We start from the raw sequence: 52,293 nt of genomic DNA on the forward strand, positions 1-52,293 counted from the left end.
CTGCGTAACTTAATCGTTTTGATTTGCTAATACAAACCACGCGCACGACGGTTCGACTATCGATGCGGGCAGTCCACGGTCGAGACACCGAATCAATCACCATCGGTGGCGCGGCACAACCCCTTTATTATCGCCAGTACGACACCGGGGTATGGTCGACTTTCAGTCTCGTGATCGACGGACCCGGGGACGTGACGACGAAGACGGAGACGAATCGACGGCCGATCCGTCGACGGAAACCGACTCTGATGACGACGATTCGACCACCCGGTCGACCGACGACGGGACGGGCGCGCCGACGCCATCGACCGGGGTCGCCGTCGTCACGATCGCAGACGATCGGACGGTCGACACTGATTCGGTCGGCGACGCCGTCGTCGATGCCCTCGACGGCCACGACCTCGTCACGCGAGAGTTACTGGGCCGGAACCACGACAGCATTCAGGCGGCGGTCGACGCTCTCGTCAAGCGAAGCGACGTGGACGCCGTCGTCACGGTCGGTGGGACCGGTGTCGGGAGCCGAGACGTGACCATCGAGGCCGTCCACCCGCTGTTCGAGAAGGCCCTCCCCGGGTTCGGAGAGCTGTTCCGGCGTCGATACTACGAGACGGTCGGGACCGACGTGATCGCGACACGGGCAACGGCCGGGATCGCCGACGAGACGCCGGTGTTTTGCCTTCCAGGCTCGGCCGCAGCGGCGCGACTCGGCACGAGCGAAATCGTCACCGAGCAGGTAGGTCGACTGACCAAACCGGCCGACGACGGAGAGGCGTAGGCCAAACGCATTTGCGCGTCCCGGACCAATCGATCGTATGGTCACTGCGCTGGCCGACGGCGTCTGGTGGATCGATCTGGGCGGTGTCAACGCCTACCTGCTCGACGAGTCGATCGCGACCGATGGCGCGGCGTCCGGTGTCACGCTGATCGACGCCGGGATGCCGTGGCACGGTGACGACCTTCACGACGCCATCGCCGATGCCGGCTACGAACTGGCCGATCTCGATCGCATTCTCCTCACACACTACGACTTCGATCACGTCGGCGCACTCTCGACACTCGACGACGCGGGTGCGACGATCTACGTCGGCGAGGGCGACGTGTCGTTCGTGACCGGCGGCGAACGCCCGCCGTGGACCAACCACAAGGGACTGTTCCAGCGCGCGCTCGGGGGGTTCGTCACACCGCCCCGTGGCCAGATCGAGACGGTCGCAGACGGTGACACCGTCGGCAGTTTCACCGTCTTCGAGACCCCGGGCCACACCCCCGGACACGTCGCCTACGTGAGTGACGCGGCGTCGGTCGGGATACTCGGCGATCTGGTGCGTGAGTCGCGTGGTTCGCTCACGCCGTCACCGTGGTTCATCAGTTACGACACCGACGCCATCGAGGCGAGCCTCGTCGATCTGGCCGAACGCGCACCCGGATTCGAGGTGCTTGGCATCGGTCACGGACGGCCGTTCCAGCGGGGCGGGCGCGACCGGCTCGATCGGGTCGCAAAGACCGTCTGAGCGGGCGAGGAGACTGACCGGTCGTCTTCTTATCGAACTTCCCGACGCTCACAGAGCACGGAACGCGACGGTGGAAGGTCGTTTTCGGGATCTGCGAGGTGTTGACCATCGTCTTCGGCCCACACGAGTGCCACTCGATCGCAGCGGTCCGTTGCTCGTACCGGTCCTCGATGGTTCCGGGACTGTCGGAATCGGGATGCGGTCTCACGGTGATGGTCCTATCGTTGCCGACGGAAGACCGTCGTCTCGTCATCATCCTGTGGAACGTGAGACGAACCGCGTCAGCTCGTGAACAGCGATCGGACGGCTCCGAGGAGCATCAGGCCCCCGAATCCGACCACAAAGAGCGGTTTGTTGCTTCGCTCGTGCGTGAGGAACGCGCGGTCGGGTGCATCCGGTCGGACGTAGGCGGTCACGGTCTCGCCCTTGTCGTACCCTTCGAGTGCGTTTCTGGCTTCGTCTTTGGTACCGAACTCCCTCGGTAGCGGGCCGGGATACACGTTCGAGGACGTGTAGGTTTCACCCTCGTAAGCGTAGGAGAACGTCGCCTTCGGGCGATACTCCACTCCCTTTCCCGAGAGTTTTTCGATCGACGTGGACGTGATGGTCGCATCGACCGTGACTGCGTCATCCAGCGCGGCCGACTGTGTCGTGTAGCTGTACGCTCCGTAACCGATCGTCGCGATTCCGATCAGGACGACCAACAGGATGCGGAGATTTCCGAAACGGTTGGCAAAGACCATATGCCTACGACGGCAGTAGAGCGGAAAAACCCTGTCGACAGTTCACGACCGATTGCGCGTACACAACGTTTCGCGGCCGCAAATCGGCGTTTTGCGGCCGCGAAATCCGGTCGCCATTTTATAATCCCCCCGGCGCAAGCACGGGCTACCGTGGCTGCCCTCCCTCACTGGATCGACCGACGTATCGATCGCAACCTCGACAATACGCTGACCCAGGAACACGTCGTCGAGACGATGATCGAGTCGGAGCGACCGTTCTTCTCGATCAATCAATTACGGGCACGTGTGAAACCGGATGTCAGCAAAGCCACGGTCCGTAATCGGTTGGACGAGCTACAGGAGATCGACGTCGTCGCGACCGAAGCCTATCCCGAGTCGGTCACGCTGTACTACATCAATCATCCCGACTCGAACTGGCCACTGTCGCCCGAGGGACAGCGCGCACTGACTGCCGAGTCGCCGCTGGATCGGCTCTCCACCCGCGGCTTCCTCACGCTGCGGGACACTGTCGGCATTCGAACGCTCGTGCTTGCCGGGCTACAGTTGACCCTCGTGCTGTTCGCACTCGGTGGCGTGCTTACGATGGCCGGCGTTCACCCCGGTGTCGAGAGCGACATCGCGCTCTGGGGAACGGCGTTCGATGTTCTCGGTGTCAGCATCCTGCTGTTGCTCATCGAACGGGCGGCCCGATGGGTGCGATCGCGATACGGCCCGTTCGACATCCTTCCGTCCAACCGATAGCCAACACGACTCATCACAATACCATGACATCGAACACGACAGCTTCGAATGGTGGTCCCGAACTGCTAACTGAACGCTCGCTCACTGGTATCGCGGTCCACCTGCTCGCTCTATTTACGGGTATCGTTGGTGCCGGCCTGATATACGCCATCGCTGACGACGACTTTACCAGACAGAACGCGCGGAATGCCCTGAACTGGCATCTATCGGTGCTGATACTTGTGATCGGTGCTGTCGTGACGTTCTTCCTCGGTGCTGATACGATGACGATCGGCGGCGAGGCCGTACAGTGGTCGCCGCTGCCCGGGCCACTCGACGGCCTGTTCGGTCTCCTCGGGGTGGTCCTGTTGTTCCTCGCGGGCCTCGCGTGGGTGCTGACGTGGTTGTTCGCGGCGATCGCGACGGGGAAGGCGATCTTCGGAACGCCGTGGCGATACCCGCTCTCGCGTGACTTCGTCAGTCGCTACTTCTGATGATGGCTCCTTCGATCCGACTATCCGCGCCTGAACAACAATAACAGATAACACAGATGGCGACACTGCTCCAACGCATGGTGCCCCGTATTCGTAGGTTGGTCGGTCGGAACCCTGTCGCATCGTTCCTCCTGCTCGCGTTCCTGTGGTCGTGGGGATTCGACGTGCTCGTCTTCGTGACAGTGGGTGATTCGCCGGGTATCCTCGTCCGAATCGTCCGGATCTGGGGACCGCTGATCGCGGCCGGGATCGTGACGTGGGCGAGTGGGGGAGACCTTCGCCGATGGCTCGGTCAGGTCACGAAGTGGCGCGTCAAACTCCGGTGGTATGCCTTCGCCATCGTGCTCCCGTTCCTCTTCGACGGTGGTCTCGCCCAGAGTGTCCTGCATCTGTTCGGCGGTGGATCGGTGGCGTTCATGCCGTCACCGTGGTGGCACTACGTCGCGAACTTCGTACTGGTGCTGTTTTTCGCCGGCTCCCTCGAAGAGTTCGGCTGGCGAGGGTTCGCACAGCCACGGCTTCAGGAGCGCTACACCGCACTAACTGCTGCGGTCGGAATCGGCGTCGTCTGGGCACTCTGGCACCTTCCGATGTTCTACCTCTACGATCTGTCCGCCTACGATGCGTCGACGTTCTGGACGACCTATCTGTTCGCGCTCGTCGTTCAGTCAGTCGTCTACGCGTGGCTCTACAACGGTACTGGCGGCAGCCTCGTCTTCCCGATGGTCGCGCATGCACTCGGGAACCTCCCGACCCTCGTCGAACCCGCCGGTACCGTCGGGACAGTCATCGAGTACTCGCCAGAACTTCTTTCGGTACTCTTCGTCCTCGGGCTGCTCGCCCTCTATGGGCGGCAGTACCTCAGTGCGTCGTCGCCGAGCCCACGGGTTCCCGGCGAGACGTAGCGAGCAGCGATTATCGACGAATCGTGAGCAGCGACGGGTGAGTTGTCAGTCCAGTTCTTCAGCGACCGCGTCGGGACCCAGCAGGTTCGGATCGACGACCAGATCGGTCTGGCGACTGGCGAAGTCCGGGAGCGACCCTTCCGCGTAGACGACGACGCGAACGTCCGGATTGAGGTCCTTCGCGACGGCGATCGACGTGGCCTGTTCGAGGTCTGTCAGCAGGTACACCTCGGCGTCGTGGATGCCCGCTTCTTCGAGTCCCGGGCGATTGCCCAGTGGGGCTTTCGTGACGGTGTGGCCCTCGGTTTCGACTGCGGCACCGATTTCGTCCTCGTCCGGGCCGGCGATGACTACCTTCATTCGTACTCGATGGTCGCCGGTGGTTTGTGGGTCACGTCGTAGACAACGCGAGCGACGTTCTCGTGGGAGCCGGTGATGCGGGACTGGATGCGCTGCAGGGTCTCCCAGTCGATCTCCTGTGCGCGAGCGGTCATGCCGTCGCGCGATTCGACCGAGCGGACGGCGACGACCCAGCCGTGGACGCGGTTGTCGCCCTTGACGCCCGTGGCCTTGCCGATGACGGCGGCCAGCGCCTGCCACGGTTCGTACTCTTCGAGTTCGTCCTCGACGACGTGGTTGGCCTCGCGGGCGACTTCGAGTTTTTCCTCGGTGACCTCGCCGATGATCCGCACGGCGAGACCGGGGCCGGGGAAGGGCATCCGCTCGGAGATGATCTCTTCGAGGTCGAGCGCGCGGGCGACCTCGCGGACCTCGTCCTTGTACAGATCGCGCATCGGTTCGACGATGCCGTCGAAGTCCACGACCTCGGGGAGGCCGCCGACGTTGTGGTGGGACTTGATTGTCCCCTCGCTCTCGATTCGGTCGGGGTAGATCGTCCCCTGGACGAGATAGTCGGCGTCGACGTCCTTGGCGACGGTCTCGAACTCCCTGATGAACTGTTCGCCGATGATGTGGCGCTTCTCCTCGGGGTCGGTCTCGCCGCCAAGCGCGTCGAGGAACCGATCTTTCGCGTCGACGATCCGCAGCGAGTCCATGTAGTCGAAGGTCTCGCGGATCTCGTCGGTCTCGCCCTTGCGCATCAGGCCGGTGTCGACGTACACCGGGGTTAGCTGATCGCCGATGGCCTCGTAGGCCAGTGCGGCGGCCGTCGAGGAGTCGACGCCACCGGACAGCGCGATGACGGCGTTCTTATCGCCGATCTGCTCGGCGATCTCTTCTTTGGCTTCGGGGATGAACGACTCGACGTCGACCATCAGTGGCTCACCTCCGCGTCGGCGGCGTCGCCATCGGTGGTTTCGGTCCCGTCGAGCACGGCTTCGAGCAGACCAACGAACGGTGGGCTGGCGCGGGTCGGTCGCGAACGGAACTCGGGGTGGAACTGCGTGCCGATGAAGTAAGGGTGGTCGGGCAGTTCGAGGATCTCCATACGGTTCCCTGCGCGCCCCGAGAAGGTCATCCCTTCGGACTCGATGTCGTCGATGTACTCGGGGTTGACCTCGTAGCGGTGGCGGTGGCGTTCGGTACAGGACTCGCCGCCGTAGAGGTCGGCCGCCAGCGTCCCGGGCTGAATCTCCGTCTCGTGGGCCCCGAGGCGCATCGTCCCGCCCATGTCTTCGACCTCGTACTGCTCGGGCAGAATGTCGATGACGGGGTGGTCGGTGTCCTCGTCGAGTTCGGCGGAGTGTGCGCCCGCCAGATCGAGGACGTTGCGGGCGAACTCGACGACGGCCATCTGGAAGCCCAGACACAGGCCGAGGAACGGCACGTCGTGCTCGCGAGCGTAGCGGATCGCCTCGATCTTCCCTGCGGTCCCCCGAGAGCCGAAGCCGCCGGGAACGACGATGGCGTCGGCGTCGTGCAGGCGGTCGGTGTGGTGGTCGCTCATCTCGTCGGAGTCGACCCACTGGACGTTCACGTCGACGTTCGCCTCCAAGCCGGCGTGTTTCAGCGCCTCGTGGACGGACATGTAGGCGTCTTCGAGGTCGTATTTCCCCACGAGCGCCACGTCGACCTCACCGGTGGTCTCCTGCGTGACCAGTTCCCGCCAGCGGTTCTCGCGTTCGCCTTCGGGCAGGGCCTCGTCGGCGATGTCGAGTCGGTCCATCACGTACTCGTCTAAGCCTTCCTCCTCGACCATCAGCGGGACGTGGTAGATGTCGGCCACGTCGGGGTTCGAGAACACCGCCTCGGTGGGCACGTCACAGAACAGTGCGATCTTCTCTCTGGTCTCGATGTCGAGTTTGTCCGAGCATCGGCCCACCAGAATGTCGGGCTGGAGACCGATCGAGCGCAGTTCCTTCACGCTGTGCTGGGTGGGCTTGGTCTTCTGTTCGCCGTTCTTCGAGTAGGGGACGAGCGTGACGTGCGTAAAGAGAATGTCGTCCTCGTCTTCCTCGTGGGCGAACTGACGCAGTGCTTCCAGATACGGCATCCCCTCGATGTCCCCGACCGTGCCGCCGACCTCGATGATGCACACGTCGTTGCCCTTCGCCGCTTCACGGATGCGACGCTTGATGTCGTCGGTGATATGCGGGATGATCTGGACGGTCTTGCCCAGATAGTCGCCGGCGCGTTCTTTCTCGATGACGTGCTGGTAGGTCTTGCCCGTCGTGATGTTGTGGTCGAAGGTCATGTCGATGTCGAGGAACCGCTCGTAGTTCCCCAGGTCCAGATCGACCTCGCCACCGTCTTTCAGCACGTACACCTCCCCGTGCTGGAAGGGGTTCATCGTCCCGGCGTCGACGTTGAGATACGGGTCGATCTTGACCGCGGTCACGTCGAAGCCGGCGTTTTTCAGTAGTCGGCCGGTGCTCGCGGCAGTGATCCCTTTGCCCAGCCCGGACATCACGCCACCTGTTACGAAAATGAACTTCCGACCCAGTTCCGGGTCGTACTCCGTCTCGGGTTCCGTCGGCATACCGACGGTGCGCTATCTGTGGTGAAAACCGTTTCGGGAATCCCTCACACCGGGACAGTCTGTCACTGACCGAACTGACAGATCGATCGCCCCTCAGAGGGCGTTTGTCAGAAAGGCAGCCACGAGTTCACCGACCCGTTTGCCCTGTCCCACGAAGTGGTGGTCGGCGGCGAGTTCGTCGACCGTCGCGCCGTGCTCACGTGCGCGCTCGACGACCGGTCGCCAGTCCACGGTACCGTCGCGCTCGCCGTAGACCACCTGCAGCGGCGCTCCGATCCGGTCGACTGCCGGGGCGACCTCGCTGCCGTCGTCGAGGCGCGCGGGCGGCGCGAGTATCGAGACCGCCGCTGGCTGGGGGTTAGCGTCGGCTGCCGCGAGCACTGCGATGGCAGCACCGAAGCTATAGCCGAAGAGTCCGACGGTCTCGAAGCGGTCGTGGCCCCACTCCAGTGCGTGCAGTGCGTCGGCGCGTTCACCCCGCCCCTCGTCCCATGGGCCGTAGTCGAAGCGCAGACAGGCGACGCCGCGCTCGCCCAGTGCGTCGCTGACGGCCTGTAATCGCTGGTCACTGCGTGCCCCGCCCATCTGTGGGTGGGGCGGGCAAGCGACGACCACACTATCGGCGTCGGCGGTCCCGTCGAGGACTGCCTGCACCGCTCGTGGCCCTGGAATCGGGATTCGTTCCACGACGTCACACATGACGCGCGGATGTAAGAATTTTAAGTCACGGCCCCCGAACACGGGGTATGGGAATCCTCTCGCGCGCATCGTACGTTATTCGGTCGAAACTGAACGCCGTCCTCAACCGCGCCGAGGACCCGAACGAGACGCTCGACTACTCCTACGAGCAACTTCGTGACGAGCTACAGGACGTCAAGGAAGGCATCGCCGACCTGACGACCCAGAAGAAGCGTCTGGAGATCCAGAAGCGCCGGCTCGAAGAGAACGTCGAGAAGCACAACGAACAGGCTCGTCAGGCCGTCGAGCAGGACCGCGAAGACCTCGCCCGGAAAGCCCTCGAAAAGAAGAAACAGAAGATGAACCAGATCGAGCAACTGGACAGCCAGATCAGCCAGTTGCAGAGTCAGCAGGACTCACTGGTCGAACAGAAAGATCAGCTCCAGCAGCGCATCGAGCAGTTCAAGACCAAGAAAGAGACGATGAAGGCCCGCTACGAGGCCGCAGAGGCCTCCAAACGCGTCAACGAGGCGATGACCGGCGCGGGCGACGAGATGAAAGACGTGGGTCGTGCCATCGAGCGCGCGGAGGAACGCACAGAGAAGATGGAAGCCCGCTCGCAGGCCATGGACGAACTGCAGGAGGAGGGTGTCTTCGAGGACGCCCTGAGCGATCAGGACCAACTAGATCGCGAACTCGAAGAGATCCAGTCCAAAGGCGAGGTCGACGCCGAACTCGACACGCTGAAAGCCGAGATGGGCAAGGGCGAACCCGAAAGCGACGAGACGGGCACGACCGAGAGTGCCGACACCGAAGACCTCGAAGCGGAACTGGCCGGTGGTGACGGCAACGGCGACGTGGACGTCGAGACCCCCGACGTTGCCGACAGCGAGGTCGAGAGCGAACTCGAAGAGCTGAAAGAAGACGAACAGTCCTCGTAAGGACAGTCGCTTTCGGCTGGCGCGCCGGCGTCGATACCCGTTCTGTATGGCGTTACTGTTCGAACAGCGCGTAGTACAGCACTGCCGTCACAGAGCGCCCGTCTCGCAGGTCGCCGGTGCGGGCCGCGTCGAGCAGGTCGTCGACGGTCGTCGTCCCGACGCTGATCGATTCGTTGTAATCGAGGTCCTGATGGGCGGTCGGTTCGCAGTCGTGGGCGACGAAGTAATGGAAGACGGCGTCGGCAAAGCCGTTGGCCGGTTCGACGCTCGTCAGGTGCTCGACGGCGTCGGCCTCGTAGCCCGTCTCCTCGGCAAGCTCTCGGTGGACGGCCACTTCGGGGTCGTCATCGTGGTCTTCCATCGAGCCGGCGGGAAGCCCGCGGTTGACCCGGCCGACGGCCTGTCGCCACTCCTCGATGACGACCACCTCGTTGTCGGGCGTCAGCGGCAATATCACGACGCTCTCGCCTTCTGCGAGGTAGTCGAACTCGGCTTCCGCCCCGTTCGGGAAGCGCACGTCGTCGGTCACGATGTCGAACCCCTCACAGCTGTGGGCCACGCGGCTGTCGAGTGTCTCCCAGGCGAGGTCGTCGGTCATGACCGACCTTCGGATCTGTGACGGTAAAAAAAGCGACGGTCGGCCCGGATTGTCGACTGCGTGGCGACCTGCCGAACTGCTGTAGGCGACTGACAACCTCGCTTACAGCTTCGCGGCGGCGAGAGCCTGCTCGGTTCGGCGCTCGACCTGTGTGAGCCGCTGGTCGACCGAGCGTTCGATGGGGTCAGGGAGGGCGTCGGCGGCGCGGTCGAGATTGCTCGTGAGCTGTTCGAGGGCGTTCGAGACGGTCCGAAGCTGTCGATCCGCGCCTTCACGGTCGCCGTCACTGGCTCGCGTCGCCGCGCGCTCGGCGGCGCTGCCGACTGATTCGAGCGCCTGCGTGAGACCACCGAGGGCGTTGGCTCGACCCTGTAGATCGATGTCCTCGATGTCGCCCCTGATCTCGTCGCTGATCGTCGCGAGAAACGTCGCCAGCGACGCCTTCCCGGTGTCCGGTCGGTCGATCGCGACGCGATCCTCGTCGCTGGGATTTATCCGGAAGGCACCGATTTCGTCGTCGGCGTCGCGGACCTCGCTGGTGTAGGCCCCGCCGCGGTGGACGTAGACGGCGTCGGGACCGTCGATGGGGGCGTCGTACAGTCGGCCGCCGAAGTCGTCCTCGACCGCGAGGTCGGTCAGATCGGCGTCGGTCCCCGACGGATCGACGGCCAGTTTCGTCGCGTTTTCGCGGGCGACGAGGGGAATCTCGCCGTCGACGCCGGCCATCGTCACCGTTCCGGTGGGGCCGGTGTCAGTGGCGTTGCCGTCGGTGCTGGTGGCGTCGCCGTCGGTGCTGGTGGCGTTGCCGTCGGTGCTGGTGGCGTCGCCGTCGGTCGCGTCGGTGGTGTCGTCCTCCTCGCTTTCGACCGTCACGCGCTCGCTGTGTGGTGCGACGCCCGCGCCGTTGACGGTGAGACGGTGCTCGCCGGTCTCGACGCCCCGTGCGACGGCGACGCCGAGGAACGTGGGAACGACGGTGGGATCGCTCTCGACGAGGGCGACCGCCTCCGCCGTCGACGCCTCGGTCGTCACACCGCCGCCGTCCGGGGCAGTCTGGTCCTCGATCACCGACGAGACCGTCGTGACGATGTCGTTGACCGGTGCTGGCTCGCCGATGGCGTCGTAGCGGTCGGCCAGTTCCTGTCGGTGGGTCGGGTCCGTGATGTCGGCCGCGGGATTGCTGTACCGTGGCTGCTCCCACGGTGCGCCCACCGTCGTGATGTGGCCGGCGACTGCGTCCTCGGCGGCTTGCGGGATCGCGAACTCGAAGCTCAACTGTGGGCCGGTAAAGGCCGCGATCTCCTCGATCTCGCGTGCCGGGCGCAGCGCGTAGGTCACGTCGGGCGTCGTTTCGGTGTCGGACCGCTCCTCGTGCTCGAAGACCAGTCCCGTCTCACGCGCTGGCAGATCGGTCGGCGGCGAGCCGAGCGCGTCGAACGAGCGGACCGTCAGCGCCTCGGGGACGAGGTCCGTCTGCTCGACGGCGGGCAGGCGCTCGTGGTCGTACACCGGTACGCCGTCGAGTTCCGGGACGGCGAACGGCAGTCGACCACCTTCGTCCCGTGGGAGGCCGTACGCGATGGGCAGCGATGCGAGCGCTTCGATGCCGTCGATGACGCGGTTGGTGATGTCGGCGATGCCGTCGCCGGTTGGGAGACGCTGGAATCGCGCCGGCACGTCGTTGATCGAGAGGGCACTGGAGTGTGAGCCCAGTTCCGAGAGGATTCGGGGGACCGTCCGTTCGGGGTCGAGAAACTCGTTGTTGGGAATCTTCCGCGAGTGGGAACTGGCGACGAACAGCACCGGGTCGTCGCTCTCGGTGTCGACGAAGACGTGCAGGACCTCCCAGTCGTGCCAGTGGAAGTTCGTCGTGAACTGATCGAAGACGCTGTAGGCCCAGTACTGGACGACCGCGAGCGGCGAGTCGTCGTAGGCGACGACGTTGTGCCACAGCGTCGGAGCCGGGGGCGTCCCGCTCTCTTTGAATCGCTCGGTGTAGTCGTTCAGTGCGGTGAATCCGTCGACGACCGTCTCGCCGTCGCGCTCGGTCGCGTACTGCCCGGGGTCGGTCGGAAACCATCGCTCGCCCGCGTCGAAGTACAGCGCCGGTGCGAACCGTTCGGCCAGTTCGCTGGCCCGCTCGCTGTCGACCGGTGTCGTCGTGGCGTCCTCGTCGGGGCTGAGCGCGCCACAGCCAGCGAGCGCGCCGGTCGCGACACCAGCCGTGGTCGCGAGGAAGCTTCGGCGGTCGAGTGTTGGGCCGTCTGCGTCGGTCACGTCCTGTCGTTCGCCGGCACCTCAAAAGGCCTTGCGGCCCTGCCGTCACACGCTGCGGACGGCACTCACTCGGCGACGATGCGGTACAGCGCCCCGCTCGGACCACCGTCGCCGTCCAGATACGCATCCGACGCCCGCTCGGTCATGTAGACGGCGTCGTCGGTGACCAGTGGCGTCCCGGACAGCTTCCCGTTCCCGGCGACTGCCCAGACCTCGTCGCCGGTCGTCCGGTCCAGTGCGACCAGTTTCGGGGCGTACGAGCCGACCAGCACGTGCCCGTCGGTCACCGTCGGACAGCCGATCACCCAGCCGCCGACGTCGGCCGCCCACTGTTCGGTCCCACGGTCGGCGTCGATGGCGTACAGCGACTCGTGCTGGTCGCCGATGTACACCGTCCCGGTGGCCGGGTCGACCGATGGGCCGGACATCACGTTCGCGCCCGTGTCGACCGACCAGACTTCGCTGCCGTCGTCGAGTGCGACCCGGTAGATACGGTCGTCCCACGACCCGAAGAACGCGCCGCCGTCGGACGTCGCGATCGGTCCCTTGATCGACCCGCCGGTCTCGAAGGTCCACAGGAGTTCGTGGTCGGGGTACGACCACGCGTAGAGTTTTCCGTCGTTGTCTCCGACGACCAGCCGTCCGGCCTCGCGGTCGATGGCACACGTCGAGTGGGGGTGGTTCGTGATGCGCTTGTCCTGCCAGACGACCTCGCCGGTGATGGCATCCAGTGCGAAGAGACCGCCGCTTGGCGTGTAGTACTCGACGGCGATGTACACCCGCCCGTCGTGATAGCCCGGACTCGACCCGATGGCGTCGCCCAGTTGCGAACGCCAGTACTGATCGCCCGTTTCGAGGTCGAAACAGTACAGCGCGCCGTCGTAGGCGCCGACGTAGACGGCGTCGTTGGCGACCGCCGGCGTCCCGTGAAAGCCCCGCGTCGTGTCGGTGGCGTCGGTCCGCCAGCGGATCTCACCCGCTGGCGACACCTTCCAGACCTCGCCCGTGTCGCCGGTGACGACGAGGTCGCCGTCCGGCGCTTCGACGGGACTGGCCTTCGCCGCCGTGTGATCGCCAGTGTTCAGCCCCTCGCGTCGCCAGTCGACCCGTACTGATTCGGGGACCGTCGTGTCGGGGTCGACGCCGCGTCTGGTCGTTTCGCCGCGGAACTGCGCCGTCGCGGTCTCGGCTGGCGGGGAGTCCGGTGCGCCGGTCAGCGTCCGCAATCGTCCGACACAGCCCGCTGTCCCGATGGCTGCGCTGGCCCCGACACCGCGCAAGAACTGCCGCCTGCGCTCGTCCATACGCCTGTCCAACGACCGGCCCCAATGAAGACGGTTTCGGGGGCTAGGAATCGGATGTTTTGAACTGTGAGCTAACGGTACCGTAGAGCGGCAGTGAAAGCCCTCGCCGAGTTCCAGTCCCGGGACCCGGACTGCGCTCCTCACTCGCTGCGCTCGTTGTGGTGCTTGTCGGGTCCGGGTTCCCGGAACTCTGCTCGCCCTTTCATTCGCCAGGTGCGTGGAAAGTGCCACCAGCTACGTCCTGGCGGACGAGGACTTTCGAGACCTACAAACGGACAGAACCCACCTCTCTCTGTGCGATACTCAATACGTCTCGTAGCCGTCGGTGTCGAGGAAATTGTGGGCCACGGTGATGGCGTGGTTGGCGTGAAGTGGCTTCGGGCCGAGCGAGACACGGCGGTCGACGTGTTCGGTCAGTACCTCGGTCTCCTCGTCGGTGAAATCGCGATGGTCGGAGAGGACGAAGACGGGGTCGGTCGGGGGTTCGGCGTCGACGACGGGGTCGCCCTCCTCGTGTAACTGGATCACGGTCCCGTCGCTGGCAACGTCGTCGAGCGTCCCGGCGAATCCGCGGCGGGTCAGCGAGACGCCGGGCGACGTTTCGACTGGGATGTGCCCGATGGCTTCCTCCCGTTCTTCGAGCGCCTTGCGAAGCAGTGCCGCAGTCGAGCGCTCGTCGGGGTTGAGCCGTCGGACGGTGCTGCCGTCGACGGTGACGGTGTACGCGTCGCCCAGCACGAGGTGGACCTGTACGTCCTCGCGGATGTCGTGACTGAGGAAGAACGCCGCCGAGACGCACCGACACAGCACGTCGAGGCGTCCCGCCGCGCCCGCGAGGTCGTCGAGCGAGAAGTCGGGCGTCGTGGGCGCGTCGTGGCCGATGATGACGAACTGGCGCATGTCGATGGGGTGGCTGCGGAGCGGTTTACGTCCATCGAGATCGGGGACCGCCGTCGACACCTGCCGGTCCTCGGCGGTGGCCGCGCCGCCGCACCTTTGACGTTCGGTCTCGTATGTCGTGGTGATGGCGTCGCGGATCTCACGCGAGGAGGAGCGAGACCGCACCGGGCTGGACGACACCGGGAGCTGGATCAGTGCCGTCCTCGGAAAGTTCGTCCCGCAGTGGCTCGCACGCCGGGCGATCGCCGTCTCGGTGTCGACCGACGCCCAGCGCTACGACGTTGGCGACCCGGTCGAGATCGAGATTCGATTTCAGAATCGCCTCCCGGTGCCGGTGACGGTCGCGACGCCGGGCCGGCGGCTCTGGGGCTGGAGCGTCGACGACACGCTCGAAGCGAGCGACGAGTCTCGCCGAGCGTCCACAGGCCGCGGTGCCTTCGCCTTCCGACCCCGTGAGACGAAGACGATCCGGCGGACGTGGCGGGGTCGCTTCAAGCGCACCTCCGAACCGGGTACGGACGAGCCGACGCGGTGGGAACTGGCCGATCCCGGCGAGCACGTGATCCGGGCGTTCGTGGCGCTGGACGGCCGCCGTCCAGCGGCGGAGACGACGATCCGGCTCACGTAGGGCGGGGGCGCGCCAGTGGCGTGCAGGCCCGCGGTGTCAGTGTGGCTCGTCCAGTTCCTCACGGTGGAGGTGGCAGGCCGCGTAGTGGGGGCCGGTGCCGTACTCCGGGGGCACGTCGTAGCTTGGCTCCTCCCGTGCGCAGATGCTGCGGTCCTCGAACGACTCGGCCAGCAGCGTTTCGGCCGCCTGCCACTCGTCGTCGACCACGAGGTCGACCGCCCTGTCGACGATGTCGCCCGCCTCGCCACTCGGCGTCACGTCGGGGAAGAACCGATCACGGACCGCCGGCCTCGATTCGGCTTCGAAACTCCGGCGGTCGACGGCCCGCGAGAAGTCGCGGATCGCCTCCCACTCGGCGGTCGAGAGGTCGTACTCCGGCGGTGCGATGAACTCCAGGCAGCGAGTGCGGAACCGACAGCCCGACGGCGGATTGATCGGACTCGGCACGTCGCCTTCGAGGACACCCCGGAGGTGGTCGACGCGGGGGTCCGGGACGGGGATCGACTCCAGCAATGCGCGCGTGTAAGGGTGCTGGGGATTCTCGAAGATCTCCTCTTTGTCTGCGACCTCGACGAGCTGGCCGAGGTACATCACGGCCACGCGGTCGCTGATGTAGCGGATCACGGAGAGGTCGTGGGCGATAAAGAGGTAGGTGAGTCCGAACTCCTCCTGGAGGTCCTGCATGGTGTTGAGGACCTGTGCTTGAATCGAAACGTCGAGTGCGCTCACCGGTTCGTCACAGACGACGAAGTCGGGATTGACCGACAGCGCCCGCGCGAGGTTGACCCGCTGGCGCTGGCCGCCGGAGAAGGCATGCGGGTAGCGATTGTAGTGCTGGGGGTCGAGACCGACCTTCCCCAGCAGTTCGCGAGCGCGTGCCTCGCGGCCCGCCTCGTCGAGCATCCCGTGGGCCTCCATCGGTTCCTCGACGATCGGGCCGACTTTCATGCGCGGGTCGAGCGAGGACTGCGGGTCCTGAAAGATCATCTGCATGTCCTCGCGCTGGGCGCGCAGTTCGCCCTTGTCCATGGACGCGAGGTCTCGGCCCTTGAAGTAGACGCGGCCATCGGTGGGATCGAGCAGGCGCAGGACGGTCCGGGCGAGCGTGCTCTTGCCACAGCCCGATTCGCCGACGAGTCCCATCGTCTCACCACGGCGGACCGTCAGATTCACGTCGTCGACCGCCCGGACGTAGTTTCGCTCGACCGTGACCGGCATCAGCCCCTCGCCGAAGCCCGGCGACACGCCGCCCAGGAAGCCACTGTCGGCGCTGAAGTACTTCGTCAGCCCGTCCAGTCGGAGCAGCGCCTCGTCGTCTTCGACGTTCGTGGGACCAGTATCGGCTCCCGGCCCCTCGTCGGTGCTGTCGCCGCGCTGGGCCGGACTACTCATCGGCCGCACCTCCGCCGTCGGTCGCCGTTCGCTCGCTTCCCGCGAGGTCGTCCTCGCCGGGACCGTGGCGTACGTCGCCCGCGTCACGCGCGAGATTGGTGATGGGCTGGCTCTGCCAGTAGCCTACTTCGAAGGCGTCGTTACGGAAGCATGCGGCCCGGTGGGCCTCGCCGTCGTCGGCGACGACGCGGTCGTCGGGGTGGACCTCGACGCAGGCCTCGCGGGCGTACGGACAGCGCGGGTGGAAGCGACAGCCCGAGGGCGGATCGATGGCCTCCGGCATCACTCCGCGGATCGGGTCGAGGTCCTCGACGGTGGCGTCGGGCCGGGGCACCGAATCGAGCAGGGCCTGCGTGTAGGGGTGGCGCGTCTCGTAGAACAGGTCGTCCACGTCGGCGCTCTCGACGACCTCGCCGAGATAGAGCACGTTCACGCGCTCGCAGATCTCGGCGACCACGCCCATGTCGTGGGTGACCCACAGAAAGCTGGTGTCGTACTTGTCCATGAGGTCCTCGACGAGGTCGAGAATCTGGCCTTCGACTGTAACGTCCAGCGCAGTCGTCGGCTCGTCGGCGATGATGAGGCTCGGCTCGCAGGCCAGTGCCATCGCGATGAGCACGCGCTGGCGCATCCCGCCCGAGAACTGGTGGGGGTAGTCGTCGTAGCGTGCTTCGGGTTCGGGGATGCCGACCTCGCGGAGCATGTCGACGGCGATCTCACGGGCAACCGAGGCCGAGACGTCGCGGTTGATCTCGATGAACTCCCGAAGTTGCCCGCCGACGGTGAACACGGGATTGAGACTCTCCATGGGGTCCTGAAAGATGATCGCGATCTCGCGGCCGCGGATCTCCTCGCGCATCGCAGACTGGGAGAGCATCTCGTCGCGCTCGCGGCGGTGGCCGTCGTCGGTCTCCTCGAAGCCGACGAGGAGGTCGTCCTTGAAGCGGACTTCGCCGCCGACGATCTCACCGGGGTGGTCGATCAGTCGAAGGATCGACCGGGCGGCGACGGACTTGCCCGCGCCGGACTCGCCGACGAGACCGACGACCTCGCCCTCGCCGACGTCGAAAGAGACGCCGTCGACGGCCCTGACGGTGCCGGCCTCGGTGAAGAAGTGCGTCTGCAGATCGGTCACGTCGAGTAGTGGGTCTGTCATCAGTTCTTGAGTCTGGGATCGAGTGCGTCTCGCAGTCCGTCGCCCAGCAGATTGAACCCCATCACGGTGACGAGGATGGCGATGCCGGGCCACACGGAGAACCACGGGTCGGCGAGCATGAATCCGCGCGACTGGGCGAGCATCTGGCCCCACGACGGCATCGGGGGCTGGACGCCGTACCCCAGAAAGGAGAGGCCGGCGACGATGAGGATGCTCACGCCGATCTGGAGCGTGGCCTGGACGAGGACGGGTGTGAAGCTATTGGGAATGACGTGGCGTCGGATGATGTTGCGGTCCCGGACCCCGGCGGCGCGGGCGGCTTCGACGTAATCCTCCTCGCGCACGCTGAGCACGCGCGAGCGGATGAGGCGGGCGAACGTCGGAACCGAGGCGATGCCGACACCGATCATCGCGAAGGTCAGGTCCCGGCCGAAGGCCGTCATGAAAGCGATGACCAGGATGAGGAACGGGATGGCGTACAGCGTCTCGGCGGCCCGCATCAGCGCGTCGTCGATCCAGCCGCCGTAGTACCCCGAGACCGCACCGACGACGGTGCCGCCGACGAGACCGATCACCGTCGAGATGAAGCCGACCTGAATGGCGATCCGGGTGCCGTAGAACAGGCGTACGAGGATGTCCCGACCACGGTGGTCGGTGCCCAGTGGGTGATCCCACGTCCCCTGTCCGTAGACGTTCTCGAAGCCGACGGGCGGGCGGAGCGCCTCGACGGTGTTGGGGTCGTTGACGGGGTTGACCCAGAACGTATTCGCCAGCCAGTACTTCTCGACGCCGAGTTCCGCGAGGAACTGGAACTGTGCGAGGAAGGCAAACACCACCTGATCGACGAACGCGACGAGCGCGACCGCCGAGCTAACGGCGATGATGAGTAGCCCGGCGAGTGCCGTCGGGTCGTGGCGAATCTCGCCGATGGTGTGTCGCCAGCCGACGGTGGCCTCGTGTTCCTCGTCGACATCGGCGGTCTCGCTGCGTCCGACCTGAAAGACCTCGTCGGAGCCGGTGTCCGTCGCCATCGTCAGTCACGCTCCCCGTAGGACACTCGCGGATCGACGTACGCGTACGAGAGGTCGGTGAGGATCACGCCCACGACGAAGGTGAGGCCGAAGAAGAGCGTGGTCCCCATCACGAGCTGGAAGTCCTGATTGTTGATCGCGGTGATGATGAGCCGGCCCATCCCGTTGATCGAGAAGACGGTCTCTGTCAGGACCGCCCCGCCAAGCGCCTGCGTCAGCTGGAGACCGACGATGGTGATCACCGGAAGCTGTGCGTTGCGAAAGGCGTGCTTGCGCAGGATCGTCCCTTCGCCGACGCCGTAGGCCCGCGCCAGCTGGACGTAGTCCTCCGAGAGCACTTCGAGCATCGCGGAGCGCTCGATGCGCGTTATGGCGGCCATCTGGAGCGTCCCGAGCGACAGCGTCGGCAGTGCCAGATGTTTCGCCGAGAGGACGAGCACGTCCCACTGGGTGTCGGCGTTCTGGAGACCCGCGGGATCGGCCCACGGCATGATGAGGTTGGTCGCGGGCAGCCAGCCCAGATGATACGCGAAGATGATGATCAACATCAGCCCGATCCAGAACGACGGCGTCGAGACACCGATCAGCGCGACGACGCGCGAGACGTGGTCCGTGGGCTTGTTCCGGCGTTTGGCCGAGATGACGCCGAGTGGTACCGCTGCGACGAGCGCGAACGCGAAACTCGATGTCAGCAGGAGTAGCGTCACCGGCAGGCGTTCGATGATCTTCTGGGAAACGGGGACGCCGTAGTAGAGGCTCCGACCGAGATCACCGTGCAGGACATCCCAGACGTAGGTCGCCCATCGGATGTACAGCGGTTCGTCGAGACCGAACTTCGCGCGGATCTCGGCGGCCTGCTGGGCGCTTGGCGATGGCCCGAGCATGATGCTCACCGGATCGCCGGGGATGGCGTCGGTCAGCAGGAACGTGATCGTCACCACGCCGAGCAACACCGGGATCGCCTGCAGGAGGCGTCTGGCGGTATACCGCGGGAGACCCACGGTTCACTCCACCTCCCGCGTGTCCCCGTGCAGCGGCGGGGACCGACTGTGTCCAGTTCTCGACCCCCCGATGGCCCGACCGGCCGCTCGCGCCGCCGCGGTGGTTCGATGCCGATTCGTCGGTCCCAGTGTCGGTCCGGGTGGTGTGTCCTGCATGCTCGGAGTGGTGTGGTTACTGTGCGCCGCCGAGACTGGTGGTCGCGTAGTTGGTCGCCAGGCCGAAGCTCGACACCGGGTGCGCCTCGAAGTCTTCGACGCTGGCGCTCACGGCGAAGCTGTTCTTCAGGTTGTACGCGGGCAGGTGCGCACGGTCGTTCAGCATCGTCGTGATCGCCTCGGTGTAGAGGGGCTTGCGCTCCTCCATGTCGAGCAACTGTCGGGCTTCGAGGATCTTCTCGCTGACCGAGCTGTCCTCGGCGTCGTAGAAGGTCCCGTCCGTGACCCCGACGACGTCCTCCGTGTTCGCGAAGAAGTAATACGTGAAGGCGTCGGGGTCGGGGACGCCCGCCCAGCCCAGCGTGTACATGTTGTAGTCGTCCGCGCTGCCGCTGATGTACGCATCGAGGAAGGCACCCCAGTCGAGGCGCTGGACGCTGGCGTTGTAGCCCGCTTCCTTGATGCCGTTGGCGACGGTCAGACCGATCTGTTCACGCTTGTCGTCCGGGGGGACGATGACCTTCGCGTTCCAGTCGTCCGGGACGCCGGCCTCCTGCATCATCGAACGGGCCTGATCGATATCCTTGTCGTGGGGGATCTGCTGCCACTCCTCGACCGGGAACTCCCAGCGCTCGGCGACCGGCGCTGGAATCGGACTGTACTGCCGGACGCCGGCGGGTTCGATGAAGTTCGACACCGCCTGATCCATGTTGAAGGTGTAATCGATCGCCTCACGGACCATCGGATCGGTCGTCGGCCCCTCGTTGCAGTTGAACGCGAGGTAGAAGTACCCGATGCCGAGCACCTCCTCGATGCTGACGTTGTTCATCGACTCGACCTGCGGGTACAGCTGTGGCGGGATGCCCTCGATCACGTCGTTTTCGCCCGTCTGGAGACTCGTGACCCGGGTCGTCGGCTCCTCGATCGGGACGAACCGGACGCCGCTCAGTTCGGGCTTCGGTTCGCCCCAGTAGTCGTCCCACACCGAGAGTTCGGCGAAGTTGCCTTCCTGCCAGTCCTCGAAGACGAACGGGCCGGAGCCGACGGGGTTCTGCTTGTTGAACGCTTCCGGGTCCGACTCGCGCACCGATTTCGGGACGATCGAGAACGTCAGTGTGTTCATGAACGACGCGAAGGGGAACTTCAGCTGGAACCGCGCCGTCTTCTCGTCGACGACCTCGACGGTGTCGATCATGTTGACCTCCGAGGCGTTCTCGGTCTCCTCGGCGACCGGCGCTTCGAAGGTGTATTTGACGTCCTCGGCCGTGACCGTATCGCCGTTCTGGAACGTCGCTTCGTCTTTGATCTCGACGGTGTAGGTCGTCCCATCGTCGGAGATCTCCGGCTCGCCGGTCGCCATCTTGGGGACGACGTTCGTTTCGAGGTCGTAGGTATACAGTCCGTCGAACACCCGTCCTGAGACCTGATCCGACGGCACGTCGTTGAGAACGATCGGGTCGAACTCCAGTGGCCCTTTTACCTGCGCCATGTTGAGCGTGCTGCCCTGCTGTGCGCTCGCGGTCCCGGTGCCGACGAGACTACCGACGCCGGCCGCACCGAGACCCCGGAGCACGTTTCGCCGCGTGAGGTGGGGGGAAATGTGGTCTTGCATGGTCGAAATCCTGACCGCATGCGGGGTGGGGCGTGCATGTGGCCGTCTCACATATTCTCCCGTAGCTGTGAAAAATGTATGGGATATAATAGGAAATTATAGAATTTAAGCTCGAAATACTACAGAAACGTCCAGAAAACCTCCGACATTTCTCTCGTGTCGTTCGCTTGCGGTAAGGCAGTCGAACCGAGACACAAGCTGTGGTTACTGCTACCATTCCTCACGACAGTGCGTGTTCTGGCGTCGAAGCTATCACGGCGGCGCACCTACGTCGATCAGTTCGATGCTCACCGACACGCCGGGAATCCACCACGTCACGACCATGGTTGGGGACCCACAGGCGAACCTCGATTTCTTCGTCGAGGTTCTTGGATTGCGCCACGTCAAGCGGACGGTCAACCACGAGGACGTGCTTCGCTATCACTTCTACTACGGCAACGGCGGGGGCGAACTCGGGACGATCTACACCTGCTTTCCGTACCCGAACGAGCCACCAGGGCGGCGTGGCCGCTCGTCGATCACGGCGACGAGCTTTGCCGTTCCGCCCGACGCCCTGGATTTCTGGGACGACCGGCTTGCCGACCACGGCGTCGCGACCGAGCGCCGCGAACGCTTTGGCGATGCCCTCCTCCGGTTCGAGGACCCCGCCGACACCCGGATCGAACTCGTCGCCACCGACTCGCCGGTCACTCCATGGGACCACGGCGGCGTTCCCACCGACCGTGCGATTCGTGGGATCCACGGCGTGACGACGCTCCCGGTCGATCCCTACCAGACCGCGAGCGTCCTCGAAACGCTCGGGCTGGAACAGGTCGCCGAATCCGACGACCGCATCCGCTACCGGGCCGACGGGGAGCACGCGACGACGATCGATCTCCTCGACCGCGACGGCGAGTTCGGCCGCGAAGGGGTCGGGACGATCCATCACGTGGCACTCCGGGTCGACGACGACGACCTGCGCGAGTGGCACGACCTCTTTCGCGAGCGCGACATCCGCGTCTCGCGCATCCGCCATCGCCACTACTACCGCTCGATCTACGTCCGCGAACCCGGCGGCATCCTCATCGAACTCGCGACCGAATCGCCGGGTCTCACCGTCGACGAGACCGAACGCGACCTCGGCGGCTCGCTCGTCTTGCCGCCGTGGGCCGAAGAGGACCGCGAGATGATCGAAGGGCAACTCCCCGAGATCGCAGTCCCGACACGATCTGACGGTGACACACGAGATGGGTGACTCCAGCCCTACGGGTGACGTTCCCGGCCCACACGGCGACCAGCCGATCGTCACCGCAGGTGCGCCACGCGGCGCGACCGAGGCCGTCGTCCTCGCGCTCCACGGCCGTGGCACGACCGCTCAGGGTATCATCAATCTGTTCGACCCGCTCGCGCGCCACGGCGTCACGTTCGTCGCACCGAACGCCGAGCGGAGTCGCTGGTATCCCGACGCTACCGACGCACCGCGCGACCGGAACGAGCCACACGTCTCCTCGGCGCTGGCTGCCGTCGACGCCGTCCTCGACCACGTCGTGACCGGACTCGGCGTCCCGTACGAACGGGTCCTCCTCGCCGGCTTCTCACAGGGCGGGACCGTCGCCGCCGAGTACGCCGCCACACATCCCACTCGCTACGGGGGTCTCGCCGTCCTCAGCGGGACGCTGCTCGGACCGACCGTCGACTGCGGCCGCTATCAGGGATCGCTCGACGGCACACCCGTGTTCGTCGGGTCCGGCGCTGACGATCCATACGTCTCCACCGACCGCGCCCGTACCACTGCCGACTGTTTCCGCTCGCTCGCTGGTAACGTGACCGAGCGCCGGTACGACGGTGTCGATCACGAGGTCACCGACGAAGAGTTCGCCGCCATCGACGGGATGCTCGACGAGCTGCTCGACTAGTGGGGCTGTGTCCTGGGCCGGCCGAAACGCGCACAACCGTTTTGACCCGTCCCGACGACTGCCAACTATGACAGCCGACGGCACCGTCGAGGGCATCTACATCGCGCCCGACGCTGGCGAGCCGATGGTATCGCTCGACTCGGTCGAGGCCGTCGCCGGCCGCGGTCTCCGCGGGGATCGATACTTCCACGACCGCGGGAGTTACGACCGCGACGCGACCCTGCCCGAAGGCACCGACGTCTCGCTCATCGAACGGGAGGCGCTCGACGCCGCCGCTCGCGACCACGACACGTCCGTCGATCCACGGGAGACGCGCCGAAACATCCTGACGGCGGGTGTCCCGCTGAACCACCTCGTCGACCGGGAGTTTCGGGTCGGTGGGGCGACGCTCGTGGGCGTCCGTCTGTGTGAACCCTGCAGTTACATGGAATCGCTCGCCGAGACGCCCGGCGCCGAGGATGCACTCGTCCACCGTGGCGGTCTCAACGCCAACGTCGTCGACTCCGGGACGATCACCGTCGGCGACCGGATCGAGTTCTGAGCGGCTGTTCTCTCGACCAGAGAAGGGAGTCGAGTCGCTGCTCACGAAGCTGTTCGCGGTCAGAAAGTGGGTCGCGTAACTGTCGAACGCAGGAAGATCGTCGCCCACGCTGCTCGCACTGTGGTTCTTTTGAACGCTCGTGTATTCTATCGACCGTAGACCGTTCAGTATTTGTTATAGAAAAGCACATTTGATGGGTCGACCGGTCACGGTATCCTCCCATCGTTGCGACTCGTTTCGGCCGCCATCGATTAGATAGCACGCCACGGCGAGACGGCGACTACTCCAGAAGCCAGACGAGCCAATCCGGGTATACGCCCGTATACCGCCATACAGACTACCGTCTGAAATTGGGTGTGCGGCCGTATATTGCCCGTAAACGGCCGTCAGGGATTATATCCGTCTCACTCATCGGATCGGCCTGCGATGTCGACGACTCGATCACGACTCCGCTCGCACTCCGGGAGTAACAGTATCGCCTCCGACCGCCCTCACACCTGGCCGGCGTCGGGAGGTGACCAATGAGCGTGTTGACCGACCGGGGCACCGACAGTAGCCCATCGCTCTCCTCCCGGCTCCGTGCAGGTGCGGCAGCCCTTGGGATTGCCGTCGTCGCGTTCGTGACTGGTGTCGTCGGCATCGTGGTCGCCGGTGCCGTGCTCCGCACCGCCGGCGTCCTGACGGTCCCCGCTGTTTCGGCCCTTCAACTCCGCTCTATCCAGGTCGGTTTCGCGGTCTTCGCCGCCGCGTTTCTCGTTTGGCGCGGTGATCTCGGCCAGTATTGCAAGCTCCGTGTTCCCACGCTGGAAGACGCCGCCTGGATCGTCCTCATCCCGCTCGTGTTCGCTGCGCAGGGCGTCGTCCTTCCCCCTGTGCTGGCGGCCCTTGGCCTTCCACACCCTGAGCCAGCGGCGGGTGCTGGACACGTCGACCTCTCGACGAGGCCGCTGCTCTGGCCGGCCGCGTTCGTCGGGATGTTCATCTTCGCTGCTCCGGCAGAAGAACTCGTGTATCGAGGGATAATTCAGGGGACGCTCCGCCGGGCCTTCGACGTGGCTGGCGTCGTGGTAGCCGGTGGGCTTCTGTTCGGACTCATGCACGTCCTCGTTGGCCTGGTTACGCCGAGTGTCGGTGCGCTCGGTGCGCTGCGCTGGGGAATCACCACTGTCCTCCCCGGACTGGTGTGGGGTTACGCCTACGAACGCACCGAGAATCTGGTGGTGACGGCTCTCACTCACGCGATGACGTGGACGGTCACCGTCCACGAGTTGGTCCTGAAAGTGGTCCCGGTCTGACCCACGACGAGATGGCGGGCTCACAGTTCGTCCCAGATTGCCCTGAGTTTTGCGCCGGGCCGTCGGAGTACCGCCGTCGCACCGCTGACGACAGCGGTTGGATTCCGCCGGAACCGCCGGATAGCCGGGATGATATCGTATTTCAGTGCTTGTGCGCCCTTGATGAGAAAGACGCTCGCGACCACTGTCAGGACGACCAGCGCGGAGAGTGCCATCGTGATGCTCACTTCAGCCCGTGTAGCGACCAGGTTCTGTTCGGTCACGGTGTCAGCGAACCAGCCCACCAGTAGCGGGAACGAAGCGACAGCGGCGGTCTTCAGTAGACTGTCAACGCGCTCGTTCCAGCGGTTTTCTCGCTCGGCTTCGGCGGCCGCGCGGCCCTGCTTGCGGTACGTCGCTGCCGGAACGAGTTCGACGCCGTCGATACTGTCTCCCTCTATATCTGACGACAGCGTACCTGCGCGCTCGCTCGCGCGTCCCACGACCGCCTCGCGCTCGATGTCGTGGAGTGCTCGCAGCCGCTCTGTCACGAGTCGGACGTCAGCAAGCGCGGCCGTCATCGCCTCGTCGTCGAGGTCGTCGAAGGCAAGCTCGAACTGCCGGTCGGGGTAGTCGGCGAGCAGTTCGAAATCGGTCACACCGGCTCGAATCCGTTCGCGGATCTGCTGTTGGTCCCGCCGACGCTGGTGCTCGTCCTGCTCGGCGAACGCCGCGCAAATCCTGGCCCGTTGTGTCTTCGTCAGGAGCGAGGCGGGCTTCGCGGTGACGCTATCGTCGTCGCTCACGGTCGATCAAGGGTTTCGGCATGGTTGTACGGCTGCCGGACCGGAGTGTCGACAGGGGTGTGTCCAGCCGTTCGACCCGTGGGTGCTATCGTCGGGGCGGGCACGAGCAACATTGTTGCGTTATGTGGTCCCACTATTGAAAAATGACTGTGGAACGCTCCGGTACAGCCATCGCTCCGACCACCCGACACATCGGAGAATCTCGAAACATGGGGACTGGGCTAGCGCAAACTATCGAATGACGCGAACACGGTCCTGCTCACTGCGTTGTGTGGGCTGTGACCTCCCTGCTCGAATTCGCTGGCGTTTACTGTTTACACGCCACGGACCGCTCGCTACGCTCACGGTTGCAAGTCGTGGAAATGGGCCGGCGCGATTCTGGTTTATCCCGATTCGCAGGGTCCTGTGCATGGTCTCTCGTCCGTTTTCGGATCGTCGTGTTAATCATCATCTTTCTGAAACTCTAGTTGGTCGATGAGCGATCGGCGTCGGTCTTCCATCCGCTCGCGCAGTCGTTCGCGACGCTCCTCGGGCGTCGCCTTGTCGTAGTGGTCCTCGATGGTCTTGACCGAGGCGTTGACCCGTTCTGCCACGTCCTGTGGCGGCCACCCGCGATTGAGTAGCCAGGTGATCGTCCCGGTTCGGATCTGGTGGGGCGACCGAGACGAGGGGCACTTGCTGGCGTGACGCCGGGCGGTCCAGTCGCAGTCCTCGATCGTCTTCCCGTGGGGACAGAGTCCATACGTGCAGGGAATGGTCGCCAGATAGCTCCAGAAACGGACCGTGTTGCTGGTCGGGCGACCAGTCGCGCTCGCCAGCAACGGCTGGCGGCCGTGGTCGTCGTTCACGTCGTAGCGGTACTCCGAGAGGTAGGTCTTGACGACAGCCGCGACCTCTGGCGAGAGTGCGACCGGGCGCTCGCCGCGGCGCTTGTTCTTCAGCGGCGTCTCGGTATCGGGCCGGTGACGGAACATCACGTAGGGGTTCTCGCCCAGCTCCGCATCCCGGACGTCGAGCGCCCGGAGGCCACCCTGTCGGGCACCCGTGAACCAGGCCAGTTCGAGGAAGACGTGCTGTCGGGTCCCGTAGTCCGAGTCGGAGTTGCGGTAGTGCTCCAGCAGCGCACGGGCCTCCTGGGCGTCGAGTTTGGTGTCGCTCGATCGTTCCTCGGGATCGATGTCGGGGATGCGGACCCGGTCGGCCAGCCCGTCGTCGACGGCTTCGATATCTTCGAGGAACTCGCAGAACATCTTGAGGGTCCACATCTCGCCCTCCAAGGTAACCGGCGCGATCTCGGCGCTTCGCAGTTCGAAGTACTCGTCGAGGTCGTACCCGCGAAGGTCGCCGACGCGCTCGATGCCGATGGAGTCACACCACTCGACGAAGAGCTTCAGCCGGTACTCCCAGCCGTGGACGCTCTTCTTGGTGCTATCCGAGCGTCGGCGTCGGAGGTAGCGGTCGACTGCCTCGCGGGGGCGAAGCTCCCCCGGTTCCGGTCGGCGACGACCGGTCACGTGGCGACACCTCCAGTGACTCGTCGGACGAAACAACCAACACGGCGGTCTGTGATTTCGTACATGGGTCTCTGTTGGTGACAGCGACCGCGTCACGGGTTCCAATCGAGCCGCGGGCGCTGTCGAGGGACCCCTTCGGACTCGAACCGAAGCGCCACCTGTGGGTCCGGCCGCAGTACTGGATTCCTCACCGGATAGCCGTGTCACTCATCGGTCTGGATCGTCGCGAGTGATCGGTCGGCCACGGAGTGGCCGCAGGGCCGGGAAGTCCGTCGATCGCCGCGCCACAGACTGGACACCGTCCGGTAGTCGATGCCTTCGCCGTCGTACGATGGGAGTTCTTTTCTCCCCGGAATTCGTTGGCTTGCATACGTTGGTGCGGCCAACGCGATGCCTGTGCTGAGGACACAGGTATCGACCCGCTTTTCAGACGGATCGACACCCCGAGAGGCATCGCGTTGTCCTCGACAGCTCGGTTATTGCGGAGTAACTTAGTTATTGCGGAGATCTTAAGAACCACAGAAACCCTAAGGTTCCCAGAGATACTAGTGTGGGATATATGAGAGCTTAACAATGACGGTGAGATATAGCCTGTATGGGAGAACCGGGCGAGCCGACGGATTCTGGAGGTCGAAAGCCCGTGGTATCTGATTCTCAGATTCTGGAGCTTTTCGTAGCAAACGAAGATCCAGTCGTGTCGGCTCCTGAACTGGCGGATGAACTGCCGATCAGCAAAACTGGAGTCTACAAGCGACTTCGAGACCTCGATGATCGTGGCCTCGTTGACTCCAAGAAGTTCGGCCAAGGCCGGGCGTGGTGGATCACCGAAGCTGGCCGCGAGTTCCTCGAAGGCAAGTCCGAGGACTGACGAAGGTTTAAATACCAACTCGGCACACCCGGTCGTGGGTTCCGACGGACTCATTCCACGCCGGGGCAGCACTGGGGTCGGAACTCGATCATTCTGTTCGGCGATCATGTGTCGTCGAGCGTCGTACCCGCAGTTGGTTCGGCGATGCAGAACTTACTCGTCACCGAGCATCGCCTCCTTGGCCCGCTGGAGTCGCTGAAACGCCTCCGCGCTACCCCCGTGATCCGGATGGGCTTCCTTGGTCTTCTCGCGGAACGCAGCCTCGACGACGCCGTCGGGGGCGTCTGGAGCCACGTCCAGCACTTCGTGGGGCGGCGGGGATGCGGTGATCGCCTCCTCCTCGCCGCTCGGGAGGCGGGCGTTGGCGAACTCGCTCTCGCCGGAGACGACCGGGCGATTCTCCATCTTGCGCTTCTCGCGGAGGTAGAGACCCAGCGCCCGGACGTTGCTCAGAAAGCGCACGTAGCGGTCGCAGGCCAGCGCGAACTGGTCGCCGTCCATCGACCATCGGAGGACGAAGCCGGGATCGTCGGGGTTCGCGTCGGCGTAGGGCCGACCGTCGCGCTTGCGCTCCTTGGCGTCGAAGCCGTAGCGGTAGTCGTCGACGCCGATGCGGTCGAGGTCGGCCTCCAGCTCGTCGAAGGCGCGGGTCAGGCTGACCCGGAAATCGTTCTTGCGCGTCCGTTCCCGTCGTGGAGTTCGCTCGAAGGCCGGGGGCCAGTCGAGGGTCATGCGAACTCACCACCGAGATGGCCGTCGAGTGCGTCCGCCAGCGCCTCGATCTTCTCGCGTTCGTCGTCGTCCAGCCGGTGCATCGCTTCGTCGGCGGCGATGCCCGCTCGGATGATCCGCAGGAGCGTCCGCGACGTGGATTCCCCGAAGCCGAACTGGGTGTGGACGCCGTCGTCGTCGAGTCGTGCCTCGAACAGGTGGTCTTCGGGGAGGTGGTCTATCGTGTTGGCCACGCCGTCGTCCAGGTCACTGCGCCCACAGTTCGGATTGGTACAGGCCCACTCCTCACCAACATCATCGCTCTCGATGAGGATCTGTGTCCCACCACAGTCGGGGCAGTCGCGTTCTGGCCGTTCGATGCGCTCGTCGCTCTCGGTGGTGTCACTCATTGGTCTGGGTAGTCGCGCGGAGTCGGTCGGTCAGTCGTCCAATGCGTAGGCTTACCTGCATGCCGCCGAGTTGAGGTGATATATGGCTGATAGCTGTGCTCGCTGCGGAACGGACTCGACCGAATTCACTCTCCGTCCAAGTGTCGACTGGGTCGGTTACCTCGTTGGTCAGCGTGGTCTCGACCGCCCAGTGACGAGTTGGCTCGTGCCACTGTGTGCGGACTGCTTCGGGGAACTTGATGGTCTTCAGGACCAGTATAAGCGACGACGCCAGCTTGACGACGACCGCCGTGAACAGATCGAGACCGCAGCTGAGAACGAACTCGACGCCCTCGACCTCGATGCGCTCGTCGAGGAGCAACTGTTCTGAGCTACACATTGAGACGCACCCGGCGGTGAGGCCGAATCGAGTAGACCATACCGTCGACATCCGCCAGCGGATAGGCGTTCCCGATGAACAGATCGTAGTCGATTAGCACCGGCTGAAGTGGTGCGGAACCGCGCTTGATCGGGGAGACGACGGCGCGAACGTACGCCGGTTTGTCCATCGCATCGGTCTTCACTGTAGCCGTCTCGACGTTTTCGGAGGCTTCCAGTTCCTCTGTCGTGGCCCGCAAGCGCGCCCCGAGATCGTCGTATTCGTGGCGACGGTCGCAACTGACGAACGCCCGGCGGAGTTCAGGATCAATCTGGCCGTCGTCGATGTCTTCCAGAGTCGCTCCCTCTTCCAGCTGCGTCGCCAGCCGATTGAGCGCGGCAGCCGTGTGTCGTAGTTTGTCGGTGTCGATACTCTCGCTCTCGGTGGTTTCACTCATGACTGGAGAACCTCTCTGGACCGGTCGGCCACGGAGTGGCCACAGGGCCGGGCAGTGCGTCGACGGTCTGCCGCGATCCCGTCGATCTGGGACCCGCAGACCGGGCACTGGCCGGTAGTCGATGCCTTCGCGCCGTTCAGAGGGGAGTACTTTTCTCCCCGGCGTGCGTTCGTTGTCATGTGGTCTTGATAGGACCCACACGATGCCTGTGCTGGTGACACGGGCATCGACCCGCTTTTCAGACGGATCGACGCCCCGAGAGGCATCGCGCTGTCCTCGACAGTCCAATGTTTCACACAAGCACTTAGTGCTTTGTGTTTGCAAACACAATTATGACTTAGTAAGCATTTTATTACGTCAGCAATAATTTCTCTCGTGGAACCAATGGACCCAATATGGTACCGTCTGATGATGGCAACGTGCCGAGAATCAACACGGAGTTGCAGATTCTGAAGTTCATGTCGGACTACGACATTCCGCTTCAGCCGCGCCAGATTTTCGGCGGAATGATCGTGAAAGAGGATGTCACTTTCTCCTACGGAACCCTGCAAAACAAGCTCTCTGACCTCGTAGAATCCGGTGATCTGGACCGTGTGAAGATTGACCGAGATGGCAGTATCGAGGTAATGGATGATGACGAGAGTGGGAGAGCGAACTATCTCATCACCGAACGAGGAAAAGAGCGGATCGAGCAGGAATATCCGTAACTGACTCCGAACAGTTTTCGCGCTTGATCGTCTTCGCGTAGATATGGCTCGCGCTGATTCTGGCGACGCTCGCGAAGGCCGCGAGATTCGACTTCTGGAGAACCCGGACGGGCTGTGGACGGCCCGCGACATCCAGGTAGAGATCAGCGCACAGGGTTCGATGCGCGAAGAAGCACTCGACGCGCTTGACGACGTGGTAGCGGCGATCAAGAGCGACGGCGGCCACGAACCCACCGACGAGGAGACCCGTGAGTTGCTGGGCGACTGAACCGTCATTCCGAACGCTCCTCCTCGCCATCGACTGCAGCAGCAACGCGCTGGATGTGTTCCTCCATCGCGCGAGCGGCCGACTCGATCTGTGCCGCCATCGCCCGGCGGCGAGCGTCGTCGTCGACCCGCTCGCTCTCATCCTGGTCGCTCATCGCAGCACCTCCCGGCGTTCGATAGTGGCCGCGCTGATGTGGTCCTCGCGGCGGAACTGCTCGTAGTAGTTCTCGACGGTCGGGAAGTCGGCCGTCCACTCGGAGAAGTGCGTGAGTTCGCCGACCTCGTAGCGAAGCCGCCACTGGCACGCGTCGACCGTCGGGGCGCTGTGTGCGTCGTCACGGGCGTCGACCTCGCTCATCGCCCATCGCCTCCGTCGGCGCGGGCCTGCGGCGCAGCGTCGGCCTCGCGGCCCGAGATCGCCATCACGCTCTCGACGTGAGCCTCGAACGCGTCGCGGCCCGCGTCGGTCAGCCGATACGCGTTCGTCCGGTCGTCGACGGCCTCGGTCTCGACCAGCCCCGCGTCTTCGAGCGCGTTGAGGTTCTGGTACAGTCGGCTGTGGTTCACTGGGTCGCTGTAGCGCTCGCCCAGCCACTCCTTGAGCGCGAGTCCGTAAGGCAACTCGTCGTCGGCTTCCAGCACGGCGATGGCGTGCAGCAGATCGCGCTGGAAGCCCGTGCAGTCGAACCACGTCGTCATCGGTGGCCTCCTGTTGCTCGCATACCAGGAGCGTGGACGACTGGGCTTGAAAGGCTGCGGCGGGCGGGTGACCGAATCGGGGTCTCGTTCGGGGTGGTTCGGCAGAGCGTCGCTGTCCGGTCGGTTTTCGGACGGCTGACGGATGACCGAATCGTGACCGAATGTGATCGAATCGGTGGCTGTCGAGTGGTTGGGCTGCTTCGAGAGCGATGCCTCTGGTCGTGGGTTGGCGTTCCGTCGTTCATGGGTCGCGGGACCGGTGGCGGTGCCAGCCGGCCACCTATCTCTTGCTTTGGAGCCACATATTTAGTTCTTGTCCCATAGCAAAGGAAAGTCTCAGCATGACTAATGAAGAATGCGAGTGAAGGCCCAGCAAAGTGACCGAGAAACCGGGGCCAGATCCTACTGCTGATCGAGAGTCGATTCTTGAGGCGCTAGCTCTTGCGTACTCGCCAGTCCTCGGTACAAGCGATATTGCCGAAAAAACAGGTGTGAGCCGCCAAGCTGCTGACCAGCGTCTAAGACGAATGGCAGAGGATGGATTAGTTGAAACGCGAAAGATCGGCCGAGCACGCGTCTGGTGGATTACTAGTAGAGGAAAGGCCTACTTGGACCCTGACGGCGAATCAGAGATCCAATAAACGACTGCACTACCGCCGACTTTCGTTCTTGCAATACGACCGTCTTCTTCAAGCTGATTCAACCGCTGGCGCGTACGCTCTGAGGAAAGAGGAACTTCGCTTGCGACATCACCAGCTGTAGCGAAAGGACTCTCTGCAGAGTCTATGGAATCGATCAACTCTTCATCCGTAGCTTTAGGATCTGGCCCTCTTGATGACATGGGTCTGCTATCACTTTGTTTGCTCCGAAGCAAAGGCTTTTTGGTGGTCCGGGCCAACAATAGAAGTAGGAACACACGCGGACCCGCTGGCTCCAACAGCGGGGTCCGCAGATTCTCAGAGTGGACCCGACGACCAGCGACGGGTCCGCGAAGTGCTTCCGTTGAATCACCACTTACTGGCTGGGTACTTAATTCTATTCCATCATATGGTTGACTGCAGGAACCCGAAAACACTCCTAGAGGTTTGCCATCGGTGTAACTATGTCGATAGTAGTGGCACGAATTGCAAATGCAGAGACCGAGGGTATCGTGGATGACTCAGGGTGATGATCGGATTTTAGAGACGTTAGAATCAAGCGGTTTAGTCCTAACCCCTCGTGTCTTAGCAGAAAACACCGACTACACCCGAAACTATGTTAGTAAACGAATGAAGAAGCTCCGAGAGCATGATCTTGTAGAGCGTGTTGATAATGGTCTTTACCAGATCACCGACCGCGGCCGGGCTTATCTCGCTGGGGATCTTGACGCCGAAGATCTAGAAGAAACTGAAGCTTGACGAATCAGTCACTCCTCCACTAAATGTCGAGAGAATTCCAGCGTCTGTTCTCCTTCCTCTGTGAGACTCAAATACTTGCTTCCGCCATACGATTGCTTCCGAATAAATCCCTTTTTTACCAACGGATCTATTATTTCGTCATTAACAATATCGTATATATTGTCCTTGTCTTCCCGGTCAGCACTTTGTACGACGTCTAGATTTTCTTTTTGCACGAATTCGTTCAAGTCTCTGATCTTGACTTTTTCATCCGCATCGTCTTGCTGTTCGAGGAAAGATAGTACTTCTACAAAATCACGCTCTGGAGGATCAATGGGATAAGCGGGTAACTCGAATTCATCTTTGACTCCCTTACTAACGGGTTCGTTTCCGTAGTCCTCTGCTCTGACATAATATGGTGTTGCGTTTGACATCATACAAGCCAGCATCCCACTGATAGCAGTAATTTTGCTTCCAGTCGAAATGTTCACTTTGACATCGTCATCTGGGTGTTGTTGGATCACGTGCGAGAATTTCTGGATTGCTTCATCAACATCGAAGATGTTACAGTCGACAGTTTCGTGTTCAATCTCGGCATCGTCTAACTCTTCCTGAACCGTTTTTCGGCATTCTCTGGACTGATCGTCGTCATCTGTAACTAATAAATAGACCTTGTCCGCTCGACTATTTATTGCAGGCTTGTAGATCCGTTCGTCTTCGTATCCCTGTGGGGCGATGTGAATTCGGAATGTGGTTTGGAGTGGCATATCTTCTCCTAGATTATTGCTTATTGATAAGCGTGATTACTATGGCTGAAGTATCATTAATTTTATCAGGGTGGATATTCTAGAGGCTCTAGAATGCCAAAATCGTCTAGCTTCCCTCTCCTGTCTAGTCTTATGGAACCATCCAGATCCCGACAATAGCGCCCCTCTTTATTATCATAGACAGTGTACGTATACGTAAGGACAAGGCTAAACTGAATTCATTGAACGGCAAGTGGCGATGAGTGAATTCGGCCGTTGGTGGCGGCCGAATTCGTCCCCCGTGCGACGAGAAGCGCTGTCGAGGTGGTGGCCTCAACAGGTCATTGCATTGCGGCATATTAGCTTCTTCGATGAACACGGGCGGTAGTACAGTGGCAAACGGAGAGCCCAAATCTCCGCCCTATACAGTGACAGTCAAAGACGACATCGAGACCTTCCTGACCAATAACGGTCAGTCGACGGTCAACGAGATTGCAGATGGTATCGACTACAGCAATGGCTACACGCGAGAGAACGCGAAAGAGATGAAGGCCAATGGGCGAATCGACGGTGCGAAGACGACTCGAATCCCGGCGGTCATCATCAACAACAACTACAAGGTACTCACGGGCGACCGTGACTACCTTCTGAGCCTGGTGAAGCAGTATGCGCCAGGTAAACTCTCCCGTGCCAAGTCGATGTCCACAGGGGACCTCCAGGACCTCATCCGTGACGAGATCGCCGACAACGTCGTCGGCGGTCCGCATCGCTGGGAGTTCTGGTAGTAGTCGAGCCGTAACTGAACCGCTCGCAAAACACTATTTTTTAGACGAGATCAGAGACGATGGAATTAGATAGAGATGTCTCTTTTGTAGCCAGAAGTGCCACATCGTCTGTAGACTCCAATAGTTGTTCAACAGTAGCGTGAGATATTGATGCTGGACGGTTTTCAGCTCCGTGTGGGCCAAGATACACACCAATTAGACCCTTGGATTCAGAAAACGTTACGTAGTGGTGACCGTCAGCGGAGGGGAATCGAAGTGTGAGTTCTCCTTGTAACTCTTTAATTGGGTTCGTCCAAGCAACACAATCTATAGATTCGGGATCAAGTTCCCCGTCCAGATACTCAATTAGTGGTGTCTCAGAGTTTACCGAGCGGAGTGTTTCTTTTATTCTGCAGTGATGTGGTCCAGACTCGACCTGAGATACCATGGTGTTGTAATATTGCTGGGGTCTATTGGTACCACCGATAAGCCAACGATTAGCTTGTAATGTCTAATAATGGATTATCAATCCAATTAGTCGATCCGGCCTCTAAACGTCGTTAGGGCGTTAACACCACTCATCGTCCATCGCCTCCGTCGGCCCTGGCCTGCGGCGCAGCGTCGGACTCGCGGCCCGAGATCGCCGCCATGCTCTCGGCGTGAGCCTCGAACGCGTCGCGGCCCGCGTCGGTCAGCCGATACGCGTTCGTCCGGTCGTCGACGGCCTCGGTCTCGATCAGGCCCGCCGCTTCCAGCGTGTTGAGGTTCTGGTACAGCCGGCTGTGGTTCACGGGGTCGCTGTAGCGCTCGCCCAGCCACTCCTTGAGCGCGAGGCCGTAGGGCAGTTCGTCGTCGGCTTCGAGCGCGACGATGGCGTGCAGCAGATCACGCTGGAAGCCCGTGCGGTCGAACCACGTCGTCATCGCTGGCCTCCGTGCATACCAGAAGCCTGAACGACTGGGCTTGAAAGACTGCGGCGGGCAGGTGACCGAACCGGGGTTTCGTTCGAGGTGGATCGGCGGAGCGTCGCTGTCCGGTCGGTTTTCGGGCGACTGACGGATGACCGAATCGTGATCGAATGTGACCGAATCGGTGGCTGAATGCACGGGCGGTGCGACTGTCGCTGCGTCGGGTTCGTGGTCATGGAGAATCACGCGCGAGTGCGCTGACGGTCAGCTGGCCGAGCAAGTGGCCGCAGGGGTCGGCCGTGTAGCCGGTCGGCCCGTCGCAGGCGATCCCGTCGAGCGGGGTCCCGCAGACGGGGCACTGGCCGGCGGTCGAAGACTGTGCGTCGGTCCGTTGGGACCTACTAAGTCCCTGGAGTGCGTCGGTTTGCATGCGTTGGTGCGGCCAACGCGATGCCTGTGGTTCCAGCACGGGCATCGACCCCGTTTTCGCGGTAGTCGTAGCCCCGAGAGGCATCGCACCGGCCTCACGACCAAAATATTGGTCACAAGTAATAAGTCTTGCCCAATATATTGGTCTAATATGGAAAGATATTGGTTGAAAACGGCGAAAACCCCCCCAGTTAACCCCATTCGGAGCGCTTCGCCGTTGTGCCTCGCCGACACCGGAGTACTTGGATGACGGGGAGAGACGACATCATCCTCGAATATCTCGCAGAGACTGGTGTCGCGCTGAATAAACGCGGGCTGGAGATCAATCTCAGTAGCGATGGGTACGATATCTCCTACTCCACAATCAAGCGCAGGCTCCCGAAGCTTGAAGCGGCTGAATTAATTGAAGTCGCTGATCCGAGTGGACCATGGTACAGAATCACCGAGAAGGGTGAACAGTATCTTCAGGGCGAGGCTGATCTTCGAGACGAGCCTGAACCAACCTCCTGATTCTTGATTGCCTCATCACTGTTGTCCTTTACTAATTATCAAGAATTCTCGCATCATCACGACCGCTCCTTTGGATTATAGAGATGAGTAATACTACAGTTTTCTTCCTTCTTGGTGCCTTTCGGCTAAAAATCATCTATTGATGAGTTTTTAATGTTCTTCCATAATCGATCCACAATCGTACGGAATTCTCCCTCGGGAGAGCCTGAAGCGATTGACGCCTTACTTGAGTGAATAACTAATTGGCCAGGATCTGCTCCCACCTCATTAGCTACACAATCCTGTAAACGTGCGAGGCCCAAAAGGTTTCCCGGAACTTTGAACCGGTAATCATGTGACCGGTAAAAGGCTGTTAGGTGTACTGTTTCGTCAAATAGCTTGAACGAAAGGTGTGAGAGACAGGGTAAATTTCGGGTTTGTTGGCGGTCAGATGCACCGTGATACAACGCAATGTCAGAAGACGTTCCCTGAAGATTGATCTCATAGCAGGCCTTGAAAGGGTGCCCACCAGGGCTGTTAGCTCGGTCTAGTTTCTCTATTGTTTTTTGCAGTGGATTGAAATCTTCTCCAGTTTCGGGGTCTTTACGCTGAATCATCCTCTCGAAATATGTACCCCAATTATAACCATTGCTCCTCTGAAGAATGATATCAAGTTGGTCTAAGTATTCATCATAGACATCTTCGATTGAGAATTTCTTGTCACGGTAGAGCGAGGCCGGAAATATAGTTTCTGCAATAGTATTGATTGGATCCATATCTGCATTATCGTAATGATGATCAAGCTTTTCGTTGATCTCATCTTCAAGGCTATGGCTTTCACTAGGTGACTCAATGTGTAGAATTATGTCTTGTTTATAATCTGTATCAAGAAGAGGTTTAGTGGCTAATACCCAAGCTTCTAATCGAGTATCTGCTTCAATGAGTTCGGTCATCAATCTTCCCCTCGATTTACCAATAGTAGTCCCTCAAGATGATCCTCAAGGAATGATCGGTCAAGCCAAGCATATCCTGAGTCTGCCCACTCACTGCCCCAGCTATTTCGGACTAATATCACCAGATTTCCATCGAATTCCCCAAGTCCCACCCCAACGACGGCGTGACGGCCTACGATCTCACCCGGATACAACACCCAAGGAGGCTTGGGGTCACGAAACTCATCGGTAATTGCTATTCCCAAAATGGGATATCTACCTTCTTGTATAAGTCTCTGCACAACTTCGATTGAAGCGTTTTCGAACGATGAATCAGATTGGTAGTATTCAACACCACTGGGAGGCGACCACTGGAGGTGATTCTGCATAGTTATTTCTTTACAGTGATGTCGTTCAGGCTGGCCTGTCTCAAAAAGTGCCTCCTGGATCTCCATCATGTTACAACCAGATCTAAAGCCGCCCTCAGACGCGGTGTAATGAAGGGCCTCTGCTGACAATGAATGTTCTATATTCTTGTTGATCCTATGAACGGCAGAGGTCGCATATGATAAGCAAGTTTTGAACGGACCCTGGTCTTGAACTTCATGAAAGTCCGTCCTACGATCAACTTTTGCCTCCAACATCAAGCCATCCCTCCCTGAAGGAAAGCTTCTTTTCTGTTTCGAGGAAGTCCGATCTCTTGCCCACCTCGAGTATCGATCGAGAATTTCAGTTCCTCGATCACTTCATTATTCCACGGCCTCATATGTCTGAATTGGATATTATAGTTTCCCGGATCTGGAAACATGAACGCGAACTTCCTCGATCCAGAGGACCCGTATTTTTCCCCCGCGGATTGGCCATCATGTATTTTTTCTGCCGGAGACGTTTCTGGGAATTCCCAACGGTATCCTGAGGAAGCCAGTTCTTCAAGCTCAATCACAAATATATCCTCTTCATCGGCGTTCAATCGAATGCTACTTTCTTTTTCGGAAAGTGACCAGATGTCCGCATAGGAGTTCCAAGGAATGCTATCGGGGACAAAGAAGCTCTTACATTCCTTAGGAAGATCTGGATTATCATTGAACTCTTCTCCTTTTTCTTGTGAGAGTAGATCATGGCCTACTAATGTCCAGAGAGTCGCTTCGAAGCTTAATCCCAGCCGGTTTGATAGCTGATAAATGTATTTCGGAGTCTGGAGTTCTTCTTGTCCCCAGCCGTTTCGTCGAGCGTGTTGTATGACGATATCCCTCGAAGCGAGTAGTTCGGAAGCAAATGCGTCAGCAGTTATTTCTTCGATCGGCCGCTCACTGTCAGTTGAAACTCTCATATTCACACTGCATTCGTCATCTACCTGATCACCGTGGCCTAACACAACGTGTCCAAGTTCATGTGCCAGTGTGAACCGCTGAAGATGTTTTGGTAAATCCGCTTTGATTAGGATACCCTGCTGATCTCCAACTGTAATTGCTCCACCCCACAGATTGTCAAGTGGCCTGAAAAATATTGGAATTTCTAATTTATCAACAATCTTCCACAGATCGAACTCCCCTTCCTCTAGGTGGCGATCTTTAAACTGACCCGCCTCTTTAGCAGCTTCCAGGATTTCGCTTCGATAATTAGTCATGAGAGTCACCGCCGTTTTGCCTAGAATTTAGATATTTCAAAAATCTTTGAATCTCATTCCTATCATTTTCAGACAAGTCCTCATTACTACGCTCAAGTACTTCGAATGCCTCATCAGCTTCATCGTTCGTTTGATCACCACACAGCTTGTCTACAGATAGCTCGTAAAGATTAGCTAGCCCTTCTAAACTATCTGATCCAATCTCTCTTTGCCCACTTTCAATTTCTTCAACCGCTGTTTGTGAGAGGGCCAAGTAATCCGCAATCTCCTGTGTTGAGAAGCCCCGATATTCACGCTCGTCTTTTAATCTCTCACCCAGCGTCTGAGATTTTTCGTTATTCTTAGTCATCGTCCTGAGTCTGAGTGTCACTTACCTTCTCTCTGAGTTGTGGGAGAAGATCGTCAATGAAGTTGTCAACTGATTCATACCCTCCTTCCTGAATCATCGACATATCGAAATCAATATCTAGATGCTCTTCGCAGATCGGTGCCGCTTGTGCAGCAGTTTTAGAATCAATTTCAGGAAGATCTCCCCACAGATCGGTATCGCCCAGTGAATCATCATCAGCCCCACTTAGTCCAGAATTCTTTTGATCCCACCATTCCCGAAGCTCATCCTCAAGACCTGCTAGGTCCTCATCTATATCTTGAGCTTCGGATGGAGAGTCCATTCGTGTAAGTGAAATTGACCGAAAGAATGTTATAGCTTACGGTGATCTCTGGGCAATTATGGCTCAAAAGGCCCAAATCTATCGATACAAAACCACCGAGTGACTTTATTTATTGCCTTCTAATTGTGCAGCGGACACAATCCACTCGTCAAGATAGAGGCATTGTATCTTAAACTCTGTAGAATCAGGACATATAGCAATACCACGGTCGAGGAATGCAGATGACTCTGTCCATTTGATTTGTACATCATCGAAACCAAGATCAGACTCCATGAATGGATAATATGATTTGTAGACTGACTCTTTAGTTGAGAATATACCTAAAGCTGTAGGTTTAGAACCTATATGATCTGGATTTTCTCCTTCATTCACCACATGGGAGAGCCCTTTGCCCCCCTCACTGTTAAATTCAAGATCAATTCCGAGTGACTCTGTAAATCGACTTTCGACTACTGCAGCGAGCAGAATTGGACCTTTATGCGTTAGGCTCCCTGTGTACCCTTCCGGCCATTCTCTATATCCTTCTGCTGTCTCCTTGATCGGATACTGCTCTCCAGAATCAAAGTGATCTGTTAGATCGGTTAGTGCTGTTTTGCGAGCCTCAGCTCGGGCAGCCCGAAGTTTTAATCTGGCCCTTTTAGCAGAAAGCTGATCCAATGGAGGTAGGTCATTGGAGAAGGAGCCCCCCGTTACCTCTACATGGGGCAAGAGCCTCTCAAGCGCGGATTTTGTTTTATGATCTGCGAGCGTCACTGAGTTATAAAATTGATTCTTCTTCGATCTCGTTCCATCGTTCTTCAAGCAAAGATCCCAAATCTACACTGATCAAATCCGATGCGATCAGAAGATCTTCAACAATATTCATGGTTTCTTCTTCGAGAACTTGACGGACAGCCATGGGTTCCATATGATCAAGTGATTCCATTGCGTTTGCCATTTCACCAGCAGGCACAGCTAAGTTGGTGAAGAGCCATCCCCGGACTTCTTTTGTGCTATCCATTTTATCTAAGTAATTCAATTCTTCAGCAAGTCGTTTTGTGGTCTTGGCATCGATCCCATGGCGTGCTTGAATCTGTTGGTGAATGTCTAAATTTAGGGTATTAGCGGCAGCTAACGCAACAATGAAACTATCTGCTAGAGTTTTCTCAAGATGCTTAGTTACCTCCTGATCATTAGAATTTTGCTCAGAAAGTCGTCCTACGTATTTTGAGAAGTGCAAAACGTAATGATTCATCCTGTCGGGATAAGATGTATTGAAAATATCTTGGTGATGCTCTCGGTCATGGTCGTGCTGACGTTTTTGGAGCTCAATTAGATCGATTGATCCACTCATGTATCTGGGTTCGTGTGGATGCATAGTAATTAATCCTTCTACACATTAGCCAATAGTTCCAGATAAGATTCTGTCGTTCCCGTAAGATTCAAATGTCGCCCAGAGGCTCATTATAGCATAACATTTATGTCGGAATCCATGTTGACCCCTGACGAAATTCGGAGTGAATTCAATACAGAGTCACTTGATCTGTTTTGGAAATTTATACATAAGCGTCAAAACGTCTGGCATCGCCGAGTTATCGAAAATAAATCACCACCATGGACAGATGATCAGATATTACAAAATAATAGATTTACCAACATATATCGACAGTTAGATCCGGGAACACAATACGCAATTCAGAATATCTTAGAAAGAGATGCATCCCGTGAAGATAAGATATTTAATATCATGATGTACCGTTTGATTGGACGACTCGAAACCCATGAAGATATTGGATTTCAACCTATAGCCGACTTTGATAAGGAAGAGTTTGAGGATAGCCTCAAGCACCGAAGAGACGTGGAAAATGAAACAGTATTTACTGGAGCCTACATGGTAGCTGGATATAATCAGATGGGATCATCCGATAAGGTTGAAAATATCGCAGTACTGTTCAATCAAATTGCTTCCAACCAATCCTTCTTTAGCGAACTGTTGTCGACCGAGTCTGCCAAGCAAGCTTACAAAAAGATACGGTCACAACAAGGGTTTGGAAACTTTCTCTCCTATCAAGTTCTCGTTGATCTTCTGTATCCTGTAGACTGCTATAGCGGCCAATCGGTTCTTCCGTTTTCGCCTGATGACTGGTCGTCACCTGGACCCGGGGCTCAGAAGGGGATCAAACGCCTAATCAAGGAATCTACCCAAGTTGATGATCTCAAAATAATGAGTTGGCTCAGAGAAAATCAGCAAGCAGAATTTGATCGGTTAGGCCTTGAATTTCCCTATCTATCTGACGAGTCTGGCTCTCAAATAGAACTCTCTCTCGCAGATATCCAGAATTGTTTGTGTGAATTTTACAAATACGACAAAATCCTCAATTCGGAGGGTAGGGCAAGACGTAGATTTAGGAATTCTGAGGGGCGCTCCACAGAAGAGCTAAGATCAATCTATGAGGCTGCGCCAAGAATTTCTCTTGACGTTGAATAGGTATTCTGTTACGTGAACAGTCTACGAATTAAGGGACAGTAGAATTATATATGTCATGAATGTGGTTGAGTTATGGAGTCCAGTGACCAGTTTGCTGTTATTGAGGGAATTGATGGAGCTGGCAAAACAACTGTCTGTGAACACATCTGTGAAGATCGCGGCTATACCTATATGACCCAGCCAGAGGACTCTTGGGTGGGCAAAGTAGCACGCAGAGGTTTGAACGAGGATGTCGAACCGGCTTGTGACCTATTCCTTCACATGGCTGCTCACGCAAATCAACAAACTAAATTGAAATCTGAGCTTCAGACGGGGAGCGTCGTCATGGACCGATATTATCATTCAAGAGTTGCCTATCAGGCCGTTCAGTCGGATTTTTCGCCAAAAGAGATACTGGATTTTCACCGAGACTGGACCATCGAACCAACTCAAGTCATTGTTTTAGACCTACCTGCAGAGGTCGCTTTAGACAGAAAAGAAGAATCGAAAGATAAGTTCGAGAAGATTGAATTTCTCTCTCAAGTACGATCCGTATATAAAGATGCTTTTGGAGATAGAGATGAGGTACATTTCCTGTCCGCTGATAGACCAAGGCAAGAGGTTCTGAATGAGGTTAAGAGAGTCCTATCAAGTCCCTAATTGAATCTGAGTTCCTTGAAGAATTACCCCACAAAATGATATTAGATTCCAGCCAGCAGTTCATTCACCACAGTTGCAAATTGAGTACTTCGAATTCGATCATGTTAGCCGAGAGTTATACCGTAAGTCTCTATTCAATTATTGCCCCAAACCGCTCCAGCATCTCAACCCCTTGCTCGGCCGTCGTCGTCAGTTCATACCCGTCTTCACCCGCCTCCACGATCCCGAGACTCGGATGGGCCAACAGAACCAGCGACGACCGAATCCGCTCCTCGTCCGGGACCCCACCATCCAACATCCCGGTCAGCACGTGACGCAATTCCCCGGCAGTGTACGCACCCGCACCGCGCTCCAGCGCTTTCATCACCGACACCAGTTCACTGGCAGCGGCCCGTCGGTCCGCGATACGCTCGTCGATCTCGTCCAGTCGGTCGTCCTGGAAGGCACCCGCGTCAAACAGCACCTCCGCGACGAATTCCGGCCGTAGCCCGACCTGCTCGTGTCGTTCGACCAGTCCCCGAAGCTTGTCAGCACTCACGAGCACCAGTCCGTCCCGGTTCGCGTCGTCGATCGCAGCGGGCGTGAACCCTGGCGCGACGACGACGGCGTATTCAGCCCCACGACTTTCCTGATGCCCGCGAATCCGGCTGGCATCCGGCGACTGAAGCTGGCCGTTGCCGCGGGCCTTGACCTCGACGATCGCCTCGACCGGCTCGGTCAGCTGTACGTCCGTGTCGTCACCGCCCTCGATCCACTGGGCGTCGAACCCGAGCCGCGAAAATGCTTCGGCGACCAGCTGCTCGAACTCGTCGTAGGCGTCGCCGTTCTCGCTGGCCGCGACGAGGCGCTCGCCGAAGTCCCCCTCTGCTTCGCCACCGCCATCGTCCCCACCATCGTCGACGATATGCACCCGCGACCCGGAGTCGGTCAGTTCGTTGACGGCCGTCTCGACTGACTCGTACGCCTCCGCAACACGGTCGATCCGATTGTCCGCGACGCGAGTGAATCCCTGGGGCCGGTAGCCTCGCTCGTAGCCGACGAGGTCGTTGAACGGCTCCACGTCGATGTCGATCTCCTCGAAGTCGGTGAAGAAGGTGAGGTACTGCCATGGGTTGTCCAGGTCCCACGGATTGCCCTCCAGATCATAGAGGTGCTCGGCCAGTTCCAGGTCGTCGCGTTTCGACAGCACACGAGCCTGTGCGATGAAGCCGCCCTCGCGGTACACCAGCACGATGTCGCCCTGTGAGACCCGCTGCCACTTGTTCGCGACCGAGGTTCCCCAGACCCGGACTGGCTCGTCGTCGCTCGCCCGTGCGGTGAAGTCCTCGGGCAGAAACTCGTCCAGTTCCGCTTGCTCGTAGCCGTCCTGTACCGAGCGACGGTAGTCCTGATAGGCGTCCTCCCGTCCCGCGGTGAAGATCACGATCCCCGTCATTTCTAGCCCGCAGAACGATCAAGGAGATAAAACCGCGCGTTGTGACAACAGGCGAGAAGTGGCGACAGCAGAAGACTGAGCGTCCAGGCAGCACTGGCACACTGCAGTCTCCGGTACCGACCAACACCGAATCCTCGCAAACACGAGCCCCGGATCACGGCAGCTCTTTTGCGTAGATCGCACTTGAACACGTACATGGCTCGGGTGCGCAATCGGGACAGGTACGCTCACCATCCGACTGCTGGAAGGCGTTCTCGACGGTCGTGACCCGTTCGAAGCCATACTTCTCAAACAGCGTCGCGGAATCCGGCTGCTGATCGCGGAGCCACGCATTGCCGAACGCGACATCGGGAGCATGCGCCTCACAGACCAGATCCAGGAGCGAGTACAGCAGCGCACTACCGACACCGCGACCTTCCCACTCTTCGGTGACCCCCACCGCGTGGATCACGGCGTTTTGCTCGCCGATCGGCAGCGACGCTTTGTCGGCCAGGAGATAGTCCGCAACACCGGCCGGGGGAAACACGTGGACGATGCCGAAGCCGATGATCGTCTCGACCTCGGTGATGACGAGCCCGTACGCGGCACTCTCGTCGTCGAAGACCTGCTCGAGTGAATTCGCGAGCGCCATCCCGGTCCGACGGGACCAGAGGTCTGTCACGGAGCGCTGGTCGTACGATTTGAGCAGGCGAACGTCGAGCCGCGGTGGGATGTCAGGCGGGTCGTCCAGACCGCCCATTGCGTTAGAGCAGTTTGTGGGCACGCACTCTTATACGCTGTCACGAGCGTAGGTCATCGCATGTCCGAGGACGCTCTCACGGGTGGACTGGACTATATCACCGGTCACGTGGACATGTCCGGTGACGTGTACATTATCGACGTGGGGAGAGATGCGGTCCACGACGACCCGATCATCCTGAGTACCTGGGGTGGGGAAACGAAGACGGAAGAGCAGTCCTTCGTCGAGACGGTGTTCCCGCCGGAGTATCTGGCCGAGGAGTTCGCGCCGGATGAGAACGTCCGCGTCGCGTACGACCACGGGATCTCGGTGACCGCCAGCGAGCATCGCGGTGTGTATTCTGGCGTCGACTTCGTTGCAGTCACAGAACGACAACGGCGCGAGTTCCAGGAGGCGAATCGCGACAGTTACACACCCGATGACCAGCTTCGTGACACGCTGTATGCCCTGCTCGATTGAGGGTCACGTACTGGATTCCGAGACCGTGCGTCACTGCGGCAAGCCCGCTCTCGCTGTGCGTGGTTCGGACCGTCGAGACGCTGCGAACCGATCTATCTGGGCCGAATCCTTATACTGCTGATCTCGCACAACGACGATAATGAGTGAGTCGACTCGTGACCCGAGCAACGATCGCGAGGACGAGATTCGGATGTGGCGTGAGGACGACTGGTGGGTGATCACCGACGTAGAGACCGGCGTCACCACCCAGGGGAAGACCCGCGAGCACGCCCTGGAGATGCTCGATGAAGCGGTCGCCCTCCACAAGGGCGAAGCGGGGCACGAACCGACCGATGAGGAACTTCGCGACCTCGGCGTTGATCCGGAGACAGCACGCTCACAGGGCGGCGAACTGCCGGACGTACTCAAGTAACGGGCGATACTGTTTTCTGGACCGGAGCCGCTCGTTTTGAGAGATGGGACGGAAGGAGGTCAGCCTCGACGAAGACGTATACGAGGCGATCCGAGCGCGAAAGCACGAAGACGAGACCGTCTCGGAGGCTATCGAGCGACTCGTTTGCGGGCCATCGCTGCTGGAGATCGCCGGCATTCTCTCGGACAAGGAAGTCGATGCGTTCCGCGAAGCGATCGACGACATTGATGCTGTTGACGACGAAGACCGCGCCGAACTGGTCGACCGGTTCGAGGAGACATGATACGCGACAGGTCGCCGTGATCGATCTGATGCACGGGCAGCCGAACGCTTATGCCACTTATTGCACTATTCGAGATATGGCCAGTTCGACTCGTGACCCCAACAACGACCACGAAGACGAGATTCGGATGTGGCGCGAAGACGGCGGCTGGGTGATCACTCACGTCGAGACGGGCGTCACGACACAGGGCGATAGCCGCGAGCACGCCTTGGAGATGCTTGACGATGCACTCGCGCTTCACCGTGGCGAGGGCGAATCGATCGATACGCCAGAAGAGGAGCGCGAAGTGCTCCGGGAGCTGGGGATCGATCCCGATGAGGTTGAGTCGGCGCGCGAGGACAACGACGAACTTCCGGATTTCATGCAGTAGTCGATGCCGCGGACAGATTTCTCCGGTCGTGAGATCGTGAAGGCGCTCACGCGTAACCGATTCCATGTCGTCGACCGAACAGGGAGCCACGTCAAGCTCCGTTACGAACACCCCACGAACGAGGACGATATCCGTGTCGTCAGCGTCCCGATGCACGACAGTGTCCATACTGGGACCCTGCGGAACATCGCTGATCAGTCCGGTGCGGAAGACTTCACAGCCTTCTGTGAGTGGATCGACCGGAACTCGTAACCTCAGGAATCGACCGATGATGGACCGAAATTCAGTAGCAATCGCTCACGCGTCTCGTTCGCCGAACCGCTCGTCCCGCTGTTGATGTAGTTCTTGCTGTCACGGGCTACCACCGCCAGATCCTCACTGCCTTCGGGTAGCTCCTGATACGAGCAGATACCGTAGCCGTCCAGATCACCGAGCGCGTCGAGCAGTTCTTCGTGATCGATCTCGCTGGTCGGGTAGTAGTCCTCAGTGCCGACGTAGGGCGGATCGAAGTAGAACACCGTCTCCTCGCTGTCGTACTTGTCGACCAGGTCACGCCAGTGAAGATTCTCGATTACCACCTCGTCGAACCGGTCGGCGAACTCCCGGAGGCGATCGATCTTGTTTGCGAAGCTGAGCGCCTGATTCGAGACCTTGCTCGTTGCGAAACCGTTGTAGGCGTCGTACGCACTGCCCCACTGAGCGTATCGGAGGTAGAAGAACTGGCCGGCTCGTTTCACGTCGTCCTTCGGACGATAGCCCTGATAGAACGACTCGGCCCAGTCCGAATGAACCGCACGCGAGTACGGCACCGAGGAGAGCCACTGCACCAGCTCGTCGGGCTGCTCTCGGAGCACCTCGAAGAAGTGCACCAGATCCTCGTCGAGATCGTTGTACACCTCCACGGTACTCGTGTCGGGATCTTTGTTCGCCAGGACGCCGGCAGCGCCACCGAAGACTTCGACGAAACACTCGTGCTGGGGAACCTGATCGAGAATCCACGACGCGAGGCGACTCTTCCCACCGGGGAACGGAAAGACGGCGTCAGGCATCGTCAGGCACCCTCCCGAGCCTCGATCTCCATCCGAGCGGCGAACGCTGGGTCGGAACGGGACACCCGGACGAGCACGTCCTCGTCGCTGATTCGCTTGCTGGCCACCTGCTCGGGCCGCTGTGAGCGCGACATGTCTACATCGACTAGACGTGTGGTAAAAGGGCTGGGGCGGGCGGGTGACCGAATCGGTCCGACAACCACCGATATCGATCAATTGTGCCAAATCAGGCGCTGAAACGGTCGATGCGGGCTGACCGAACAGTGACCGAATGTGACCGAAACGGCGGACCTCGCGATCAACAGAGCGCTCGGTATCGACTATCCTGCGTACTCCCGTCGCGTTCGATCAGATCCGACCGGACCAGGGTACGCAGATACCGTCGACGAGTCGACCGTGCCTTCGGCGACTGGGCGCGGTCTTCGTAGCGGGCGTGGAGGGTCCTGCTGTCGATCTCGCCAGCATCGCGGATGATCCGTAGCAAGAGACGATGATGCGACCCCAGTGACCGGATGTCCCGATCCCGGATTTCACTCGCGGCATCGTCGGCGACGGCGTCCACGACTGGCCTGGTGAGCTGCTGGCACTCGTGTCGCTCGACGTGGAGGGCGGCCTGTCGAAGGAGTGCGATCGCGTGGCGAGCGTCGCCAGCGGCCAGGTCTGCGATGTAGTCGATGACACCGTCTGCGAGGCGCGAACTGACCAGTCCGTGATCAGCACGACCGTCGAGGATGTCGACCAGTTCGCTGTGGCTGTACCTGTTCATCCGAACAGTTTCGGCGCTCTGAATCCGAGATTTCGCCTTCGCGCTGAGTTCTGTGAACCACTCGTTCTCGTCGATCGTGATGCAGACGAGCGAGACGTTCGGGACGTTCCAGAGAGCGAGCAGCGGCTGTTCCTCAAGCGACCCGGCCTCGTCGAGGAACACGATGATGTGATCGTCACACTCACGCAGACGGCGCACGGCCTCCGATGACGCAGTTCCTTCGCGCTTGATGTCGGCACCGAGACCGATCTCGCGAACGATCTCGAAGAGAACCGCTGCAGGCGTGTTGTCTGCCATGCAGTTGACGTACGCCCAGCGTAGATTCAGTACCTCCTGCTCTAACTGGCTGAGCGTGTACTTCGCGATCGTTGTCTTTCCCGCACCACTGGGACCGACGACACAGACATCCGCGGGGCGACCGACCCTCATCGGGTCGAGAACTGACGAGAGGTGATTGAGTTGTCCCTCACGGTGGTGCAGGTCTCGTGGTGTATACGCCGGTCGGAAGACCTCTGCGTTGGTGATCATTGCTCACCCGTCACGATCGACCGACTGACCCAGTCCTTCTGTTGACTGTTCACCGAAATCCCTCCAGAGAGAGCGTCGTGATTCCGCTAACGTAGCGCCGATAGTCCGACCGATCCCATCCCAGCGGCCGAAGCACACTCTCACCGGCCCGGAGAGCCAGCTCACGGTAGAACTCGGTATCATATTGACCGAGCGACTCGTGAGCCAACTGGACGCGCTCTTTCGACCGCCGACTGTCGTCGACGACCAGATACTCGACATCCTGACCGGGATGGCGGGCGAGACCCTGATTCTTCGCCCGCCGGAGCGCAGCGACGGTTTGGGTCCGCTGGGAGTACTCCCCCACCGATTTCGAGACGCGCTTTCTGATCAGGAGGTCTGCTGGCTCTGGGCGTTCAGCCTCGATGGCTCGAATGCCGCGGCATAACCGTTCACAGACGGCCTCGGGCGATCGCTCGCGGTCGAGCGTCCAGATCAGTTCCCGCTGCAACGCTTCGATGAACGTCGGGGTACTCCGCTGGACCGCCTCGATCCCTTTCGTCACGATCTCGTCCTCACCAGCGACCCGGCCGAAGTACTTCGTCAGCGCGCCGGCCTCGGAGTCGGCCAGCGGGACGAAACAAATCCAGTCGTAGCGGTCCTCGAACTCCAGCGGGATGGACTCCTCGGCGGAGATCCGCTCGCACAACTCCGAGATGGGTGTCTGCTCCTCGCCGTCGACGGGCTGCACCCACAGCGAGTCGACGATGCCGTGAACCACCCGCCAGCCACCCGCTTCCAGCGTCTCCTTGGCGTCCAGCAGAATCTCTCGGGCGTAGGCGTTGATTGCCTCGTGGCACTCGATGCGGCCGAACTTGGCGTTTCGATACCCCTGATAACCGAAGCAACTGACCAGAATCCACTTCAGCGCATCAGACCGAGCCTGTAGGTTCTGCTTGCGCTCGGGATCGTTCGTCGACGCGATCGCCCCTTTTATCTCATCGCGATCGTCGATGATCGGCCGGAGTACGTCAGGGATGAATCCCTCTCGGTCGCAGATGCTGTACCCGATGCCGGGCACGTCATCGGAATCGTGGCAGTCACAGCAGACCGTCTCCGGGCTGATGTTGTACTCGCACATGATGTTCGGGTAGAGCGACCCGAAATCGACCTGCACAACGTCCTCGTGAATTCCTACATCCGGCGCGAAGGTGAACCCGCCACGGTCAGCCTCGTGGAGCGTGCTGACCGTCTTGAACTGCTCGGGCTCCCACTTGTTCCACGGGATCAGCACATCGCGCTCAAGTGCCAGCCGCACCTGAATCGCTGTCAGGATCGTCCCGATCGACCCCCACGCGGTCTCCTGCAACGGTCGCCACGACCGCTCGACGAGGTCGAGCAGGCCGGGGATACCGGATTCGTCCAGGAGAAACGAGTTCGCCTCGTCGACGACGGCTCGGCCCGGAACACGGTACCGGGCTGGCGAGTGACCGACCTGCCCGTAACTCTCGTAGGTACTGGCCCCAGCCAACTGCTCGTAACCGTCGGCCCGACCGAGACGGAAGTCATCGAGACCGCGGTCCTGTGCCTGCTCGTGACAGAACGGAACGATTCGCGCGGTTGAGCAACAGAGTACATCGGGGTCCATGGCCCGCAGTCGCTCGTCGAGCGCCGTGAGGACCGATCCGGGATCGTCTCCGAGCGGATCACCGTCGACAGTCAGATCAGTCACGTCCTCGTCTCTGAGTGCCGTCTCGGAGAGACGGAGATGTGTGACACGCAGGTCCTGGTCAGGCACTGGCGAGGTGCCAGTCTCGACGCAGTAGCGGAATTGCGGCGCGAGATCGACGTTGTACAGCCGGAACACGCCGGGGTGAAACTCGCCGATCTCGTGGAGGCGACGAATCTCGTGTGCCAGTGTTCGGGCCTCCGTCACCCGCTCAAGACCGACACGGAGGACCGTCGACCGCTCGTCTTCGCCGAGAGACGTGAACCAGTCCTCGTACCGCGTGCTGGTGACTTTCGGATCAGCCTGCAGTGACTCTCTGAGGCCGTCGAGGGTATCGCCCGCGACAAAGAGAGCGGGCTCGTAGTCAGGATTGACTCGCCGCTCGATCCCGTCGGCAGTGACGTGCCACTCCCGAACGCCGTCGTCTCTGAACTCGCAGGTCAGGAGCGGCATTTCTCCACCTCGGCACGGAGTTCCTGAATCTCCCGCTGCTGGGCGACCAGCACGGAGAAGAGCACCGCCAGCTCGGGATCGGTACTGTTCAGATAGCCGGCGGCGTCGGCGTGTTGCTGGGCGTGCTCGAACACCCGATCATAGGCCGGCTTTGCCTCCCGTCGGAGCGCCCGCCGGAACGGCTGACAGCGATCCTCGAACCGACCGAGGAAGTCCCGATAGGTAGGGTTCGTTCGCCCCATCAGGCACCTCCCAGCGTGGCCGGGGTGATCGGGCCGATCCCCTCCGTGTCGGCCTGCTCTTCGGCGACACCGAGCAAGTCGACCCAGTACGGGATGGTGGTCTGCCAGTACCCGTCCTCCCAGTAGACCGTCGTCTCGTAGTCCTCACCGACGAAGCGGTGGCCCAACTTTGTCCGCTCACATTCGTACGAGGTCGCGACCTCCGACGCGACCTGTTCAGTAAGGCCATCGTCCGCGGTATCGGTCACGAGAACCGGGATGTCGTACACGTCGGCCACCTCTGCAAGCGCGGCCAGCACCGCGTCGAGCATCGCCGTCGCCTCGTGATCCGGCACGTCGTCGTCCCGGTACAGCGACGCCATATTGGGGACGACAATGCACCCGGTCCGTGCGGAAGCTCTGTTGACGACCCGCCGGATCAGCATGAAATGCTGATAAGCGGTGAAGCCCCTGGCGAGCCGTAGCCGCTCTAGGAGCCGTCGATGCGGTGCAACCTCGTGGAGCGTGAACGAGGAACTGGTGTTCCGAGCATCGACCCAGTACGCGACGCCGTTGACCTGCTGGATCGTGTCGAGTGCTAGCTGGTGCAGTGCCGTCGAGTGGGGATGAGACGTTTCGAGCAGGGTTAGGCCGGAATCCAGTTCGGGCAGTGCCTGATCGGGTCTGGATTCCGACGTACGGTGGTGGCACGTCATGCTTCGATTCTGTCGATTTCCATCCCGAGCAGCACCTGCTCGACCCAGTCTGGAGCGTCGACCTCGCCGTCCAGGTCGATCACCGCGGCCGTCGTCTCCTCGACGTGGGCGACTGCCTCGTCGTCGATCCCGAGCGTCCAGCGATCGTCGCCTCGTTTCACCACGATCACCGCTTCCCAGTCGCGATGCTCGCTATAGAGCTGGACAGTGACCTTGTCGCCGCCGATCTTCTCACTGACAGTCTGATCCGGTCGTCGCGTCGGTGTTTTCGACATACTCGTCGGTTGACAACGATACGTAAAAGGTCTACAGCGGGACCGAACGGTAACGGAAATCGGCCTATATCAGCGCAACTTCGGGCGGAAAGATATGTCCAGAGCTCTCGAAGAGGACGAGAACGAGCGATGAACGGAAGACGAACGGAAACGCGCTATGTAGTGTTCGTGGCGAGGGTGGTATACAACGCTTCACAACGCATTGATTTCCCCATATTCTGCGGTGAAACATCCGTTCAGTAGGTGTGCGTATTGACCGGCAGAGAATTTTCCAATCCGCGTGGATCTTGAGAGAGTCTTGCTGATACTGCCGGCTGTGACTTCGTAAAGATCTTCGCCACC

Annotated in this window: 67 protein-coding genes; 26 read left to right on the top strand and 41 right to left on the bottom strand. The window is 60.5% G+C overall.

The window, feature by feature from the left end; all coding sequences use genetic code 11:
- The first annotated feature begins 151 nt into the window (after nucleotides 1-151).
- Both AC5FRW_RS02645 and AC5FRW_RS02650 read left to right on the top strand, forming a co-directional pair.
- Nucleotides 152-775: a MogA/MoaB family molybdenum cofactor biosynthesis protein gene (locus AC5FRW_RS02645; RefSeq protein WP_493566869.1), complete on the top strand. Its 624-nt coding sequence runs from the start codon at nucleotides 152-154 to the stop codon at nucleotides 773-775.
- A 37-nt stretch (nucleotides 776-812) separates the two neighbouring features.
- Nucleotides 813-1,508: an MBL fold metallo-hydrolase gene (locus tag AC5FRW_RS02650; RefSeq protein WP_493566870.1), complete on the top strand. Its 696-nt coding sequence runs from the start codon at nucleotides 813-815 to the stop codon at nucleotides 1,506-1,508.
- 281 nt (nucleotides 1,509-1,789) lie between these two features.
- On the opposite strand, the gene AC5FRW_RS02655 is transcribed toward AC5FRW_RS02650, so the two are convergent.
- Nucleotides 1,790-2,251, bottom strand: a complete 462-nt coding sequence (locus tag AC5FRW_RS02655; protein ID WP_493566871.1) for a DUF3592 domain-containing protein — start codon at nucleotides 2,249-2,251, stop codon at nucleotides 1,790-1,792.
- A gap of 150 nt (nucleotides 2,252-2,401) precedes the next feature.
- Here AC5FRW_RS02655 and AC5FRW_RS02660 point away from each other — a divergent pair, with 150 nt between their 5' ends.
- From AC5FRW_RS02660 to AC5FRW_RS02670, 3 genes are all read left to right on the top strand, one after another.
- Nucleotides 2,402-2,992 carry a hypothetical protein gene (locus AC5FRW_RS02660; protein WP_493566872.1) on the top strand — a complete coding sequence of 197 codons (591 nt, stop codon included), beginning with the start codon at nucleotides 2,402-2,404 and terminating at the stop codon, nucleotides 2,990-2,992.
- A gap of 23 nt (nucleotides 2,993-3,015) precedes the next feature.
- On the top strand, nucleotides 3,016-3,465 hold the full coding sequence (locus AC5FRW_RS02665) for a DUF4870 domain-containing protein (RefSeq protein ID WP_493566873.1): 450 nt from the start codon (nucleotides 3,016-3,018) through the stop codon (nucleotides 3,463-3,465).
- Nucleotides 3,466-3,542: 77 nt separating this feature from the next.
- On the top strand, nucleotides 3,543-4,370 hold the full coding sequence (locus AC5FRW_RS02670; RefSeq protein ID WP_493566874.1) for a CPBP family glutamic-type intramembrane protease: 828 nt from the start codon (nucleotides 3,543-3,545) through the stop codon (nucleotides 4,368-4,370).
- Between the two features lie 45 nt (nucleotides 4,371-4,415).
- Here AC5FRW_RS02670 and AC5FRW_RS02675 read toward each other — a convergent pair whose 3' ends face one another.
- The 4 genes from AC5FRW_RS02675 to AC5FRW_RS02690 all read right to left on the bottom strand — a co-directional run bounded on the left by AC5FRW_RS02675 (nucleotide 4,416) and on the right by AC5FRW_RS02690 (nucleotide 7,995).
- Complete coding sequence (locus AC5FRW_RS02675) at nucleotides 4,416-4,730, bottom strand: DUF7126 family protein (RefSeq protein WP_493566875.1); 315 nt, start codon at nucleotides 4,728-4,730, stop codon at nucleotides 4,416-4,418.
- Nucleotides 4,727-5,644 (bottom strand): glutamine-hydrolyzing GMP synthase, encoded by a 918-nt coding sequence (gene guaA / locus AC5FRW_RS02680; protein WP_493566876.1) that lies wholly within the window; start codon nucleotides 5,642-5,644, stop codon nucleotides 4,727-4,729. The genes AC5FRW_RS02675 and guaA overlap by 4 nt, the downstream gene beginning before the upstream one ends.
- On the bottom strand, nucleotides 5,644-7,308 hold the full coding sequence (gene pyrG, locus AC5FRW_RS02685) for a glutamine hydrolyzing CTP synthase (RefSeq protein ID WP_493566877.1): 1,665 nt from the start codon (nucleotides 7,306-7,308) through the stop codon (nucleotides 5,644-5,646). The genes guaA and pyrG overlap by 1 nt, the downstream gene beginning before the upstream one ends.
- Nucleotides 7,309-7,401: 93 nt before the next feature.
- Nucleotides 7,402-7,995, bottom strand: a complete 594-nt coding sequence (locus AC5FRW_RS02690; RefSeq protein WP_493566878.1) for an alpha/beta hydrolase — start codon at nucleotides 7,993-7,995, stop codon at nucleotides 7,402-7,404.
- A gap of 59 nt (nucleotides 7,996-8,054) precedes the next feature.
- Between AC5FRW_RS02690 and AC5FRW_RS02695 the strand changes: the two genes are divergently transcribed.
- Nucleotides 8,055-8,927: a PspA/IM30 family protein gene (locus AC5FRW_RS02695; protein WP_493566879.1), complete on the top strand. Its 873-nt coding sequence runs from the start codon at nucleotides 8,055-8,057 to the stop codon at nucleotides 8,925-8,927.
- Nucleotides 8,928-8,979: 52 nt separating this feature from the next.
- On the opposite strand, the gene AC5FRW_RS02700 is transcribed toward AC5FRW_RS02695, so the two are convergent.
- From AC5FRW_RS02700 to trmY, 4 genes are all read right to left on the bottom strand, one after another.
- Nucleotides 8,980-9,525 carry an NUDIX hydrolase gene (locus AC5FRW_RS02700; protein WP_493566880.1) on the bottom strand — a complete coding sequence of 182 codons (546 nt, stop codon included), beginning with the start codon at nucleotides 9,523-9,525 and terminating at the stop codon, nucleotides 8,980-8,982.
- 102 nt (nucleotides 9,526-9,627) lie between these two features.
- A complete protein-coding gene (locus AC5FRW_RS02705) occupies nucleotides 9,628-11,802 on the bottom strand; it encodes a hypothetical protein (RefSeq protein WP_493566881.1) in 2,175 nt (724 codons plus the stop codon).
- A 65-nt stretch (nucleotides 11,803-11,867) separates the two neighbouring features.
- Nucleotides 11,868-13,106, bottom strand: a complete 1,239-nt coding sequence (locus AC5FRW_RS02710) for an outer membrane protein assembly factor BamB family protein (protein WP_493566882.1) — start codon at nucleotides 13,104-13,106, stop codon at nucleotides 11,868-11,870.
- Nucleotides 13,107-13,409: 303 nt separating this feature from the next.
- Nucleotides 13,410-14,006, bottom strand: a complete 597-nt coding sequence (trmY, locus tag AC5FRW_RS02715; RefSeq protein ID WP_493566950.1) for a tRNA (pseudouridine(54)-N(1))-methyltransferase TrmY — start codon at nucleotides 14,004-14,006, stop codon at nucleotides 13,410-13,412.
- 124 nt (nucleotides 14,007-14,130) lie between these two features.
- On the opposite strand from trmY, the gene AC5FRW_RS02720 reads away from it, so the two are divergent.
- A complete protein-coding gene (locus AC5FRW_RS02720; protein ID WP_493566883.1) occupies nucleotides 14,131-14,634 on the top strand; it encodes a DUF7974 family protein in 504 nt (167 codons plus the stop codon).
- Nucleotides 14,635-14,670: 36 nt separating this feature from the next.
- Here the strand turns inward: AC5FRW_RS02720 and AC5FRW_RS02725 are convergent, their stop codons facing one another.
- The 5 genes from AC5FRW_RS02725 to AC5FRW_RS02745 all read right to left on the bottom strand — a co-directional run bounded on the left by AC5FRW_RS02725 (nucleotide 14,671) and on the right by AC5FRW_RS02745 (nucleotide 20,982).
- Nucleotides 14,671-16,026 carry an ABC transporter ATP-binding protein gene (locus AC5FRW_RS02725; RefSeq protein ID WP_493566884.1) on the bottom strand — a complete coding sequence of 452 codons (1,356 nt, stop codon included), beginning with the start codon at nucleotides 16,024-16,026 and terminating at the stop codon, nucleotides 14,671-14,673.
- Complete coding sequence (locus AC5FRW_RS02730; protein WP_493566885.1) at nucleotides 16,019-17,182, bottom strand: ABC transporter ATP-binding protein; 1,164 nt, start codon at nucleotides 17,180-17,182, stop codon at nucleotides 16,019-16,021. The genes AC5FRW_RS02725 and AC5FRW_RS02730 overlap by 8 nt, the downstream gene beginning before the upstream one ends.
- Complete coding sequence (locus AC5FRW_RS02735; protein ID WP_493566886.1) at nucleotides 17,182-18,213, bottom strand: ABC transporter permease; 1,032 nt, start codon at nucleotides 18,211-18,213, stop codon at nucleotides 17,182-17,184. Before AC5FRW_RS02735 ends, AC5FRW_RS02730 begins: the two co-directional genes overlap by 1 nt.
- 2 nt (nucleotides 18,214-18,215) lie before the next feature.
- A complete protein-coding gene (locus AC5FRW_RS02740; protein WP_493566887.1) occupies nucleotides 18,216-19,214 on the bottom strand; it encodes an ABC transporter permease in 999 nt (332 codons plus the stop codon).
- Nucleotides 19,215-19,386: 172 nt separating this feature from the next.
- Nucleotides 19,387-20,982 (bottom strand): ABC transporter substrate-binding protein, encoded by a 1,596-nt coding sequence (locus AC5FRW_RS02745; RefSeq protein ID WP_493566888.1) that lies wholly within the window; start codon nucleotides 20,980-20,982, stop codon nucleotides 19,387-19,389.
- 283 nt (nucleotides 20,983-21,265) lie between these two features.
- On the opposite strand from AC5FRW_RS02745, the gene AC5FRW_RS02750 reads away from it, so the two are divergent.
- The 4 genes from AC5FRW_RS02750 (at nucleotide 21,266) to AC5FRW_RS02765 (ending at nucleotide 24,713) form a co-directional block, all read left to right on the top strand.
- Complete coding sequence (locus AC5FRW_RS02750; RefSeq protein WP_493566951.1) at nucleotides 21,266-22,216, top strand: VOC family protein; 951 nt, start codon at nucleotides 21,266-21,268, stop codon at nucleotides 22,214-22,216.
- Nucleotides 22,209-22,877: an alpha/beta hydrolase gene (locus tag AC5FRW_RS02755; protein WP_493566889.1), complete on the top strand. Its 669-nt coding sequence runs from the start codon at nucleotides 22,209-22,211 to the stop codon at nucleotides 22,875-22,877. The genes AC5FRW_RS02750 and AC5FRW_RS02755 overlap by 8 nt, the downstream gene beginning before the upstream one ends.
- Nucleotides 22,878-22,944: 67 nt before the next feature.
- Complete coding sequence (locus tag AC5FRW_RS02760) at nucleotides 22,945-23,418, top strand: MOSC domain-containing protein (protein WP_493566890.1); 474 nt, start codon at nucleotides 22,945-22,947, stop codon at nucleotides 23,416-23,418.
- Between the two features lie 521 nt (nucleotides 23,419-23,939).
- On the top strand, nucleotides 23,940-24,713 hold the full coding sequence (locus AC5FRW_RS02765) for a CPBP family intramembrane glutamic endopeptidase (protein ID WP_493566891.1): 774 nt from the start codon (nucleotides 23,940-23,942) through the stop codon (nucleotides 24,711-24,713).
- A gap of 20 nt (nucleotides 24,714-24,733) precedes the next feature.
- On the opposite strand, the gene AC5FRW_RS02770 is transcribed toward AC5FRW_RS02765, so the two are convergent.
- Both AC5FRW_RS02770 and AC5FRW_RS02775 read right to left on the bottom strand, forming a co-directional pair.
- Nucleotides 24,734-25,498 carry a hypothetical protein gene (locus tag AC5FRW_RS02770; RefSeq protein ID WP_493566892.1) on the bottom strand — a complete coding sequence of 255 codons (765 nt, stop codon included), beginning with the start codon at nucleotides 25,496-25,498 and terminating at the stop codon, nucleotides 24,734-24,736.
- A gap of 440 nt (nucleotides 25,499-25,938) precedes the next feature.
- Nucleotides 25,939-27,012, bottom strand: coding sequence for a tyrosine-type recombinase/integrase (locus AC5FRW_RS02775; protein WP_493566893.1), 1,074 nt, complete (start codon nucleotides 27,010-27,012; stop codon nucleotides 25,939-25,941).
- A gap of 595 nt (nucleotides 27,013-27,607) precedes the next feature.
- Between AC5FRW_RS02775 and AC5FRW_RS02780 the strand changes: the two genes are divergently transcribed.
- Entirely contained in the window at nucleotides 27,608-27,880 is a 273-nt protein-coding gene (locus tag AC5FRW_RS02780) for an HTH domain-containing protein (protein ID WP_493566894.1), read from the top strand.
- A 153-nt stretch (nucleotides 27,881-28,033) separates the two neighbouring features.
- Here the strand turns inward: AC5FRW_RS02780 and AC5FRW_RS02785 are convergent, their stop codons facing one another.
- Both AC5FRW_RS02785 and AC5FRW_RS02790 read right to left on the bottom strand, forming a co-directional pair.
- The gene (locus AC5FRW_RS02785; protein WP_493566895.1) at nucleotides 28,034-28,612 is read right to left on the bottom strand and encodes a J domain-containing protein; all 579 of its coding nucleotides are present in this window, start codon (nucleotides 28,610-28,612) and stop codon (nucleotides 28,034-28,036) included.
- Nucleotides 28,609-29,001, bottom strand: coding sequence for a hypothetical protein (locus AC5FRW_RS02790; protein ID WP_493566896.1), 393 nt, complete (start codon nucleotides 28,999-29,001; stop codon nucleotides 28,609-28,611). The genes AC5FRW_RS02785 and AC5FRW_RS02790 overlap by 4 nt, the downstream gene beginning before the upstream one ends.
- Before the next feature lie 205 nt (nucleotides 29,002-29,206).
- On the opposite strand from AC5FRW_RS02790, the gene AC5FRW_RS02795 reads away from it, so the two are divergent.
- Nucleotides 29,207-29,371, top strand: coding sequence for a hypothetical protein (locus tag AC5FRW_RS02795; protein ID WP_493566897.1), 165 nt, complete (start codon nucleotides 29,207-29,209; stop codon nucleotides 29,369-29,371).
- A 1-nt stretch (nucleotide 29,372) separates the two neighbouring features.
- Here the strand turns inward: AC5FRW_RS02795 and AC5FRW_RS02800 are convergent, their stop codons facing one another.
- A complete protein-coding gene (locus tag AC5FRW_RS02800) occupies nucleotides 29,373-29,816 on the bottom strand; it encodes a hypothetical protein (protein ID WP_493566898.1) in 444 nt (147 codons plus the stop codon).
- Nucleotides 29,817-30,211: 395 nt separating this feature from the next.
- Here AC5FRW_RS02800 and AC5FRW_RS02805 point away from each other — a divergent pair, with 395 nt between their 5' ends.
- Both AC5FRW_RS02805 and AC5FRW_RS02810 read left to right on the top strand, forming a co-directional pair.
- A complete protein-coding gene (locus AC5FRW_RS02805) occupies nucleotides 30,212-30,523 on the top strand; it encodes a hypothetical protein (protein WP_493566899.1) in 312 nt (103 codons plus the stop codon).
- A 43-nt stretch (nucleotides 30,524-30,566) separates the two neighbouring features.
- On the top strand, nucleotides 30,567-30,791 hold the full coding sequence (locus AC5FRW_RS02810) for a type II toxin-antitoxin system HicB family antitoxin (protein WP_493566900.1): 225 nt from the start codon (nucleotides 30,567-30,569) through the stop codon (nucleotides 30,789-30,791).
- 4 nt (nucleotides 30,792-30,795) lie between these two features.
- On the opposite strand, the gene AC5FRW_RS02815 is transcribed toward AC5FRW_RS02810, so the two are convergent.
- The 3 genes from AC5FRW_RS02815 to AC5FRW_RS02825 are packed head-to-tail and all read right to left on the bottom strand — an operon-like array spanning nucleotide 30,796 to nucleotide 31,489.
- Nucleotides 30,796-30,945, bottom strand: coding sequence for a hypothetical protein (locus AC5FRW_RS02815; RefSeq protein ID WP_493566901.1), 150 nt, complete (start codon nucleotides 30,943-30,945; stop codon nucleotides 30,796-30,798).
- Nucleotides 30,942-31,148 (bottom strand): hypothetical protein, encoded by a 207-nt coding sequence (locus AC5FRW_RS02820; protein ID WP_493566902.1) that lies wholly within the window; start codon nucleotides 31,146-31,148, stop codon nucleotides 30,942-30,944. The genes AC5FRW_RS02815 and AC5FRW_RS02820 overlap by 4 nt, the downstream gene beginning before the upstream one ends.
- Nucleotides 31,145-31,489 carry a PadR family transcriptional regulator gene (locus AC5FRW_RS02825; RefSeq protein WP_493566903.1) on the bottom strand — a complete coding sequence of 115 codons (345 nt, stop codon included), beginning with the start codon at nucleotides 31,487-31,489 and terminating at the stop codon, nucleotides 31,145-31,147. Before AC5FRW_RS02825 ends, AC5FRW_RS02820 begins: the two co-directional genes overlap by 4 nt.
- A gap of 377 nt (nucleotides 31,490-31,866) precedes the next feature.
- Between AC5FRW_RS02825 and AC5FRW_RS02830 the strand changes: the two genes are divergently transcribed.
- Complete coding sequence (locus AC5FRW_RS02830; RefSeq protein WP_493566904.1) at nucleotides 31,867-32,130, top strand: winged helix-turn-helix domain-containing protein; 264 nt, start codon at nucleotides 31,867-31,869, stop codon at nucleotides 32,128-32,130.
- Nucleotides 32,131-32,619: 489 nt separating this feature from the next.
- Nucleotides 32,620-32,886 (top strand): winged helix-turn-helix domain-containing protein, encoded by a 267-nt coding sequence (locus AC5FRW_RS02835; RefSeq protein WP_493566905.1) that lies wholly within the window; start codon nucleotides 32,620-32,622, stop codon nucleotides 32,884-32,886.
- An 8-nt stretch (nucleotides 32,887-32,894) separates the two neighbouring features.
- Here the strand turns inward: AC5FRW_RS02835 and AC5FRW_RS02840 are convergent, their stop codons facing one another.
- On the bottom strand, nucleotides 32,895-33,632 hold the full coding sequence (locus tag AC5FRW_RS02840) for an HFX_2341 family transcriptional regulator domain-containing protein (RefSeq protein ID WP_493566906.1): 738 nt from the start codon (nucleotides 33,630-33,632) through the stop codon (nucleotides 32,895-32,897).
- Nucleotides 33,633-34,039: 407 nt separating this feature from the next.
- On the opposite strand from AC5FRW_RS02840, the gene AC5FRW_RS02845 reads away from it, so the two are divergent.
- Entirely contained in the window at nucleotides 34,040-34,396 is a 357-nt protein-coding gene (locus AC5FRW_RS02845; RefSeq protein WP_493566907.1) for a winged helix-turn-helix domain-containing protein, read from the top strand.
- A 557-nt stretch (nucleotides 34,397-34,953) separates the two neighbouring features.
- On the opposite strand, the gene AC5FRW_RS02850 is transcribed toward AC5FRW_RS02845, so the two are convergent.
- Nucleotides 34,954-35,298 (bottom strand): PadR family transcriptional regulator, encoded by a 345-nt coding sequence (locus AC5FRW_RS02850; protein WP_493566908.1) that lies wholly within the window; start codon nucleotides 35,296-35,298, stop codon nucleotides 34,954-34,956.
- 217 nt (nucleotides 35,299-35,515) lie between these two features.
- A complete protein-coding gene (locus AC5FRW_RS02855; RefSeq protein WP_493566909.1) occupies nucleotides 35,516-35,713 on the bottom strand; it encodes a hypothetical protein in 198 nt (65 codons plus the stop codon).
- A gap of 218 nt (nucleotides 35,714-35,931) precedes the next feature.
- Here AC5FRW_RS02855 and AC5FRW_RS02860 point away from each other — a divergent pair, with 218 nt between their 5' ends.
- On the top strand, nucleotides 35,932-36,222 hold the full coding sequence (locus AC5FRW_RS02860) for a winged helix-turn-helix domain-containing protein (RefSeq protein WP_493566910.1): 291 nt from the start codon (nucleotides 35,932-35,934) through the stop codon (nucleotides 36,220-36,222).
- A 125-nt stretch (nucleotides 36,223-36,347) separates the two neighbouring features.
- Here AC5FRW_RS02860 and AC5FRW_RS02865 read toward each other — a convergent pair whose 3' ends face one another.
- The 7 genes from AC5FRW_RS02865 to AC5FRW_RS02895 form a co-directional block, all read right to left on the bottom strand.
- Nucleotides 36,348-37,154, bottom strand: coding sequence for a thymidylate synthase family protein (locus AC5FRW_RS02865; protein WP_493566911.1), 807 nt, complete (start codon nucleotides 37,152-37,154; stop codon nucleotides 36,348-36,350).
- Entirely contained in the window at nucleotides 37,154-37,777 is a 624-nt protein-coding gene (locus AC5FRW_RS02870) for a C1 family peptidase (protein WP_493566912.1), read from the bottom strand. The genes AC5FRW_RS02865 and AC5FRW_RS02870 overlap by 1 nt, the downstream gene beginning before the upstream one ends.
- Entirely contained in the window at nucleotides 37,777-38,760 is a 984-nt protein-coding gene (locus AC5FRW_RS02875) for an ImmA/IrrE family metallo-endopeptidase (RefSeq protein WP_493566952.1), read from the bottom strand. Before AC5FRW_RS02875 ends, AC5FRW_RS02870 begins: the two co-directional genes overlap by 1 nt.
- The gene (locus AC5FRW_RS02880; RefSeq protein ID WP_493566913.1) at nucleotides 38,753-39,130 is read right to left on the bottom strand and encodes a helix-turn-helix domain-containing protein; all 378 of its coding nucleotides are present in this window, start codon (nucleotides 39,128-39,130) and stop codon (nucleotides 38,753-38,755) included. The genes AC5FRW_RS02875 and AC5FRW_RS02880 overlap by 8 nt, the downstream gene beginning before the upstream one ends.
- Entirely contained in the window at nucleotides 39,102-39,431 is a 330-nt protein-coding gene (locus tag AC5FRW_RS02885; RefSeq protein ID WP_493566914.1) for a hypothetical protein, read from the bottom strand. The genes AC5FRW_RS02880 and AC5FRW_RS02885 overlap by 29 nt, the downstream gene beginning before the upstream one ends.
- 105 nt (nucleotides 39,432-39,536) lie before the next feature.
- On the bottom strand, nucleotides 39,537-40,184 hold the full coding sequence (locus tag AC5FRW_RS02890; RefSeq protein WP_493566915.1) for a hypothetical protein: 648 nt from the start codon (nucleotides 40,182-40,184) through the stop codon (nucleotides 39,537-39,539).
- A 4-nt stretch (nucleotides 40,185-40,188) separates the two neighbouring features.
- Nucleotides 40,189-40,764 carry a hypothetical protein gene (locus tag AC5FRW_RS02895; RefSeq protein WP_493566916.1) on the bottom strand — a complete coding sequence of 192 codons (576 nt, stop codon included), beginning with the start codon at nucleotides 40,762-40,764 and terminating at the stop codon, nucleotides 40,189-40,191.
- Nucleotides 40,765-40,902: 138 nt separating this feature from the next.
- Here AC5FRW_RS02895 and AC5FRW_RS02900 point away from each other — a divergent pair, with 138 nt between their 5' ends.
- Together AC5FRW_RS02900 and tmk are read left to right on the top strand one after the other, a co-directional pair.
- Nucleotides 40,903-41,898: a nucleotide kinase domain-containing protein gene (locus AC5FRW_RS02900; protein WP_493566917.1), complete on the top strand. Its 996-nt coding sequence runs from the start codon at nucleotides 40,903-40,905 to the stop codon at nucleotides 41,896-41,898.
- 72 nt (nucleotides 41,899-41,970) lie between these two features.
- Nucleotides 41,971-42,537 (top strand): dTMP kinase, encoded by a 567-nt coding sequence (tmk, locus tag AC5FRW_RS02905; RefSeq protein WP_493566918.1) that lies wholly within the window; start codon nucleotides 41,971-41,973, stop codon nucleotides 42,535-42,537.
- 130 nt (nucleotides 42,538-42,667) lie between these two features.
- Here tmk and AC5FRW_RS02910 read toward each other — a convergent pair whose 3' ends face one another.
- Together AC5FRW_RS02910 and AC5FRW_RS02915 are read right to left on the bottom strand one after the other, a co-directional pair.
- On the bottom strand, nucleotides 42,668-43,972 hold the full coding sequence (locus tag AC5FRW_RS02910; protein WP_493566919.1) for a restriction endonuclease: 1,305 nt from the start codon (nucleotides 43,970-43,972) through the stop codon (nucleotides 42,668-42,670).
- Nucleotides 43,973-44,126: 154 nt separating this feature from the next.
- Nucleotides 44,127-44,711: a GNAT family N-acetyltransferase gene (locus AC5FRW_RS02915; RefSeq protein ID WP_493566920.1), complete on the bottom strand. Its 585-nt coding sequence runs from the start codon at nucleotides 44,709-44,711 to the stop codon at nucleotides 44,127-44,129.
- A 60-nt stretch (nucleotides 44,712-44,771) separates the two neighbouring features.
- Between AC5FRW_RS02915 and AC5FRW_RS02920 the strand changes: the two genes are divergently transcribed.
- The 5 genes from AC5FRW_RS02920 (at nucleotide 44,772) to AC5FRW_RS02940 (ending at nucleotide 46,487) form a co-directional block, all read left to right on the top strand.
- A complete protein-coding gene (locus AC5FRW_RS02920) occupies nucleotides 44,772-45,170 on the top strand; it encodes a hypothetical protein (protein WP_493566921.1) in 399 nt (132 codons plus the stop codon).
- Nucleotides 45,171-45,309: 139 nt separating this feature from the next.
- The gene (locus AC5FRW_RS02925; RefSeq protein ID WP_493566922.1) at nucleotides 45,310-45,582 is read left to right on the top strand and encodes a type II toxin-antitoxin system HicB family antitoxin; all 273 of its coding nucleotides are present in this window, start codon (nucleotides 45,310-45,312) and stop codon (nucleotides 45,580-45,582) included.
- 43 nt (nucleotides 45,583-45,625) lie between these two features.
- Nucleotides 45,626-45,865, top strand: coding sequence for an antitoxin VapB family protein (locus tag AC5FRW_RS02930; protein ID WP_493566923.1), 240 nt, complete (start codon nucleotides 45,626-45,628; stop codon nucleotides 45,863-45,865).
- 76 nt (nucleotides 45,866-45,941) lie between these two features.
- Nucleotides 45,942-46,235 (top strand): type II toxin-antitoxin system HicB family antitoxin, encoded by a 294-nt coding sequence (locus tag AC5FRW_RS02935; RefSeq protein ID WP_493566924.1) that lies wholly within the window; start codon nucleotides 45,942-45,944, stop codon nucleotides 46,233-46,235.
- A gap of 3 nt (nucleotides 46,236-46,238) precedes the next feature.
- Nucleotides 46,239-46,487 (top strand): type II toxin-antitoxin system HicA family toxin, encoded by a 249-nt coding sequence (locus tag AC5FRW_RS02940; RefSeq protein ID WP_493566925.1) that lies wholly within the window; start codon nucleotides 46,239-46,241, stop codon nucleotides 46,485-46,487.
- A gap of 2 nt (nucleotides 46,488-46,489) precedes the next feature.
- On the opposite strand, the gene AC5FRW_RS02945 is transcribed toward AC5FRW_RS02940, so the two are convergent.
- From AC5FRW_RS02945 to AC5FRW_RS02975, 7 genes are all read right to left on the bottom strand, one after another.
- On the bottom strand, nucleotides 46,490-47,284 hold the full coding sequence (locus tag AC5FRW_RS02945) for a DNA adenine methylase (protein WP_493566926.1): 795 nt from the start codon (nucleotides 47,282-47,284) through the stop codon (nucleotides 46,490-46,492).
- Between the two features lie 2 nt (nucleotides 47,285-47,286).
- Nucleotides 47,287-47,418 (bottom strand): hypothetical protein, encoded by a 132-nt coding sequence (locus AC5FRW_RS02950; RefSeq protein ID WP_493566927.1) that lies wholly within the window; start codon nucleotides 47,416-47,418, stop codon nucleotides 47,287-47,289.
- Nucleotides 47,419-47,582: 164 nt separating this feature from the next.
- On the bottom strand, nucleotides 47,583-48,578 hold the full coding sequence (locus tag AC5FRW_RS02955) for a Cdc6/Cdc18 family protein (protein WP_493566928.1): 996 nt from the start codon (nucleotides 48,576-48,578) through the stop codon (nucleotides 47,583-47,585).
- Between the two features lie 49 nt (nucleotides 48,579-48,627).
- A complete protein-coding gene (locus AC5FRW_RS02960) occupies nucleotides 48,628-50,739 on the bottom strand; it encodes a type B DNA-directed DNA polymerase (protein WP_493566929.1) in 2,112 nt (703 codons plus the stop codon).
- Nucleotides 50,727-50,981 (bottom strand): DUF8156 family protein, encoded by a 255-nt coding sequence (locus tag AC5FRW_RS02965; RefSeq protein ID WP_493566930.1) that lies wholly within the window; start codon nucleotides 50,979-50,981, stop codon nucleotides 50,727-50,729. Before AC5FRW_RS02965 ends, AC5FRW_RS02960 begins: the two co-directional genes overlap by 13 nt.
- Nucleotides 50,981-51,676: a hypothetical protein gene (locus tag AC5FRW_RS02970; RefSeq protein ID WP_493566931.1), complete on the bottom strand. Its 696-nt coding sequence runs from the start codon at nucleotides 51,674-51,676 to the stop codon at nucleotides 50,981-50,983. The genes AC5FRW_RS02965 and AC5FRW_RS02970 overlap by 1 nt, the downstream gene beginning before the upstream one ends.
- Nucleotides 51,673-51,951: a hypothetical protein gene (locus AC5FRW_RS02975; RefSeq protein ID WP_493566932.1), complete on the bottom strand. Its 279-nt coding sequence runs from the start codon at nucleotides 51,949-51,951 to the stop codon at nucleotides 51,673-51,675. Before AC5FRW_RS02975 ends, AC5FRW_RS02970 begins: the two co-directional genes overlap by 4 nt.
- Between the last annotated feature and the right edge of the window lie 342 nt (nucleotides 51,952-52,293).

The organism is Halomicrobium sp. HArcht3-1 (assembly GCF_058933345.1).

Excerpts from the sequence above, each read along its gene's own strand:
- AC5FRW_RS02645 (WP_493566869.1), top strand. The coding sequence starts at position 152 with ATGGTCGACTTTCAGTCTCGTGATCGACGGACCCGGGGACGTGACGAC.
- AC5FRW_RS02650 (WP_493566870.1), top strand. The coding sequence starts at position 813 with ATGGTCACTGCGCTGGCCGACGGCGTCTGGTGGATCGATCTGGGCGGT.
- AC5FRW_RS02655 (WP_493566871.1), bottom strand. The coding sequence starts at position 2,251 with ATGGTCTTTGCCAACCGTTTCGGAAATCTCCGCATCCTGTTGGTCGTC.
- AC5FRW_RS02665 (WP_493566873.1), top strand. The coding sequence starts at position 3,016 with ATGACATCGAACACGACAGCTTCGAATGGTGGTCCCGAACTGCTAACT.
- AC5FRW_RS02670 (WP_493566874.1), top strand. The coding sequence starts at position 3,543 with ATGGTGCCCCGTATTCGTAGGTTGGTCGGTCGGAACCCTGTCGCATCG.
- AC5FRW_RS02675 (WP_493566875.1), bottom strand. The coding sequence starts at position 4,730 with ATGAAGGTAGTCATCGCCGGCCCGGACGAGGACGAAATCGGTGCCGCA.
- guaA (WP_493566876.1), bottom strand. The coding sequence starts at position 5,644 with ATGGTCGACGTCGAGTCGTTCATCCCCGAAGCCAAAGAAGAGATCGCC.
- pyrG (WP_493566877.1), bottom strand. The coding sequence starts at position 7,308 with ATGCCGACGGAACCCGAGACGGAGTACGACCCGGAACTGGGTCGGAAG.
- AC5FRW_RS02695 (WP_493566879.1), top strand. The coding sequence starts at position 8,055 with ATGGGAATCCTCTCGCGCGCATCGTACGTTATTCGGTCGAAACTGAAC.
- AC5FRW_RS02700 (WP_493566880.1), bottom strand. The coding sequence starts at position 9,525 with ATGACCGACGACCTCGCCTGGGAGACACTCGACAGCCGCGTGGCCCAC.
- AC5FRW_RS02710 (WP_493566882.1), bottom strand. The coding sequence starts at position 13,106 with ATGGACGAGCGCAGGCGGCAGTTCTTGCGCGGTGTCGGGGCCAGCGCA.
- trmY (WP_493566950.1), bottom strand. The coding sequence starts at position 14,006 with ATGCGCCAGTTCGTCATCATCGGCCACGACGCGCCCACGACGCCCGAC.
- AC5FRW_RS02720 (WP_493566883.1), top strand. The coding sequence starts at position 14,131 with ATGGCGTCGCGGATCTCACGCGAGGAGGAGCGAGACCGCACCGGGCTG.
- AC5FRW_RS02725 (WP_493566884.1), bottom strand. The coding sequence starts at position 16,026 with ATGAGTAGTCCGGCCCAGCGCGGCGACAGCACCGACGAGGGGCCGGGA.
- AC5FRW_RS02730 (WP_493566885.1), bottom strand. The coding sequence starts at position 17,182 with ATGACAGACCCACTACTCGACGTGACCGATCTGCAGACGCACTTCTTC.
- AC5FRW_RS02735 (WP_493566886.1), bottom strand. The coding sequence starts at position 18,213 with ATGGCGACGGACACCGGCTCCGACGAGGTCTTTCAGGTCGGACGCAGC.
- AC5FRW_RS02745 (WP_493566888.1), bottom strand. The coding sequence starts at position 20,982 with ATGCAAGACCACATTTCCCCCCACCTCACGCGGCGAAACGTGCTCCGG.
- AC5FRW_RS02750 (WP_493566951.1), top strand. The coding sequence starts at position 21,266 with ATGCTCACCGACACGCCGGGAATCCACCACGTCACGACCATGGTTGGG.
- AC5FRW_RS02755 (WP_493566889.1), top strand. The coding sequence starts at position 22,209 with ATGGGTGACTCCAGCCCTACGGGTGACGTTCCCGGCCCACACGGCGAC.
- AC5FRW_RS02760 (WP_493566890.1), top strand. The coding sequence starts at position 22,945 with ATGACAGCCGACGGCACCGTCGAGGGCATCTACATCGCGCCCGACGCT.
- AC5FRW_RS02765 (WP_493566891.1), top strand. The coding sequence starts at position 23,940 with ATGAGCGTGTTGACCGACCGGGGCACCGACAGTAGCCCATCGCTCTCC.
- AC5FRW_RS02780 (WP_493566894.1), top strand. The coding sequence starts at position 27,608 with ATGGGAGAACCGGGCGAGCCGACGGATTCTGGAGGTCGAAAGCCCGTG.
- AC5FRW_RS02785 (WP_493566895.1), bottom strand. The coding sequence starts at position 28,612 with ATGACCCTCGACTGGCCCCCGGCCTTCGAGCGAACTCCACGACGGGAA.
- AC5FRW_RS02790 (WP_493566896.1), bottom strand. The coding sequence starts at position 29,001 with ATGAGTGACACCACCGAGAGCGACGAGCGCATCGAACGGCCAGAACGC.
- AC5FRW_RS02800 (WP_493566898.1), bottom strand. The coding sequence starts at position 29,816 with ATGAGTGAAACCACCGAGAGCGAGAGTATCGACACCGACAAACTACGA.
- AC5FRW_RS02805 (WP_493566899.1), top strand. The coding sequence starts at position 30,212 with ATGGTACCGTCTGATGATGGCAACGTGCCGAGAATCAACACGGAGTTG.
- AC5FRW_RS02810 (WP_493566900.1), top strand. The coding sequence starts at position 30,567 with ATGGCTCGCGCTGATTCTGGCGACGCTCGCGAAGGCCGCGAGATTCGA.
- AC5FRW_RS02815 (WP_493566901.1), bottom strand. The coding sequence starts at position 30,945 with ATGAGCGACCAGGATGAGAGCGAGCGGGTCGACGACGACGCTCGCCGC.
- AC5FRW_RS02820 (WP_493566902.1), bottom strand. The coding sequence starts at position 31,148 with ATGAGCGAGGTCGACGCCCGTGACGACGCACACAGCGCCCCGACGGTC.
- AC5FRW_RS02825 (WP_493566903.1), bottom strand. The coding sequence starts at position 31,489 with ATGACGACGTGGTTCGACTGCACGGGCTTCCAGCGCGATCTGCTGCAC.
- AC5FRW_RS02835 (WP_493566905.1), top strand. The coding sequence starts at position 32,620 with ATGCAGAGACCGAGGGTATCGTGGATGACTCAGGGTGATGATCGGATT.
- AC5FRW_RS02840 (WP_493566906.1), bottom strand. The coding sequence starts at position 33,632 with ATGCCACTCCAAACCACATTCCGAATTCACATCGCCCCACAGGGATAC.
- AC5FRW_RS02850 (WP_493566908.1), bottom strand. The coding sequence starts at position 35,298 with ATGACGACGTGGTTCGACCGCACGGGCTTCCAGCGTGATCTGCTGCAC.
- AC5FRW_RS02855 (WP_493566909.1), bottom strand. The coding sequence starts at position 35,713 with ATGCAAACCGACGCACTCCAGGGACTTAGTAGGTCCCAACGGACCGAC.
- AC5FRW_RS02865 (WP_493566911.1), bottom strand. The coding sequence starts at position 37,154 with ATGACCGAACTCATTGAAGCAGATACTCGATTAGAAGCTTGGGTATTA.
- AC5FRW_RS02870 (WP_493566912.1), bottom strand. The coding sequence starts at position 37,777 with ATGTTGGAGGCAAAAGTTGATCGTAGGACGGACTTTCATGAAGTTCAA.
- AC5FRW_RS02875 (WP_493566952.1), bottom strand. The coding sequence starts at position 38,760 with ATGACTAATTATCGAAGCGAAATCCTGGAAGCTGCTAAAGAGGCGGGT.
- AC5FRW_RS02885 (WP_493566914.1), bottom strand. The coding sequence starts at position 39,431 with ATGGACTCTCCATCCGAAGCTCAAGATATAGATGAGGACCTAGCAGGT.
- AC5FRW_RS02895 (WP_493566916.1), bottom strand. The coding sequence starts at position 40,764 with ATGAGTGGATCAATCGATCTAATTGAGCTCCAAAAACGTCAGCACGAC.
- AC5FRW_RS02900 (WP_493566917.1), top strand. The coding sequence starts at position 40,903 with ATGTTGACCCCTGACGAAATTCGGAGTGAATTCAATACAGAGTCACTT.
- tmk (WP_493566918.1), top strand. The coding sequence starts at position 41,971 with ATGGAGTCCAGTGACCAGTTTGCTGTTATTGAGGGAATTGATGGAGCT.
- AC5FRW_RS02910 (WP_493566919.1), bottom strand. The coding sequence starts at position 43,972 with ATGACGGGGATCGTGATCTTCACCGCGGGACGGGAGGACGCCTATCAG.
- AC5FRW_RS02915 (WP_493566920.1), bottom strand. The coding sequence starts at position 44,711 with ATGGGCGGTCTGGACGACCCGCCTGACATCCCACCGCGGCTCGACGTT.
- AC5FRW_RS02920 (WP_493566921.1), top strand. The coding sequence starts at position 44,772 with ATGTCCGAGGACGCTCTCACGGGTGGACTGGACTATATCACCGGTCAC.
- AC5FRW_RS02925 (WP_493566922.1), top strand. The coding sequence starts at position 45,310 with ATGAGTGAGTCGACTCGTGACCCGAGCAACGATCGCGAGGACGAGATT.
- AC5FRW_RS02930 (WP_493566923.1), top strand. The coding sequence starts at position 45,626 with ATGGGACGGAAGGAGGTCAGCCTCGACGAAGACGTATACGAGGCGATC.
- AC5FRW_RS02935 (WP_493566924.1), top strand. The coding sequence starts at position 45,942 with ATGGCCAGTTCGACTCGTGACCCCAACAACGACCACGAAGACGAGATT.
- AC5FRW_RS02940 (WP_493566925.1), top strand. The coding sequence starts at position 46,239 with ATGCCGCGGACAGATTTCTCCGGTCGTGAGATCGTGAAGGCGCTCACG.
- AC5FRW_RS02945 (WP_493566926.1), bottom strand. The coding sequence starts at position 47,284 with ATGCCTGACGCCGTCTTTCCGTTCCCCGGTGGGAAGAGTCGCCTCGCG.
- AC5FRW_RS02950 (WP_493566927.1), bottom strand. The coding sequence starts at position 47,418 with ATGTCGCGCTCACAGCGGCCCGAGCAGGTGGCCAGCAAGCGAATCAGC.
- AC5FRW_RS02955 (WP_493566928.1), bottom strand. The coding sequence starts at position 48,578 with ATGATCACCAACGCAGAGGTCTTCCGACCGGCGTATACACCACGAGAC.
- AC5FRW_RS02960 (WP_493566929.1), bottom strand. The coding sequence starts at position 50,739 with ATGCCGCTCCTGACCTGCGAGTTCAGAGACGACGGCGTTCGGGAGTGG.
- AC5FRW_RS02965 (WP_493566930.1), bottom strand. The coding sequence starts at position 50,981 with ATGGGGCGAACGAACCCTACCTATCGGGACTTCCTCGGTCGGTTCGAG.
- AC5FRW_RS02970 (WP_493566931.1), bottom strand. The coding sequence starts at position 51,676 with ATGACGTGCCACCACCGTACGTCGGAATCCAGACCCGATCAGGCACTG.
- AC5FRW_RS02975 (WP_493566932.1), bottom strand. The coding sequence starts at position 51,951 with ATGTCGAAAACACCGACGCGACGACCGGATCAGACTGTCAGTGAGAAG.